We start from the raw sequence: 53995 nt of genomic DNA, 5'->3' as shown, positions 1-53995 counted from the left end.
CCACCTCTGCATAAAGCTCCGGAAGATACGGCAGGGACGGGTTTGCCATCTGCCAGTTTTCCGGATGATGCACCTGCTCCTTCCGGTTCAGGCAGCAGATGAAGGGCAGGAAACCGTTGTCCTCCTCACCCTCAAAAAGAATCCTGCGACCTCTCGCTAAATAATCATCCAAAGGACCGTCGGAAATATCGCCGTTTGAGGTAAAATAGCCACGCCTTGGCTGTGCCACCTTGCCTTGTCCTGTGGTAAAAACCTTGATGTTGTCATAGTTTTCATACTGATGCATCTCATTGAAGATAACCTTGCCGCTGCGCAAACCGTCTCGCCCCTTAGGGTTGTTGGTATGCCCCTTCATGACACCCTTGTTTTTCCGCCCCTGAATGACCTCTTTGGTGTGATAATAGTGTCTGCTCAGCTTCTTTTCCCATTTCGGGTTCTCCAGAACATCCACCAAATCCAGCTGCGGTCGCTTCGCCTGATCCTCATTGTTTGCGCAGACATCCACGTCGTAATACTTCACAGGGTTGTAGGGGCTGATGCTGCACGCACCGTCAAAGGCAATAAAGCCATCCTTCCCTGCACCACGCCCTACCATGGCAAACACAATCTTCCATCTGGGGCGGTTGTTGGATTTCCAATAGGTGCAGTCCCAAAGGGCAATCAGAAACTCCTCCCACGGGAACAGCTTTTCAAAACTGAAATACTTAGCCAAGCCCAAATATTTCTCCAGCTGCTCTGTATCCACATAAATTTCCTCTGTCTCAAAGCATTTTCGCACATGGGCGGCAAGGGCTTTCTGCTCCTCGCAGGCAATGCCGTTTTCGACAAGCTCAATGTATTCCAAAATATGAGGATTTAACTCACAGCTCATCATCCTCACCGCCTGCCGCAGCCTTCGCCTTAACAGCCTGATCTTTAAATCCGAGTGCCGCCCAGATGGAAAGCATCTGACTGGAAACTCTCGTTGCAATGGTCAGAGATTTGTTATCCGTGGTGCCCTTCTGGTTCTCGCCGTTCTGGTATTCAATGAATACACCACGCTCCGAAATATCATCATTCAGCATTTGCAACCAGCACCAAAGGCGCATGTATTCGTCCACTTTATCCTTGTATGGCTCCGAAATTAAACCCCTGCTTTCCAAATCATCCTCAAGCTCTTTTTTCAGTGCCTTATATTGTTTTGTTTTTTTATAATCCTTCTTTCCTGCCATCCTTTTTCACCTCTTTTTCGCCATCTACCACACCCTCATGCGCGTATTTTCAATTTTTCTGAATTGTCGCAAGTACAACCCGACCGAGCCAAAATGCCAAAAACCCGTTTTTTTCGAGGGGGGGGTATCATATTTTTCAAATCAATCCCACCTCTCCTCAGTAATTGGCTTCACAGTCTTTCCGTATCGGTATCGTACCGTCCGCTCCGGATGCAGGTCCTCATGGCACTGCCTGCATACACTGACAAGCTGCCGCTCCTCTCCATCCCAGATAGATAACGCAAGGTCGGGTCTGTCCTTCAGATGCTTGACATGATGCACAATGTCCGCCCTGCGATACCTGCCCTTTCGCTTGCATATCTGACATTCATGGTTGTCCATCCGAAGAACCTCCGCCCGCAGCTGCTCCCAGTCCTTCCAGTGATAGAAGGAATCTACGTTGTCGGCAGAAATCTTCTCCTGTAATTTCAAAAGCTGTTCTCCCGTCATTCGCATCATCCTTCCGCAAATAAAAAATCCCGATAAGCATTGTAGCTATCAGGATTTCTTTTGATTTATTTTGATATTTCTATTGACATTTACTCTTTTTCGTGTTATTATATAAACAGAAAGGAGGTAGTGCAAAATGAAAAAAGACAAAGACTTTAAGCTAAAAATTGTCGAACTTGTAATCCAAGCAGTTATTGCCCTAGCCGCTCTGATTACAGCCATCAAATCTTAGCAAGTTCGGGGAGTAAATCTCCCCTTACTTCTTAGATAAAGTCAATGTCTCATGTTTATTATAACCAACCGAAAGGAGAATGACAATGAAAAATAAAATTTCTGTTTTCTCACTCCTGTTTTTCTTTATCTATGCAATACACGCAGGCTGGACACCTATCGCAAAGCTCCTTGTGATTTTAAATTCCGTCCTTGTGCTTTTGCAAACTACTTTGCAATTCAAGGAGGTTATGCGCAATGTTAGAAGCTGAGTATATCTCTGTTACCCAATTTGCCCAGAAGTTCGGTAAGGATGTCGGCAATGTCCGCAAGCTGATTAAGGATGGTCGCATCCCTGCAATCAAAATCGGGAATCAGTGGGCAATCCCTGCCGATGCTGAACCTCCTGCCGATAAACGTGTGAAGTCCGGCGAATACCGCAACTGGAGAAAGAAAAAGGATTCTTCCGAGAAGGACCGCTGATGCGGTCTTTTTCTCTTTTCTCCATGGTATTACTATAACACAAAAGTACGTCCCTTTTGTCCGCAATTATTTTTTCTTGTCCAGAAGCCAGAAAAATTTTTTCCTGCGTTCATAGAACGCTGTTCTTCCGTATGGCACACCCAGATATTCCCACGGCACTCCATCCGCTACATTACTGAGGATGTATGTATAGATCTCCGCATCCGCTTCAATCGCCGTCTGCTCAATCATCTCTAAGTCCCGCTGCAGCTCCGTCCTTCTGATTGCTGTGCTGGCGGTCTTATCCGAAAGCTTGCCGCTACCACCACCGCAGATCGGAGGTGAGCCAACTTCCGTAATCGACCGCAGGAGCGATTGCTTCTCTCGATATTGACGGCAGAAGTATTTTAATTCTCTGTAGCGGTTGCCGGAGATATTATATCCGTCAAGCTTTAAATCTCTGTCCTTCATGGCATCACCTTCTTCCTGTAAATCTTATTTCTTTAAGATTCTTTCCTTCCCGCTTATTCTATGTTTAATCATCATTTCCGTAGGCGTATCCTTGCAGATGAACCAGTTGTCACTGTTTAACCTGTGCTCCCTCAGAAATATCGCCTGACGTTTTGTCGGCTTCGTTCCTCTCATGCCTTTCCCTCTTTCTTATTTTTTCTTTGCCTGGATGGTCTGTAATCTTTGAATCCATTTTCCGCACATTTCTTTACCGCTACATCCGGATCTCTCCCATACAACTTGCACTCGTCATTTCCAAGGTTTTTACAAATTCTGCAATCAATTTCAAGCATTTTTATTATTCCTCCTTTTCTTCAATGCCGCTTCCGCTTCTTCTCTTGTGAAATACAGGTTCTCGTAATCATACGATTCCCATTCATCGGCATACTTGACAGCCTTCACCGATACATCCTGCACCTCATATTCGCCGATATAAAAATGGTGGTTTGGTACGGTTTCTTCGAGGATTTCATACACCGTATCTCCGACCCTGCAAGGCAGCACCAACAGCCGCCCCTCCGCATCCGCTTTTACCATCCGCAGAATGTTTTTATAAAACACCTTCTGTTCCGGACAGAAGTCCATGCTTGCCAGCTTCTTCGCCATTTCCAGCATCCGTTCTTTTGAAATCTCTATATTCATTTATACCTCTCCTATCTTCATCTGTTCCGCCACAGGCGTTTCCCATTCCACACTGATATAATCCAGCACATGCCCCCAGCCGATATCGTACATCCAGAACCGCCATTCCTTCTCGTTCCGCTCCCGCAAGAGGTCGAATCTGTGCGGACGCTTTTCCATGTGTATCCCAAATCCGCACATGCTGCAGCCTGTCCGCTGCGCCTTGGTGGTATAAAGCGTCCCATCCTCTTTTCGCTCAATCGTGCCGTAAATCGCCGGCACTGGTACATTCAGCTCCAACGCCAGCTGTAAAATATCCTGTCTGTTGAAAATCGCAAACGGCGCAGAACGAATCGTGCTCTTGCCAAAATAATTGCATCCGTTGATTTTCAGGCTCTTTGCCCTTCTTCCGCCTTCGGATGCCATCAGCCCCAGATAGGGCACACTGTTGTGTTGCTTCGCCCAATCGTCACAGGGCTTTTCCTTGAGATAATAACAGCACTTTGCCGATACCTTGAAATCCGGTACACCATAATTCACGCCCTCTGTTTCGTTCTCATATCCGCCGAATTTCTCCAGCCATTTCTGCGACAGCTTCATGCGTGAATTTTTCTGGTAGCCACCGTATGCGCCCGTCTCTCCGGTGATAATCGCATGACGCACGGTTTTGTTCTTCTCCGAAGGGTTCTGCAAAAGCTCAATCTTCGACGCAATTTCCTTCGATAACACAGGAAAGCCGAACTCCTGAATGATTTTCGCCTTATTCCAGACCGTGCCGTCCGCCCGCTTCAACGGCTGAACCCGTTCAATCCCAAGCTGTCTATGTACTTCCTGTATACTCCTGTCCTCCAGATGGGACACGCTGATGCCGGGTACATAAATTCCGATGCTCCGCAGGAACAAAAATAGCGTAATGCTGTCCAATCCTCCGACCGATACATGGCAGTTCAGCCCTCTGGCGCAGCACTCGTTGTAAAATTCCCACGCCCTGATGTAGGCGTAGTTCTTTTTAAACTCGTAGTCCATTTTCATTTTTACGTTGAAGTCCGCCATCTTCCGCTCCGCACCAATGGCTTCCATCCGCTCTAATACATTTTGCATTTCTATCTCTCCTTAAAACGGCAAATCATCATCCATCAAAGCATATCCACTCAATCGGTTTACTGCTTTTCTCAACCGGTTAATCCTTACTCCAATCAATCGCCTGTCCGCAGTTAGGACAGAACTTATAATCGTCATAATCTACCTCGTATCTGGTTCTGCAGCAGGGGCATAACCACTCGTCAAATACGATCTCTCCATCCTCGTCATACCCATCACCTTCAAAGTCCGGTTGCTTTGGCACATACTGTTCCAGTGCAGAAATTGCTATACCAATGGCTCCATAATGTCTCTTAAGTTCTTCCAATGATTCCCATGATGGGTTCAATGGACTTCCGGTCTCCATAAAACGATGTTTCAAATATTCCAGAGCTTCTTTTCTTGTCATGCTTATCCCTCCTTAAAACGGCAAATCATCATCTTCAACGCTTTCATCAATCGGATAGAACCCCTCCTGCTCCGCCAGTCCCATCTGCTTTGCAGGCTTATTGGGTGCCGTTGCGGGTCTGCTCTGTTCCGCCACAGGCTTATTCTCCGCATCCCTCTTACTGCCCGTAAAATAGCAATTCTCTACAACAACCGTTGTTGTCCAATGCCTTTCGCCGTCCTTCTCCCAGCTTCTGACATTCAGCCGCCCTTCAACAGCGAACATGGCACCTTTTTTCATAAATTTTTCTGCAAACTCCGCCATGGCTCCCCATGCAATGCAGGAGATAAAATCTGTATCTGCCTGTCCATTCTTTTTGAACCGCCGATTGACTGCTAATGTATATGTGGCGTACTGCTTAGAATCCTCTGAACGTGTCCAATCCATTTTCGGGTCACTCGTCAGCCGCCCCATCAAAATCACTTTGTTCATATCTGCCGCCCCCTTCTCTTGTAATGGCTTACCGCTGCGCTCTTTCGCTTATCCGCTTCATGCAGTATGCTTATCCTTCTGAATCTCTCCAGCTTCTCCGCTTGCCGCTTCCCGTCCCATGCTTTGTATTTCTCGCACGTCCCATGGCAACCGACAGTCCTCTCTTAGCATCCGCAACAGGGGCAGTCCCTTCCGCTTGTGCTATATGTAATGCCTTTGCCCATTCTTAGCCCTCCAAACTAATCTCATACCTTAATTTCATCTGCGCTGGATATAGATCAACCTCCGGTTTTCTTTTTCCCGTCCAGCGCAATCCGCCTGCCTGTCCGATACACTTCCATCCGGCAGCACGCAGGCTTGTTCCATTTTCCGTTTCCAGAATGTATGTAATAACCCGTTTATAGCCCATAGCCCTTGCCGCTCTCCACGCCGCTGCATAGAGCATGGAGCAGGCATTACGAGTGCCATCCGTACAAAGTCGGTTGACCTCTAAGGTCCATCCGTCATCAAGGAAACGTGATACAGGTCTACCCACAATCGCAACTCCTACGATTTTGCTTGTTTCAACATCCGCTACGGCAATGCTGAATTTATGCCCAATGACCTTGCCATGGTGCCTATGATTACGCTTAACAAATTCGTTTGCCTCCGCAAGCGTTATCGGTACTATGTCTAATGCCACGCTCACACCTCCTACAGTAAATAAAACCCACCTGTATCCGCAGGCATCTGCGGTTTTCCTTCTGGTTCATCCCCCAGATAGTTCCTCCCAACGATTGCCATAAATTCTTCTCTGCTGTGTGTCTCCTCAAATTTTCTCTGGCAATCCCGTTTCAGCCGTAAATCAATCTTATGCCCATCCCTTCCATGGACACCCGACGTTCCTCTGTGCCATTCCGGCTTGAGCCACACCCAGAATCCATGCTTATCTGATATCTGCCGCATCCCTGCGCCGAAATAAATATGGTGCCGCTCCAACGGTCCGGTTTCTGTGTCTGTAAAATAGCAGCGTTTACTTTTTCCCTGCAAAATGGAATAACTATGACTGCCTGTTCTTGCTCCCTGCATCTGTTTCCGCTCCTCCCTCATATTCTCCGTAGTCCATGCCGCCCCGACGGACAGCCTTCATATACCGCACCCAACCGATTTCTGCAAAATAGTCCTCGGTCTGCACAATCACATCAAAACCCTTCGGCGGTCTCAGGGATACCTTTCTTTTGGTTTCCTTGATAACCTCCAGCTTCACTTCCGGCTTTTTCAGATTTCTGCTGGTGCTCCAACGCTTTGCACCCTTTCTGATGTTCTCCTTGGATATGTAGCTTGCAAGGCGGTTGTCCTTCTGGTTCTTATACAGCTTCTTAATCAGAACAGTACCTTTACCCCAGACATTTTCTAAAATCTCCGCCGCCTCCTTCATACTCAGCCCTTCAAATCCATTCATCACAACATGATGATGCACACGATTTTTTTTGCCCTGCGTTTCAACCACTGCAATATATTTCAATTTGGAAAATCCATTTTTATTCCGATATCGGTTCAGCCTGTCTCTGAAATTGCTGAATTCCTTTTTCGCCTGTTCCATCGTTACCTCTGCTGCATAGGTCAGCAGAACAAAATAATCATCCCCATTGAAATTGGCATTGATGCTACGTGTTATTTTCTTTCTGGCGATTTGCAGATTCCTTCTTGCCTGTTCCTCGGATGTCAGATTTTCGCTCCGACCTCTTTCGTATTTTTTCCCTATCGTCCGAGGGGAGTAAAATTCCTCCACCTCGTATACATCCCCCGACCGAATCTTTTTCCTATACTTTGGCATTCCCATTCCTCCTTTATATAAATAAGAGCGTGTCCATTCAGTTAATTGCTTTATGGACAGTCTAAAGAGACCGCCGCCTCTTGAAAAAACAGTCTCGGGAATACCGTAAAACCCTTGATAAATCAAGGATTCTGTGTTATATTAGATATAGATATGTACGGTCTCCCAAGACCTTCCCGTCTGCGTCAACAGGCGGGCTTTTTTTATGTCTTTTTCTGTTTCTTCCTATTAGATGTGGTAAGTTTTCCTCGCTTTGCTTCGGAAACCGCTATATTTCGGCGTTTATTCGTCACCTCACACAGCGTTCGCTATACGTTCGTTCCTCATAACCAAACGCCTCAACCGCTACTAGAGCCTGTTTTTTCCTTATATATATCCTCTGCCTTATAAACGGCATCCTGCGAAGAATCTTCTTCCCTGCAATCACACTGCTCCCCATGGTCCAGATGTGCGCCGCAGTCCTGACAGACCTCATACTTTCCTTTATTCCTTCTATCCGTCATGCCGCTCACTCCTTACAAATTATCCTGTACGCTTTGGCAAAGCGATTGCAGAGCCTTTCTCAGCTTATCCGCTTCTTCCTTGCCTTCGGATTCCTCTACCCCACCGATGCAGGTCAGCATTTTGTTGATTTCCCCCTGTACCGCCTCAAAATGCACCTTAAAAATCGTAATGCCGGATGAGCCTGTCGCTTTCAGCTTCTTTTCTGTATCTGCCTTTACCTGCGCCAATTCCTCCTTGGCTTTCAGCATCGCTTCTTCCGCTTCCTTCTGTGCGGCTTCATGCGCTTCAATGGCTGCCTGTGCCTCCTTTGCCTCTTTCTTTGCTTTCTCTGCATCCTTCTTGGCTTTATCCAGCTTCTTCTGCATGGCTTCTTCTGCCTTCTGATTGGCGGTGTTCTCCGCTTCCCTGCGGATTCTTTCCAATTCGGATTCATCCGGAATGGCAGTCTGCTCTGCCTGCATCCGCAGCTCGTCCATTTCTGTCTCCATGGCGGCAATCTTTTCCTCCGCTTCCTTCTGCGCTGTTTCCGCTGCCTCCTTCTGGCTGAGCAGTGCCTCCAGTTTATCCTCAGTCTCCTTATAGGCGGCATCCACAGCGTTATCCTTTTCCGTCTGGAACAGATCCAACTGAGACTGCAATTTCTCTTTTTCTGCACGTTCCGCTTCCAGCTCCTTCAGCAGACGCTCCATTTCCTTTGTTGTCATGTCGGCAACCGTTTTTTCTTCCCCGTCAATCTCGTGCGCCTCGCCGATGAATTCTTCTCTTTCGTCTGCCGGCAGGGAAAGCAGGAGCAGTGCCTTTGTTGCGCTGTTCCCCATGTCCGCAATCAGCTGCGGATTTCTGTATTCCTTGGCAATCCGCATGAAATTCTGTGCGGTACGTTCCGAGAACTCCACCTCATTCTGCAACCATGCACCCCATGCGCCATGCGGCAGTGTCAGCTTTGCCTCATGCAGACGCTTCCCAATCTCGATAATGGCGTTGCCTGCCTGTAATTTATAAAAATTGATTTCCTGTGTAATGACCTCAATCGGTCTTGTGATTTCGTTCATGCTGCTGCCTCCTTAGCCTTCTTATTTCCGCCTTTTTTCACGACTTTTTCCATCCACATATCCACAAAGTTCTTCACATCCGGGTTTCTGTCATAGGATGCGTTATGCTCTGTTCTGCATTGGATCACCCTTTTCTTCTGCAATTCCAATGTATAAAAGGGCTTGTCCGGTTCGCTTACCTTTCGCAGAAAGAATATTGCGGTTTCTCCCTCTGCCATACGTTTGATGTATCCGCCGACACAATGATGCAGGGCTTTTCCTTCTGCCGTCAGCTCCATCTGTTCTCTCGCAGGGCGAATGAAAAATTCTCCTTCGCCCCATGCGAATTTTTCCAGCTTTTCTACTGCTTTTTGGAATTTCTCTTGGTCTGCCTTATTCTTTTCAAATTTGACCTGTTCCATTGTGCGGTTGTGTGCCGCCGTCAAATCCTTCGGAAAAAGAATCTCCTTATCGTGTAAATCAAGGTGGAGCTGCTCACACTCTTGCAAATAATCCCGATAGGCTTGTGCCGTATCATTCTGAGATATGCTTCTTTTATCCGGATTTTTCTCTTTCCTCTTGTCCGTCTGGTTTTTAATGTATTTCAGAATCCTTCCTGCATTTGCGTATGTTGTTGCCCTGCTCCAAAGCTGTATATCCACCTTTGATTGCAGCACCAACCGTATCTCGGTATCTGTGACTTTTCCGCCGTATTTTTCCCAAAGGTCATTCACGCGCTGGATATCATTCAAGCTCCATTCCTCCGGCGGCATCAGCTTTAAAATCCGCAGCGGAAATTTGAAGCACTCCTTCAGCTTTTTCCGCTCCCAGAGGATGGCATTTCGGTTTTCCCTGTCCATGCCGAAAATTCTGTTATGTACAATATTCCGATAGCCTGCTTTCCAGAGAAATTCGATGACCGGATACCTTGCGTGGTATTCTAAGAAATAAATCGGATTTTTGTTGTGTCCCCTTTCTTCCAGATACCCCTCCAGATCGGCATACTGCATTGCCGTTCCGCTCAGGGCTTCTTCTATACCGGTGGGATAGAAGAAATAACTGCCGTCATAAATACGGTTGTCTTGCCATCTGGTCCATTCGTCCAGCTCGTACCGCTCTGTACGCATATAGTAGGATTCCTTCCCCTGCTTTTGCCATTTAGCTGTTTTATTCCCTCTGATGGCATATCTCACGGTTTCCTGTAGGAAATCCTCTATATGCTCCCATCTTGCCGAGTTATCCCGATGCAAGAGCCATTGCCGGAAGAACACCGTTTCTCCGTCCGTCCCCTTCTGCACCGCAACGATATTTTCAATGTAATTTGCGGCAAACGCACAGCCGTCCTCCAGAACGCAGATAACCCTTGCACCGCAGTTCGGGCAGGTTGCATATGCGCTCTGCGTAAAACGTCTGCCCCTGGCATGAACCTGTGTGCCGCAAACGGTGCAGATGCCGTTGACATTCCCTCTTTTATAAATAATCACTCTGTCCTCTGGTAAAACCTCTCTGCGGATGTAATCAATCAACCCCTCCGGTAAAGCTTCGGGGCAAAGCCGATAGTCCTCATCCATCAGCTCGCCCCGTTTCTCCATTGACCGTTTCTTCATTTCCTGCCTTGTTTGCTTTATCCATTTGCAGAGATTGTCCATCTGATGATTTTCCGTTTTTTCCGCTTTCAGAAAACGTCGCAGGGCTTCTTCCTCCCTCGGAGAAATAAGAACATACTCGTTATACCACCACATAGGTGTGCTGAAACAATTCAGAACCTTCTGCTGAATCCTGCCCTCGTGATTGATGCCCTTTACCTCCTTGCTTTTCTTTGCGCAGACGATACGGAAGGAAGGCATATCTCTCCGATACGCAGTGCAAGAGAGATTCTCCAGAAAATCAACCACAAGCAGACGTTCCCCATCCACCACAGGCTCCTTTACCGTTACCTTCCAGCGCACCTTGCTTTCTTCGTGAAACGGGGCAAACGGCATAGCTTGTATCTTTTTCAGATTCATGCCCTCGCCTCCTTACAGGAAATCTTCCAGACTGACGCAAACGCCCTTTTTCGCCTCTTCCGCAGGTGCCTGCGGATTTGCCGTTAAGCCGAAATATTTCAAAACCCGATTGATTGTATCTTCACCATCGCAACCAATTCCCACACAGTTTCTACCGTTTCTTTCCTTCAATGCTTTTTTATAGGCTTCCTCTTTGATTTCACCATAAATTTTTTTCAATGATTTATCCTCTGCCAGAATCTTTTCTGCTACTTCTTCCGTTGTAATCTGATCAATGATGTATTCTCCGATTTTCGCCAATACTTCTTCATTTGGCTCTTTTTGAATTTCTACATTTATCTTTTTAATCGCATCCTCGATTTTTCCCATTGTCAAAACCTCCGCCTTTTTTCCTATTTCTTTTGATTTGTGATAAAATGAATTTTAGATGGCTCCTCGAAGCAGCATCCCCTGTCAAAGGAGGTGATTGCCGTGTTTTTCTTTTTCTTTTTCCACAATGTATTTCCCGAGCGCCTCGCATGCGCTATGGAAAATAAAAATATGGACGCTGATACCCTTGCTATTTTGGCAAGTGTGTCTCCCATTACCGTCCAGCGTTGGTTAAAAGGAGAATATGAACCCAGAAACAAGAACCTGCGTGCCGTTGCTCATGTACTTAATACTTCCTCCAGTTACCTCAATGGAGAAGCAAACTAATCTTCTATATCGCATTTTTATTTCATCATTCGGGGATGCTGCTCCGAGAAGCCATATTTTCATTGCATAAATCCTACTTTTCTGCTACTATGTAAATGTGTTATTAGCTTTTCCCCCGAGGCGTGCCACCGCCAAAGGGGATATTTCATTTTTCTTCGAAACACTTTTCGTATGTCATGCCTGTCTCTTTGAGGATCTGGTCAATGACATATTTCGTCGTTCCTCTCTCTCCCTTCATCAATGTGATTACGGTTTTATGTGCTACCCCGATTCTTCCGGCAAAGTCACTGATAGATTTACAGTTCATCCATATCCATTTCTCCAGATTCGGGTAAATGCTCCATCCTGCGTCCTTCATTCCTTCACCACCTTTCTGCGAAATTCATCCTTGAAGAAGAAATACTCCGTCAGAATATTCACCCCCAGGCACACGCCCAGAGCCGCCATAATGTACATATCTCCGAAGTAATACAGAATTGCACCGATAACCGTCAGATCCGCTACGATTGCCGCTACGGCATAGCACACAAACCGTAATGCCCAACGAATCGGTTTCCGTAAACGTCTGCGTTTTTTCATACTCTCACCACCTCGCTCCCTTTCTCAAAAAACTGTCCGTATCTGAATGATTCTGTGTATTTCCCAAAATCCACCGTAAACACAAATGGATACAATCCTGTAACAACTCCTGTTTTCTTGTCTTTTCATACCGGGCCTGTGCTGCCCTCTCGGAAATACACGATTTTTTTAATCTTTTTCCCGATATACAGCTTTCCTTCCAACGCCTGCTTCATTCCCTCCAGCGTTGCGCCGCTGCGCTTCGCTCCGCCTCTCATAGCCTCACCCCCTAGCTTGCTTTTTCATCCTCTGTAAGGACATTTTCAAGTGAAGGAAAGTCCTTCTCATTCATTGCAGACAGCTTTTCGCTGATAGAATCCTGTAATTCTTCCATTGTTCCGCCGACCACCTTAGAAGTAATCGGCACACCAAACGATGTTATGTACTCTTTCATTCTTTATCCTCCTTCCGTTTTTTCGTAGCATCCAGTGCCGCTGATGCCACATACAGAGCAATTACCATCATCACCAATCCCGCTACACCCGCAAAGGTCAGCAGGGCAAGAGCGACAAGTAAATCTGCCATTGCATCCCCCTCTTTCTTCACTTTTCTTGACATTTCTCTCCATTTTCTTTATGCTGAAAAGAAAAGGAGTGATAGTATGACCATCCAATCCTATACTGTCCTAAAGAATCTAAAACGGATTGCAAACAATACCGAAACAGAGTTGTGCCTACTTGGTGATACCACACTAATCTGCCCTACATGGGATGAAGAAAATAATTTTGATTACTCAAAATATCAGGATGAAATATTCAGTATATTAGATGAACTGGCTTCAAATGGGTACCTGATATATCCCAGGGATAATAAGTACTTCATCGCTCTGACCTCTAAGGGCATTCATTCAAAGCAGGACATAAGCTCTGGCATTGTTGGATTTCTCATAAAATCAGTTGCTGTACCTGTTGCTGTTTCTTTGCTCACAACACTATGTACCTTGAAACTATTCGGAGCTATCTAATCAGCCCCAGTTTCGCCAGAAGGCATACTGTTGCTACCACGCTGACAATTATATTTATCAAAATTTCAATTAGAAATTTATCAAAGCGTTTGACCTTTTTGTCGGATGCTTTTTCTTCTTCTGTCATAGAATCACCTCCCTTTGGTCTGGTTTTCGCTGATTTACTATCTATCGAGCATTTTTAGTACCAAAGCGAATACAAAAGCAAGGACCCCAAGAGGAACTACCCCACATACGATAATGGCTAAGCAGATTTTTATGATGGTTAATAAAAACGATGCCATCTACTACACCTCCCCTCAACTTGCATCTTTATCTTTCTTGATACTGTACAAATCACTTCGCTTGACAATTTTCTCCCCCTGTCCTATTCTGAAAATACAGGCTGTTGCCGCAGCCGAGTACATAGGAAAGGAGATGATTTTATGAATATTGAGTTGTTGGTTGCACTTGCTGCAATCGTTATATCTGCCATTGTGCCTGCTATCACAAACCAGCAAAATAATGAACACCAAATTCGACTGAAAAAATTAGACATATTTTTTCTCGAAAAACAAAAGGTATACTTTGAGTTTGCTGATTCATATGCGCTCGCTTTAACAAATCCCAGCCCAGAGAATATTTCAAAGTTTCGCTCTGCAACACATAAATGCTTTATGTTAAATGCCAATAAAGATTTTTACAAAGATGCCTTAGAGTGCATTACTTGTCTCGAAAATAATGAATCTAAAGAAAAAATTGAAACTCTCTATATGTTCTGTGTTCGCTCTCTTTCTTTGAACTTGGAATTTGCCATTGAGGATTTTGAATACCCTATTTAATGGCAAGTACTAACGCCATAACCGCAAATGCCATGCCGAGATTGTAAAATTTAGACCGGCATTCGCGGTTCTTTATTCTATATCCGCTGTATACACAGACTATAGATGCTATTGAAATCAGTATGCTCATGAGAAGCACATTCACCTCCCTCAACTTGCGTCCTTATCTTTTTGCTGTTTAAAAGCAACTTTTAAAGTTACCCCTCTGCAAAAAAAATTTCAATCGGATTATCAATGTGCAATTCATCAATCATAATCTGAATTTCATCACTTCCGAATACCCCAATTTTCATCTTTTCATAAAATGTTTTTGGCGTAATTCCAATTTTTCTTGCAATATCAGACTGAGAATACCCCTTTTCCGCAATAACTCCGCGAAGTTTATCTGTTCTAATCAACAAATCACCTCCATTCTTTATATATCTGCTACCATTATAATTTATAATTGTAACTTCTTAAGTTACCATTATAATACCTACATTTTGGTAACTTGTCAAGATGTTTTTTCTTGCATTTATAACTTTTTTGTGCTATCATTAAGTTACTTCGAAAGGATGTGTTTGTATGGATACAATCGGAAAAAGAATCAAAAACCTACGTTGCAACAAAATGCACATGAGTCAGGTTGCTTTTGCTGACGAAATAAATGTTTCAAAACAAACACTATATAAATATGAAAATGATATTGTAACAAATATCCCTTCGGACAAAATTGAGGACATTGCAAAATTCTGTGGTGTTTCCCCCTCTTATCTCATGGGATGGGAAGACACACCCCCTCTCCCCGAAGGTGCCATCCCCTACGTTCCCGAACCAATGGTAAACGTCCCTCTGGTCGGCTCTGTGAACTGTGGCACACCACTATTCGCCGAGGACAACATAGAAGGCTACATCCCCACCCCCGAATCTGACCTCCAGACGGGCGAAACCTACTTCTGGCTCAGAGCCAAAGGGGACAGCATGATAAACGCAGGCATCCATCATGGAGATTTGCTCCTTATCCGCCAACAGGCTGATGTGGATAATGGAGATATTGCCGTTGTTGCCGTCAATGGTGACGAGGCTACCTTGAAAAGAGTGAAAAAACAGGAAAATGCGCTGATTCTCCAACCCGAAAACCCCGCCTGTGAACCGAAAATCTTTGTTGGCAAGGATATGGAAAATATACATATCCGCGGTAGGCTGATGCAGCTTAGGAAGGAATTCTAAATAAAAAACTCCCCCTACAGTACCACTAATACCATAGAGGGAAAAGAAATTTGTTGCAAGAAAAAAGCAGGTTATATTTCAAACCTACTTTTCCCTTTGGAGCGCGGGCGATAGAACGAGGAAGAATTTAAATTCATTTCTCATGCAGGTTACCAGCCTGCGTTCTATCAGAAGGGCATTCCAAAATGTCTATATATGTTAATACATTATAACATGAGCCATACAATTATGTCAAGGAATCACGGGCAACGGTATGTAGCAGTAAACCAAAATATATGTGGGATTATTAAGATTTCCCAGCTGGGTTGGTGATTCCCAGTATTCTCAAATCATGCTTCCGCTACCCGCATCCCCATATTACTTCATGTTAATAATCTGAAGAATAATCATGATACAGGCTAAGAATAAACTCAGCCATTCATATATAGACAAATTTTTATTCCCTTCACCCACATACTGGACGGTTAAACTGATTATACCATAAAAATGTCAAAAAATAAAGGGGATACAATATATCCTGTGGATAACTTTTTGAACCACAAAATATAAGTTCCCCCTACAGTACCGCGAATACTGTAAGGGGAAAAGAAAGTCGTTGCCTAACAACCCTCCAAACAAAAAATATCACAATTCGTGAATATTGTCAAATTAAGGAGGGTAAATCATGAAGAAAGAAAAGCCAACAACAAAAACTTGTAAGCACTGCAAAACGGAAATGCCTATTGATGAAAAGGTATGCCCGAACTGCGGTAAAAAACAACCAAACGGTTGTCTCATTGCAATCATTGCTCTGGTAGTGGTTATTGTGATTCTCGCATTGCCTTTTGGCAGCAGTGATGACACAAAAGAACCTGATACCGAACCAACCAAGACTTCTAAAACAGATACAAAAACACCCAGCGAAGACGATATCCAAAAAGCTATTGAAGAGGATAATACTATCTTTGATTTAGTTGAAACATCCGAAAACTTGACAAATACCTTGCTGATTGCTGTTTCTAATACAGAATCGGGAACTACAACCACTCTCGATGTATATGACCTCTCTGGTCAAACAGAGCGTTCTCAGTATAATCTTTCGTCCCAACTCCCGAAGAAAGATGGTACAAATGATGAATATGTAGAGGCAGCAAAAAATTATATCCTAAACGGCATGATGATTGCAAGTGATATGCACTCTTACCTTGATAAAAACAAATTAGATGATTTGTCTGATTACAAAAAAAGAGTTGAAGCACAGCAAAACTATACCTTATCCGTTGTTTCAGCGAGAATGGTATATCTTTCCGATGCAGGAGTGCCAGAAGATAAAATTAACGAAATTCTCGGAACAAATTCTGATACAGAATAAACTTAAAAAATCCCCCTTCCCGCTACCAACAGGAAAGGAGATTCATATAGCGGTCATACCGTGGTATAATCCGCCCTCGACAAGCAGATTATAACACAAGACCGCTTTATTTGCTATACCCAAAATCAAATAAAGGAGGTCTGAATATGTTAAAAGCAGCATTATACGCCCGTGTATCCTCTGAGGAACAGGCGAAACGGGAAAACTCTATTCCTGCACAGCTGCGTGCCCTGCGTGAATATTGCCGGAAGAATAATATTGAAATATTCAAAGAATACAAGGACGAAGGCATCACCGGACAGATCAGTAAACGTCCTGCGTTTCAGCAGATGCTTTCCGCTGCCTTTTCCGGAAAAATCAATGTGATTCTTGTTCATAAATTTGACCGCTTCGCTCGTAAGGTGGAATTGTCCCGCTCTGTTAAAAACAGCTTGCAAGCCGCCAAGGTGAATGTGGTTTCCATCACAGAACCTATCGAGGACAGCCCTATGGGATTCTTTATGGAAGGGCTTTATGAGCTGATGGCTGAATATTATGTGCGCAATCTTTCCGCAGAGGTGTTCAAAGGAATGAATGAACGCGCTTTGAAGGGTAAACACATGGGGCAGATGCCCTACGGCTATTACTGCAAAGACGGAAACGTCTATGTAAATGAGACGCAAGCGGAGGTTATCCACAAAATCTACAGATTTTATGACGAAGGTTGGGGGCACATGAAAATCGCCAAATGGCTGAATGAAAGCAAAATTCCCACCTATAAGGGCATCATCGGAGGATGGCAGACATTTCAGGTCAAGCAGATTTTGAAAAATTCAAAATACATCGGCGAAAACCTCTGGAATGGCACCGTATACCCTGCTGATTTCCCCGCTATTTTGGAGCCGGCTCTGTTTCATCGAGTGCAGGAGAAGTCCAATCTCATGACACGAACACATACCTACAGAGGAAATAACTATACCAAGCATCACCTTCTGGGGCTGCTTTACTGTGGCGAATGTGGCAGCATTATGCGTGTCAAGCCTAACCAAGATTGGCAACGCCGCAAGTTCGACACCTACACCTGTCGGGATGCCAGCCAATACAGGGGAGATTGCCGCTTCACAAAGATATTTGATGCCACAAAGCTGGAAAGTGAAGTGGATGCTTATCTTAGAAGCGTCCTCGCAGGTGCGCCTATTTCCTTAATTGTCAGCAAGGATGCAGAGAAGGTGAAGCCAGCAGATGCTTCCAAAAGCCAGATCGAGAAAATAAATGCTGAGCTCAAGCGAGCGAAGGATGCTTATTTAAGCGGCGTTTTCGATTTGGATGAGTACAGGGAAATTCGCCAAGGTTTGGAGAATAACAAAAAAATAATAGAAGCGGAAACAAAGAATGTGCCTGCCCCTCTCCGGGCAAACGAAAAAGAAGATATTCTGCGCAAAAAAATAAAGTCCGCATGGGATTTATATAAAAATGTGCAAACCGCAGAAGAAAAACGAACTATCCTAAAGACATTTATCCATAAAATTCTTATATATAGGGATAGGTGGGAGGTTGTTTTCTATATATAGCGGTTTTATATACACCCAAAATTGATAGGTGCATGACCGCCGATGTTAGTTGGTCTTTTTCTATCTGACACAGAATCATCTCCTTTTAACAGGTACTTATTATAGCATATCAAACGCGTTTAAGCAAAACGCTTTTATTGACAGAATCACTTTCTTTTGCTATCATGAAGATAAGAAAAGGATTATCGCTTTTGGTCGGGCGGTCAGTCCTGATTAATCAAGTAAGACCGTCTAACTCTTGTTAGGCAACATTTTTTATTTATCTCCTGTTTTTACACAGGGCGATAATAGCTACAATAAAAGGATTACCGCTTTTGGTCGGGCGGTCAGTCCTAATATCTCAAGAAAGACCGTCTAACTCTTGTTAGGCGGTCGTTTTTTATTTATCCCCTATTTTGATACAGGGAGATAAGCGCTACTACAAGTATACCCATCTGAATTAAATCAGAATATGTAACACAATTCATAGCATCACCCCCTTTACAGAGAGTGACTGAACCGCCAAGCGATAATCCGTTCTTATAGCATATCATACTTTCCTTTTTTCGACAATCTTCCTGCATGAAAAAAGAGCGAAGATCCTGCGATCTCGCCCTTTTTATATTCTGTCTTGATTTTTTGCAGCTCAGCAATCCGAAAAGAATTACTTTCTGCCGTATTTCTTGTTGAACTTTTCAACTCTGCCGCCGGCTTCCAGAAGCAGTTTCTGGCTGCCTGTGTAGAAGGGATGGCATTTGGAGCAAACTTCGACTCTGATTTCGTCCTTTGTGGAACCTGTTACAAATTCATTGCCGCAGTTACATCTTACTTTTACCTGTTTGTATTCGGGATGGATACCTTCGCGCATTTTCTTTCACCTCATTTTTCGTATTTGTTGATCAATAATCTACGTTATTTAAAGACAACATGAGCATTATAGCATATTTTTTTCGGCTTGGCAACTGCAATTCCCCGAAAAATCAGCATTTTCCGTATTCTTGAGAGATTTATCCAAAAACCGAGGTTATTTTTCATGCAGACCTAACGTTTTTTCCCAAACGTGCAGCCGCTCCATAAATTCCTTATTATTTTTGGACTTGCGCATCAAGTCAAAAAAGCCTTCAATCATATCCGTATGATTCAGCTGTGCCGCCATCCGCCGCAGAGCATAATTACACTCCAGTTCCTCAGGGGTAAACAGCTTTTCCTCTCGTCTTGTGCCGGATTTCATAATATCCACCGCAGGGAAGATTCTCCGCTCTGCCATGCGCTTATCCAGCACCAGCTCCATGTTGCCGGTGCCCTTGAATTCCTCAAACACAACCTCATCCATTTTGCTGCCCGTATCCACAAGCGCAGTTGCAAGAATCGTCAGACTGCCGCCGTTTTCAATATTTCTGGCTGCGCCAAAGAACCGCTTCGGCATATACAGTGCCGCGGGGTCCAGACCACCGGACAGCGTACGTCCGCTTGGCGGAATCGTCAGGTTATACGCACGCGCCAAACGAGTAATGCTGTCCAGCAGGATAACCAGATCCTTCCCCTGCTCCACCATGCGCTTCGCGCGTTCCAGAACCATTTCCGTTACCTTTTTATGATGCTCCGGCTCCTCGTCAAAGGTAGAATACACAATCTGCACATTCTCCCCTTCGATGGAGCGTTGAATATCCGTTACCTCCTCAGGGCGTTCATCAATCAGCAGTACAATCAGATGCACTTCCTTATGGTTGCAGGTGATTGCATTTGCTATCTTCGTCAAAAGGATTGTTTTCCCAACCTTCGGCGGTGCAACAATCATCCCTCTTTGCCCTTTGCCGATAGGCGCAATCAGATCAATGATGCGACCGGAGAGTTCTCTCTGCACTGTTTCCAGCTTGAGCTTCTCCTCAGGATAAATAGGTGTCAGCTCCTCAAAATTCGGGCGGTGAATCGCAAGATATGGCGCATCTCCATTGACCGTCTGCACATAAACCAGACCGCCGACCTTTTCGCCTTCTCTGGCAGGGCGCACATTCCCCATCACTCTGTCGCCTGTTTTCAGATTAAATCTGCGAATCTGCGCCGGAGAAACATACACATCATTTGCACCGGGCAGGCAATTTTCCGCACGCAGAAACCCATATCCATCCGGCAGTACCTCCAGAATCCCCTCTCCCAATTCCTCAAAAAACTGCTTTTCCCTTTCCGTATGCTCCTGCGGAGCTTCGGTTTTTTCGTCGAAATTTCTGTGAGAAAAGTCGGAAGCAGCCGACCGAGGTACAGAATCATTTTTCTGCACCTCGGAGGACTGCTCAATTTTCTCAATCAATTCCCTTTTCTTCAAACCGGAAATGGCAGGAATCCCCAGCTCCTTCGCCATTTTTCTCAATTCCACAAGAGTTCTTTTCTCCAAATCGCTCATGCTACACTCCTGTTCTTACTGTGGGATTTTAATTACTGTGCCGGGCGCTAAGGTATCGCTCTCCTTCAGGCCGTTGGCATCCAGAATCTTCTGATATTCCGCGCCATTGCCAAGCTGGCTCTGGGCAATTGTCCACATGGTATCACCGTCTTTTACAGTATATTCCTTGGTGCCGGAGGATGTGGATGCGGTGTCCTTTTTGGTGTCCGCTTTGGTGTCCGCAGTATCAGAATTGCCTGTCGTTTTGGTGTCCTTACCGTCCAGTTTTTCCTGCAGCTGCATATTTTCCAACTGCATATCCTCGTATTTCTGTTTATAATCCTGAGACTGTGTCAGCTGGTTCTGTACCTCCTCCAGCTTACTGCTCAGGCTAACGGTACGGAAAATGAGGAAAATAATCAGCACAACGGCAACCACGCCGAGAATCATCGGCAGCTTTCCTCTGCCTCTGCCGTAATCGTCATAATATTCATCGTCATAGAGGCTGTCGAGGTGCTCCTGCTTTGCGCGCTCCTCAAAATCCATATCCTCATAACGGGGGCGATAATCTCTTTCCTCCATGCCCATATCGTCAAAGGGTTCTCTTTCCTTCTTATGCTTTTTCTTTTTGCCATGATGCTTCGCGGGGGCAGCGGTCTGCAAGGTAACCTCCTCCACGATTTTAGATTTCCTACGCGCGGGCAGCACACTTACATACTGAATCCCATCATCATAATCATCCTGATTCATTGTATTCCCCTTCGGGGCGGAAGTATGCGCGCTTTCCGCATTTCTTGCGCGGCGAGAAACGTAACGGGTAGGGTCGCCCTCCTGCTGGGGTGCGCGGCTCACCTCGTTAATCTCGTTGCCGACCTGCTGCATCCTCGCCTCTTTGACCTCCTCCACGTCCTCGCGTCTCTGAGGGCGGCGTGCGCGGTAGGCGGTTGCCTCAAGGTCGTCATTCTTGCCCATGAGGGGGTGCGTCTGCATGAGGATATCCACAACCTCCTTCGGCAGGTCGTTATATAAATCCTCATAATAGCCCTTATCTGTTTCGCTCAGACCCTCCGAGCCTGTTTTATTGCCGATTTTATCATCGCTCATGTGATTCCCTCCAAAAAAAATATATCCTTTGAAAATAAAACATTTTCACACAAAAATCGCATTTTATCTAATATATTTTACAGGTTTATTGGCGCAGTGTCAACCAAAGCGGCAAAAATTCAAGAAATTGTAAGAAATTGGGGTGTTCATAAAAAATTCAAAACTTTGGCGGCAATCCCCTCTTTACATCCGGCGCAGGATTGCATATACTATAGTAATAAATTGACCGTTTCCGCATCATGCCCCGCAAAACGGGAAAAAGGGAGTGATAGCATGAAAATAGAACGGATAAGCGAAAATCAGCTGAAGCTGACCCTGACAAAGGCAGATTTAGCGGAAAGAAAAATCAAACTGGAGGATTTGATTTCCCCTTCGGAGCGCACGCAGAAGCTGTTTCGGGATATTATGGAGCAGGCGTTGGATGAGGAGGATTTCATTTCGGAAAACACACCGCTGATGGTAGAAGCGATCCCTTCGGGGGGCGATGGTATCATGATCATCGTGACGAAGGTGAACAATAAAGAGAAACACGCGGACGAGGATTTGCGCCGCTGGAAAAAGAAGCCCATGGATACGCTGGCGCATGAGGAGGAAAAAAATTCGGATATTCTGATTTATTCCTTCCCTTCTCTGGATGATGTGATTGGCGTGAGCCTGCGTCTGGATGGCGTGTTCAAGGGCGAAAGCGCGGTTTATAAGAATGATGGGAAGTATTTCCTTGTGATGCAGGGGGATACATACACCACGGAGGAAACCGCAGAGGATGCGGAGCGCATTTTGAAGGAATACGGTCAGAAGCACATTTCCACGCCACTGGCGAAATATTACCTGCTGGAGCATGGGGAAACGCTGCTTGCGGAGCAGGCGATAAAGGCGCTTGCGAAAACCTTCCGCTAAAAAAAATGAGACCTACAAAAGGTGCGCCCAAATAAAAAACCATGAATTCTAAAATGCTGAAAGCTACGGCTACTACGTCAGTTCCCCTTGACAGCCTAAGTCAAAGGATGCCTGCGGGAAACTTCCTTGTATCCGCAGACTTTCAGCTATTTCATTTTCTTCATGTTTTCTTATTGGGACACACCTTAAACAGGTCTTTTTTTTATGCAAAAAAAGAGTACCTCTTGCGAGGTACTCTTAGAGATTCTACTTGTTCAGTTAGAATGAAGGAAAGAATAATTACTTATTCTGGTTACCGTTCATTGTAGCTGTCTTTGTAGCTGCATCCCATGTGATGTCTGTTACGCCCAGAGCTGTAGCCAGATCTCTCATAGGCAGGAATGTTCTGCCGTCTTTGATCTGTACTGTAGCGGATGCGGGGATTGTGTTACCGTTAACTGTAACAACCTTCTGGCCTGCAACCATAGTGATGATTCTCTGACCATACAGGATTGTTACTGTTCTGGAAGCCTGGTTCCACAGAACGTTGTTGTTGTTGATACCCAGTGCTGTAGCAACTGCTCTTACGGGCAGCATTGTGTAGCCTGCAGCGGAGATGTAAGCGGGTACATCCAGAGCAACCTGTTCTTCACCTGCGATGATGTATTTTTCGCCAACGGGAACTACTACCTTCTTTGTGAAGGAAGCATCATCCTTGTCTCTACCAGCTGTGATGATGTTTACGAAACCTTCTTTAACTACTTCGTCAAAGTGTGCATCGTTATCATAGTACTGGTATTTAACTGTTGCTTCACCAGCATCTACTCCAGCGGGAGCCAGAATTGCCTGTTTCATGAATGCATCGGAACCTGTTGTGTTCAGCTGCAGATCGTAAGCACCTGCTGCCAGGTTTCTGCTCATGTACAGGGAGATGTTGGAGATTGTTACTGTTGCTGCATCATCAGCGGATTCTTTGTCAATCTTGAAGCCCAGTTTGTCTTTGATTGTCTTTACTTCCAGATCGGACTTGTCGTCTACTGTGTAAGTAGCATCGTTTTCAAAGTCATCATCTTCGAATTTGTCAACGCCGAATACGAACTGGGAGTTCTTCTTCCACAGACCGTCTTCTGCTTCCTTAACAACGATGTTGGTAGGGATCTTTGTGTTTCTGTAGTCGATGATCAGGTTGTTCTGAGAAGCTTCTACAGTGTAAGGAGCTACGAACTTAGCAATTTTTACTTCCTGAGCCTTATCCAGACCAGCGCCGTCTACTTTCAGAGTAACGTCGCCTGTGAAGCCGGGTTCAGCAACCAGTGTCAGTGTGAACTTCAGTTCGCCTGCATCCTGACCTTCTTCTGTTGCATCCAGAGTTCTTCTAGCGAATTCAAACTTTTCGTAGTCACCCTTCTTGTAAGCTGCTGCGAAAGCTACTTCGTCTGCATCAAAGTCATCATTGGATTCAACATTTGTTACATAAACGCCGTCGGGCAGTTCCATTGTCAGAACCTTTTTCGCATCCAGTGTGCCTGCTGTGGGTTCTTTAATTGTAACTTCCAGAGCCTTGTGGTCGGAGTCATCTGTGATACCTTCGTTAGCAACGTTAACGCCGCTGTAGATTACAGGTACATCTTCGTCTTCATCAACGGAAACTTCGATTGCATCTGCAACAACCTTAGCAACAACGATTGCATCTGCTGTATCGTTGAAACCTGCTGTGCCTTTAACAGCCTTAACTGTCAGTTTGCATTCTGCACCAACCTTAGCTGTATCAGCGGAGATTACCAGATTGTCAGCTTTAACTGTGATTGTATCTGTTGCATCAGTTACTTCGATAACAGCTGTTCTTTCGCCCTTACCGTTATCAATTACTTTGTACTTGGAAGTAGTATCTTCTGTTGCGGGAGTGCCATAAGTATCGCCCTTACCTACCAGCTTGTTGAATTCAAAGCCAGCGGACAGTTTCAGTTCGAATCTCTGACCAACCTCGAAGTCGCCAACGTTAGATTCAATCTTCAGTTCTCTTTCCAGAGCAGAAACACCTTCTTCTGTGATTTCTGCTACCTTCTTCACGGAAGCTTTAACACCTGTGTCTTTAACTTCTGCGAATGTCAGGTCATCTGTTGTTACCATATCACCGTCAACGGAGATTGTAGCCTTTTTGCCAACGGATGTGCTTTTCAGCTTCATGTTGGGACCCAGTTTAACGGAGATGATGTCTTCGTCTTTCAGTTCAACATTTGTGATTGTCAGCTTGAAGCTGTCTTTTTCTACTTCTGTGATTTTAGATGCATCTACTGCTGTACCTTTAACAAAAACATTTTTTGCAATTTCTGTTGCAGAAACTGCCTTGAATTCAGCACCATCCAGTGTGAATGTCAGTTCATGCTTGGGTGTAGAACCTGCTGCATACTGACCGTTACCGTCAACCTTCAGCTGCAATTCAACTTTTTCGTTGTTCAACACTGTTTCTTTGTCAGCATCTTTAGCTACATCAACAGAGTCGATTACTTTAGCTACTGCTTTAGCAGAACCTGTGTCAGCAAATGCTGTTGCGGGCACCAGGGAAACTACCATAGCTGCAGCCATGACCATAGAGATAAGTTTCTTCATTGGTCTCATTCCTCCTTTTTTTAATTTTAAATGTTCGCTTCGTTTCATAATTATACAACGAAATGCAGTTCATTCCGCCGCCCTTTCCGCCGCCCCTTCCCTTCGGGCCCTTCCGCTTCCTCCACACCCATTCAAGGATTCGGCTTCCGTTTCTTCCGTTCCGGTTTGGTTTCCATTCCTGCGTCAGTTTTACTTTGCATAGCTATCATATCAGCCGAGAGGGAAATTGGCAAGGGGTTTGCCCGTTTTGTAACAAAACTGAAATATTGCAGCAATATTACAACATGAGACCCCATGAGACTAAGGGGGCTTTATCATGAGGGCAGAAAGGAGGTGACGCAAATGAGCACTTTTACAGAAAATTATGATTTTATCAAGCCCGATAACGAAGATTATTATGACATTCAGGATTTCAATGAAAACATGGACGCGATTGATGCACAGCTGGCACAGGCGGAGCAAAAGGTGGCGGCGATTCAGGCAAGCATTGCCACAGCGGAGGAATCCCTCGCCGCTATCAATAAAAAGCTTGGCACGCCCCCCGATGGGCAGAGCATTTCTTCCCTGCTGCAAAACGGCGGCTCGGTGATTCGCTCGATTCAGTATGTGGTATATACCGCACCGAAAAGCCCTTCCTCCGGCGGCACATTGACAATTCAGACAGTAAATCTCGAAAAAACATTCGTTATCACAGAACGATTGAATAACGATTCCGATTATCTCTTGAATTTTTCCTATACGCTGAGCAGCAATGCCATTACCATTAAGCATACCAGCTGTAATGTGGATACTGTGAAAATCGGCTTCTGGGTTGTGGAGTTTGTGTAAAAAAAAGCAAAAAAAGAAAGTCCTCGAAAGAGGACTTTTTTTAGTGGTTAATTATGTATGATAGAAAATGCTTTTTCGAAGATTAAAAACGTAGTTTTCCTAATGAGAAAAAGTTTTATAGTTGCCCGATAGAAAATACTTTTTCGAAGATTAAAAACGTAGTTTTCCTAATGAGAAAAAGTTTTTTCTGTCGGATAATGAAAAAGCGAGCAGGCCTGTAAGCCGGGTTCTGTTTTTCAGACAGCCATCTATCTTGGTCCGTTGTTGCCAACGGCATCGTGCGACTTTTTCGAGACGGAACGAGCAGCCCCATGGTCTCTGTTTGTCTTGCTTCGGGTGGGGTTTACAGGGGCCCGCGACGTTACCGCCGCAGCGGTGGGCTCTTACCCCACCTTTCCATCCTTACCGAAACGCATTCGGCGGTCTATTTCTGTTGCACTATCCTTGGAGTCGCCTCCACCGGCCGTTAGCCGGCACCCTGCTCTGCGAAGCCCGGACTTTCCTCACTCCTACGAGCGCGACTGTCCAACCTACTCACATAATCCAAATTATTATAAAACAACTTCCCCTTCTTGTCAAACCTTAAAGCAGCTGCCGCCGACAAATTCCTTAATCAGCGAATTATTCGGGATTTCAAGCCCCGGCGCGGCAAGGAAATAGCTTAGGAATTTAATCAGCCGCTTTGCCGTGGGATATTCCGGCATGGTTTTTTCAATCGCGAATAGCTGTGGCTCTGCGTATTGCTTGAGGACACAAAGCTCATATAGCGTTGCAGAATTGAACACCGCATCCGCATTCTCCTGAAACGGGAAAATATTATCCTCCTCGCCCTGACGCACTTCGTCCCAGGATTCGATTGTCGTTCTGGCACTTCTGCCGCGGAACTGGAAATCGCGCACAATGCGGCGGATAAGCCTGCTGTCGGAGGTAGAAATGCGGTTGTGGTCGTCTACGTTCAGCTGCGTAATGGCGCTGATGAAAATTTTAAATTTACATTCCGCAGGAATTTCGGGGGTCAGGCGGTCATTTAAGCCATGGATGCCCTCCATGACCAGAATTTCGCCCTCGCCAAGCTGCACAAATTCACCGCTGTGCTCACGCTTGCCCGTCACGAAGTTGTAATAAGGCAGTTCTACTTCTTCCCCCGCGATAATCTGCTTCAAGTCCTGATTGAGCTGCTTCAAATCCAACGCCTCCATGCGCTCGAAGTTCTTCTTGCCGTGCTCATCCAGAGGGGTGTCCTCCCGATTAAGGAAATAATCGTCCAGAGAAACCTTGTGCGGCTTCACGCCCAGCGCGCGCAGCTGAATACATAATCTGTTTGCGAAGGAGGTTTTGCCGGAGGAGGAAGGTCCCGCAATCAGCACCACACGCACCTTATCCATCCGCTGATGAATCTGATCTGCGATTTCCGCGATTTTCTTTTCATGCAATGCCTCATTCACGCGAATCAGGTCACCGAATTTCCCCTCAACAATCGTGCGGTTCAGCTCCGCCACGTTCCGCACCTGCATCAGCTGGCACCAGTGCATCTGCTCCAGAAATACCTTGCTGATTTTTCTGGGCTGCTCCTCCGGCAGAAGCTCCCCTGTCTTTGCAGGATCGGGGAAGCGCACCAGAAAGCCTGTTTCAAAGGGCATCAGCGTAAACCATTCCAATGCGCCGACGGAATCCGGCATATACCCGAAGAAATAATCATAGAAGCCATCCAGTTCATAAAGGTTGATATTAGAAGCCGTGCGATAGCGGAACAGCTCCACCTTGTCCTGCAAGCCCTGCTCCTTCACGATGGAAATGGCAACCTCTCTGGGGCAGACATGCTTCACAATAGGCGTATCCGCCGCAACATATTCCTTCATGCGTGCCTCAATCTTGGCAAGCAGATCTGCATCCGGCACCTGCTGTGGGCTGCGCAGCTCGCAATAAAGATTGCCCCGCAGGGAATGTTCGATTTCCACGCCTGTCGCTGTCCCCAGCACATCGCGCACCGCCTTCACCAGCAGCAGGGAAATCCCTCTTTCATAAACGCGCACGCCCTCCTTATCCCGAAAATCCAAAAAGGTAATATCCTCATCGGTGCGGATGGGGCAAATCAATTCGCGCAGGGAATTTCCCTGCTTTGCCACCAGAATTTTACCGAAAACCTCGCCCTCAAATTCCTTTGCCAGCTCCCCGAAGGTCATGCCCTTGGGAATCTGCATTTCCTTTCCCATTACATTTACTTTTCTTGTTTCCACTTGTCTTCCCTCCTTACTCTATCGTCCAGAAGGTCTGCCCATCCACTGCGGAGCAGACAACCTCGATATTCCAACCGTTTTCCTTTGCCGCCGCCTGCAATTTTTCCTGCAGAACAGGCACAATCAGCACCTCGCTCGCGTAATGCGTCACATCCGCAACGGCAATGCCCAGCTCGACCGCCTTCTGCGCTTCATGATATTTGATATCCGCCGTCAGATAGGCATCACAGCCCTTCGCCGCCGCCAGAGAAACAAATTCCACCCCTGCGCCTGTGCAAAGACCGACGCGCTTGATGGGCTTTTCCCCGTCCCCGACCAGACGAATGGCATCCAGACCAAGCCTTTCCTTCAACTGCTTTGCAAAATCCCTGAAGGGGATTGCCTGCGGCAGCTCTCCAATGCGCCCAATGCCCTCCTTTTTCCCTGTCTGTTCCACAGGATAAATGTCATACGCCGCTTCCTCATAGGGGTGTGCCGCAAGCATTGCCTGCACAACGGCGTGTACCTTCTCAGCAGGAACAATCGTTTCCAGACGGATTTCATCCGCCGTTTCCAGTCTGCCCTGCTCACCAAAGAAGGGATTTGTCCCCTCCAAAGGAAGAAAGGTTCCCTTCCCTGCCGCGCCAAAGGTGCAATGGGAATAGGCACCGATATGCCCTGCCCCTGCGCCGCACATGGCATCACGCACCGCCTGTTCATACCCCGCAGGAACATAAACCACGATTTTTTTCAGGCTCTCCGCCCATGTTTCCTCCAGAATCTCAATATTCTTCAAGCCTGCCAGCTCCGCCAGCACATCATTTGTACCGCCTGCGGCAACATCCAGATTCGTATGCGCGGAGAAAGCGGCAATGTTATTCTGAATCAGATTAAAAATGCGTTTCCCCAGAAGGGTATCCGCCGTAATGCTCTCGATTTTGCGGAACAGCAGCATCGGGTGATGCGTCACAATCATATCCGCACCAATGCGCTTTGCTTCCTCCACAACAGGATCAATCACATCCAGTGCCACCAGAATTTTTTTCACCTCTCGCTCCGGATCACCGATGGCAAGCCCCGGCTTATCCCAGTTCTCCGCCAGCTTTTTCGGTGCGATTTCCTCCATCACACCCATGATATCCTTTACCCTTACAGCTTTTACAGACATTCCAACGCCTCCCTCATCAAAGCCAGCTTCTTCTCCACCTCCGGCAGACGCTTTTGTGCGTTTTCCGTCGGGTTCTTCTTAAGATTTTCAAGCAAACGGCTGTATTTTCCTTCTTCGTGCAGAAGCACCTCTTTTAAAATAGGGTCTTTCTTCTCCAACAGCCTTTTGCCGTAAAGATACTCAATCTCCCTGTCGTAATGCTCCTCTGCCCTTTCGCACCGCATCAGCACATACGGTTTATTCTCCTCTTTCAGTGTATGCTCCTCTCGGATGGCAAATCCGATTTGATGTAAATATTTTCGAACCGCACCGAAATCGCGCTGCGGCGAAAGCACCAGCTCCTTGAGGCTATCCGCCACCTCCGGGCTGTCCTGCAAAATATGTACAATCAGCATGCCGCCCATCCCTGCCATAATTGCCGTTTCCGCTTCACCGGGGCGCAGAGGGGTTAAGCCGCTGCCAAGGCGCGTTTCAATGACATCCTCCGCACCGTAAAGCGCAATATTTTTTCTGCATTTTTCCAAAGGCCCCTTGCGTACATCGCAGGCGTATGCCTTTTTGATTCTGCCCTGCTTGTATAAATAAATAGGGACATAGCCATGGTCTGTGCCGATATCCGCAATCCGCTCCTGCGTCACCAGACCTGCGACCATCTCCAATCGTTTTGATAACTCCATAGCCTCGACTCCTTATTTTCAAAAAAAGGGCGCAGCAAATATCTCTATTTGTTTCGCCCTCTTTTGTTCCAATTCTCTTATTCAAGATAATCCTTCAGCTTTTTGCTTCTGCTGGGGTGGCGCAGCTTACGCAGAGCCTTTGCTTCAATCTGGCGGATACGTTCTCTGGTAACATTGAATTCCTTACCAACCTCCTCCAGTGTTCTTGCTCTGCCGTCATCTAGACCAAAACGCAGACGCAGCACCTTTTCTTCTCTTTCCGTCAGCGTATCCAGAACCTCCATCAGCTGTTCCTTCAAAAGCGTAAACGCTGCGGCTTCCGCAGGTGCGGGGATATCGTCATCGGGGATAAAGTCACCCAGATGGCTGTCCTCCTCCTCACCGATAGGCGTTTCCAGAGAAACCGGCTCCTGTGCGATTTTCATAATTTCACGCACCTTCTCCTCCGGCATCTGCATTTCCACAGCCAGTTCCTCTGCGGTCGGTTCTCTGCCCAGTTCCTGCAAAAGCTGTCTGGAAATACGAATCAGCTTATTGATGGTTTCCACCATGTGTACGGGGATACGAATCGTTCTTGCCTGATCTGCAATCGCTCTTGTGATTGCCTGACGAATCCACCATGTCGCATATGTGGAGAATTTAAAGCCCTTATGGAAGTCGAATTTTTCAACTGCCTTAATCAGCCCCAGATTGCCCTCCTGAATCAGGTCAAGAAAGAGCATCCCTCGCCCAACGTATCTTTTTGCAATGCTGACAACCAGACGCAGGTTGGCCTCTGCCAGTTTCTTCTTGGCAGCTTCGCCCTCAGGGCCGCCCTCCTCCATCTTCTGCGCCAATTCGATTTCTTCCTCTGCCGTCAGAAGGGGCACCTTACCGATTTCCTTGAGGTACATTCTGACGGGGTCATCAATATTGATGCCTTCGGGGAGAGTCAGGTCAAGCTCCTTCTCAACCTCCTCCTCCGCTTCGATATTCCCCAGAATATCAATATTCTGACTTTCCAGATATTCATAGATTCTGTCAATGCGGTCGGGGTCCAGATCCAAATCCGCCAGATGATCCATGATCTCCTTATATTCCAGTACATTCTTTTTCTTTTTGGCCAGCTGCACCAGTTCCTCCAGCTTGGTCAATAATGTTGTTTCTTCGACGGATTTCAACATGATCCTTCCTTTCTCTCTGTTCCTATAGTCTAACCATATCAAATGGTAATATACAGGGAATCCAGTTTTCTCTTGGCATCCACCAGCCGTTGTATCTCCTCAACGGTTGCGGCGTTTGCCGTCAAATGGTCGATTTTCGTCCGTTTCAGCCGCTTCACCTGTTCATTGATGGCTTTTTCCATATCTGCCCCGTTTTCTGTCGGCAGCTGTACGGCAAAAATCTCTGTCACCTGCTTCTGTTCCTTTGCATCCTCAAAGCGGCTGACCAAATCGGCAGGGAACACATGGCCTGCATTCTGCCATAAATCCCCGATATCGCCGAAGGTGCGCCAATAAATTCCTTCTGTAAAATCATCCTCTTCCAGAATCTCTTTGAGCGTATCATAGATGCCCTGATGCTGGGCGGCATAATATAACAAGCTTCTCTGGGCTTCCAGAAGCCCTTTATCCTTTCTTCTGCCCTCCGGCGTGTAATTCTTCAGATTCTGCTGCCGCTTTTCGGCCTCCCTTTGGTAAGCCGCATCCTCTTTTTGCACCAGCTTCCGAATTTCACTGCGGATGGCCTCCTCCTCCACGCCTGTCACCCTGCTTACCTCTCCAAGGTAAACATTACGCTCAATCTCACTGTCCAGCTTTGCAAGGATTTCCGCCGCCTCTGTGGCAAAGCGAACCCTGTGCTCCGGATTTTTGAGATTATATTTGCGCTGTATACAGGCAATTTCAAAGGATATATAATGCACAGCATTCACCAACAGCTTGGAAAATTCCGCTGCGCCCTTTGCCTTGATAAATTCATCGGGGTCCTTTCCGTCCGGCACCTGTGTCACCTTCACATGAAAGCCGTTTTTCACCAATACGGGAATGGCGCGAAGTGCGGCATTGGTGCCGGCCTCATCGCTGTCATACAGCAAAATCACATCATCCGCAAAGCGCTTCAGCGTTCTTGCATGCTCCTGATTGAAGGCTGTTCCCAATGATGCCACTACGTTATGGAACCCTGCCTGATAGATGGAAAGCATATCCATATAGCCCTCCACCAGAATCAGCTCTCGTTTTCTCGTCTGCTTCGCAAAATTCAGTCCATACAGATTCCTGCTTTTGCTGAACAGAATCGTTTCGGGTGAATTCAGATATTTCGGCTCACCCTTGGCAAGTATCCTGCCGCCGAAGCCGACCACACGCCCCTGTACATCAAAAATGGGGAACATCAGCCTGCCGCGGAAACGGTCATGGTAGCCCTTGCCATCCTTATTTTCCAGCACAAGCCCTGTTTTCAAAATCTCCGAAACCTTGAAGCCCTTCTCCTGCAAATGCCTGAAAAGCGCATCGTAGCTGTCCGGAGCGTAGCCTATGCCGAATTTTCTTGCCATACGGGGATCCATCTGCCGTTTTTGCAGATAGGCTCTTGCCTCTGCCCCCTCCTCCTCCTGCAAGGCTTCATAAAAGAACCTCCCTGCCAGGGTGTGCATTTCAAATAATCGTTTCTTGAGCTGCTCCGCCGCGATTGCCTGCGCGTTTTTTTCCGGTTCGGGCAGGGTAATATGCGCCCGCTCCGCCAGACGCTTCATGGCTTCGGGAAAATCGCAGTTTTCCATCTCCATTAAAAAGGAAAACACATTTCCTGCCGCGCCGCAGCCGAAGCAATAATAAAACTGCTTTTCGCTGTTGACGGAAAAGGATGCCGTTTTTTCATTATGAAACGGACAAAGCCCAAAATAGGAGCTGCCCTTTTGCTTCAGCGGCACATACTGGGAAATGACCTCTACGATATCATTTTGCAGCCGCACCTCATCCACGACCTCCCTCGGATATCTCATGGCATCATCCCCCCTTCCATAACAGTCGAAAAGGAAGTTCTTTCACTCCCTTTTATATACTAAATTCGACACATTTGAGAAAAATCCTTCTCCTTGTATACATTTTGTAGAAATCAACAAAAATTTTGCAAAAAAGCCTTGACTTTTTCAAACTATGTGCAAAATGCAAGAATATTTTACCCCAAAATTGGTATCTTTTTCAGCCTGTAGCCAAAGTGATTTCGGGCAGCGGAAGGGCTTGGGAAACAAACTATTCATTACTTTGCTACGCAAAGCAGGCTTCGCCTGCCGCCCCTTCTTGAGCGGTAAGTAGTTTCCCAAATGGAATCCGCAGACGGAATTCACTTCCGTCGAGGAAAACAGGGCGTTTCAAGGTTTACCGCCGGAACGCATCTGTTTATTCTTCTGTCCAAACAAGTCGAAATCCTGATTTCGACTTAACCCTTCAAAGAATCGTCCATTCCTGCGGAATAAAAAGCGTCTTATACTTTGCAACGGCAAAGCGATCCGTCATGCAGGCAATATAATCGCAAACCACCTGCCGCACCGGATCTCCGTCATCCAGAAGTGCCTGAAATTCTCCCGACATTTCCTCCGGGTATTCCAGATAATAATCAAACAAATCCCCCACGATTTTCTCCGCCTTTTTATGCTCCGCCACCGCAATATCACTGGCATACACATGACGAAACATAAAGGCGCGCAGCTCCTTTAGGGTCTGCCGCATTTCCTCACTCATGCGGATATCGTTGATGCCCATGCTGTGAAAAATGGTATCCCGCACCATGGCATTGATGCGGCTGCTGGAGCGTGTGCCGATGCGCGCAACAATATCCCTTGGGATATCCTTCGGCTTGAGCATGCCTGCGCGGATGGCATCGTCAATATCGTGGTTCGTATAAGCAATCTTATCGGAAAGCTGCACGATTTTCCCCTCTAAGGTAGCAGGATTGCCGCTTGTGCGATGGTTCAGAATCCCGTCCCGCACCTCCCAGGTCAGGTTCAGTCCGCGTCCGTCCTTTTCCAGACGCTCCACCACACGCAGACTCTGCACATTATGCGCGAAGCCGCCCGTATCCCTGCAAAGCTCATCCAGCTTGCGCTCGCCTGCATGCCCAAAGGGGGTATGCCCTAAATCATGCCCAAGGGCAATCGCCTCTGTCAGATCCTCGTTCAGCCGCAATGCGCGCGCAATGCTTCTGGCAATCTGCGAAACCTCAAGCGTGTGCGTCAGCCGTGTCCGATAATGGTCGCCCTCAGGGGAAATAAATACCTGTGTTTTGTGCTTCATGCGGCGGAAGGATTTACAATGGATGATACGGTCTCTGTCACGCTGAAAATCCGTCCGAATGTCGCATTTTTCCTCAGGTCTTTCCCTGCCCCTCGTCCGGCTGCTTTTTGCTGCATATTCCCCAAGGATTTTCTCCTCCAATTCCTCCTGAAACCGCCGTAATTCCATAGCAATCCCTCCTTTTCCGCCTTTCGTATCAGTCGAAATTTTTCCTATTACTTTTAGAATACGCCATTTTCCCGAAAATTCCTTTTTCTGCACGAAAAAAAGCCTTAAAGCTTCCGATTCTCTAAGACTTTTCATTCCTCCGGCACCTTTCCGCCGCCGTGATATTCCGCATATTTTTTGCCGCGCACCTGCACAAATTCAATTTCCGGATAGCGCAATGCCGTCAGATAGCCGCCATAAACACAGCCCTGATCGATATCAACGGTACGGTTGATGATTTCGGGTCTTTCCGCCACCGTATGCCCATAGACCACAAAGGGCTGCCCGTCATATTCCGCCGCCCAGTCCAAACGCTCAGGCTTACCGTTTTCGTCAAAATTACCCGTTGTTTCACCATATAAACAAACCGCGCGTATTTTATTGGAAAATTTTCCGATGGATTCGGGACGCAAGCCCCCATGCACCACCGCAAGACGCTTTCTGTCCAGCAGAAGATAAAAGCATTGGCTCTCATAGCAGCGCATATATCGGCTGCGAAACACCATGCGTTCTTCCTTCGGGAGTGCCTCCAGCTCCGCTACCGTCCGCTCCAGTCCGTGTGACAGATGCACACGATTCCCCAGAAAATAGCGGTACAGCTTATTGCAATGGTTGCCATGCACCCAGAATGCGCCGCCGTTATTGACCTGCTCAATCCAGAAATCCAGACACGCCAGATTCTGACAGCCCTTATCCGCCACATCTCCCACGGAAATCAGCCTTCTGCCCTCCGGATGCGTATAACAGCCATCCTTTTTCTCATAGCCGAGCCTTTCTATCAGCTCCATCAGCTCATCATAGCAGCCATGCACATCCCCAATGATATCAAATTTATTTTCTCGAAATTCCAGAATACGGAAATTTCGTTCTCTGCGCTCCTTCATTTACAGCTTCCTTTCAGGAGTTTTCTTTTTTCTCGTTTCTCTTATGATATATGATACCACAAAAGCCTGTTTATTTATAGGAAAAACATAAAAAACTTTTTTAAGCATACACTATAAAGGAAAGAAAACCCACGGAGGCTGTCATGTATTCTCGAAAAAAAATCCCTGCGCCCTTCGGCAAACCGCAGAAAACAGCCGAAAAAAAGAAGGAAGCCACCACAGCTTTTTCCCAAAAGGAAACCTCAAAAGAACCCATTTTTCTTCACGCGGAGGAAAAAACAATGCCGCAGGGCGGTGGCTCGCCTGTGCTTGCACTGCTGCTGCTGGAGCTGCTTTCCGCAAAAAAAGAGTGACGAAAAATCGCCGCTCTTTTTTAATTTCAGATTCCCATCATCTGCATCAGCTGTGTCAGCTGCTTCTGCTCCTGTTCGGGCAGGCTTGCCGCCACCGCCGCAAGCAAAGCCTTCTGCTCCTCCGGCGCAAGCGGTCCCCCTTCAGATAATTTTTCGCCATATTCCAGAAAAATATCCAGACGCTCCATGCCGCTTTTCCCTCTGCATTTTTCTGCCGCCTCCTGCATCAGGCGCAGCCGTTCCTCGCCCAATGCCTGCACCTGTGGCATTTCCCATGCATTCATTTTCATTCCCCCTGCCCCAGAATTTCCTTCATATCCATCATTTTCAGCAGCAGCTGCACCTGTCCGCGTTCCTGCTGTGATACATATTTTTCAACTGCCTGCAAAAGCTTCCTCTGCCGCAGGCGCAGCGGCTCCTCCTGCCGCTCTCTGGTTTCCAGAAGTTCACTGCCCATCACGCGCCGCAGCTCCATCAGCCGCACCACCAGATACAGCTCCTTCTGATATTCCCGATTCAAAAAGGGAATGGCGGCGGAAATCATATTTTCCCTGCGGCTGCGCGAAAACACATCCGCTTCCTCCTGCGGCGCAGGCGGCAATGCCGTATCCTGCGGCGCACCCAGCAGCCTTTGCAGTCTCTGCATCCGCAGGAGCATTTTTGCCGCATCCTGCCCTTCCTCTCCCATCAATGCCGAAAGCATTTCCATCTGTTTCTGTTCTGCCACAGCGCTTCCCCCTTTTTTCTTTCTCAAATAAAGATATGCAGGGCTGTGCCGAAAAATGCTTTTTCACATATTTTGATAAGGAAAGGAGATGCTTGCCATGTCTTTGATGAAGCGCATCTTTTCCACAGAATCCACCGGCAAAAGGCTTTCCATCGCCTTTCTGGATACAGGAATTTCCCCTGTGGCGGATTTTATTCTGCCCGAAAACAGGATTCTTGCCTTCCGGGATTTTATCAACGGAAGGACAGAGCCGTATGATGATAACGGTCACGGGACACATGTCACGGCATCCGAAGAACGAAATTCCCGCATTAGATATTCTGCTCTCCTGCTATCCTTCTTCCCGTCACCCGTTCCATCACCCAATAAAATGCAGCGCAGAACAGCAGGGCAAACACAACCCCAAATACATTTTGCGCCACACGAAGCCCCACTGCACCCTTGAGGCCGTAAAGCTTCTCTGCAATGGCAAGCGCACCAAAGGTATTAAACACTGCCTGCCAGCCATACTTCGCAGAAAAGCCAACGCCGATACCGCCAAGGATTCCGATATAGGCATAAATCGAGGTAGGCAGAAGGGTATAGAGCACCAGAAAGCAAAGCACTCCTGCCACGTTGCCGATAATTCTGTTTTTCACCCGCGCCTGCATATCCGCCATCAGCGGTACAATGGCAGACATTGCCGCAATGCCTGCCCACATAGCACGGGGCATTTTGCACAGCTCCGCAAGGAAAAGCACCATAGGCACGCAGATAATCTGGCAAAGCTGCCAGTTTGTGCGAGAGGAGGCCAGATCAAATGCCTGCAAAACCCCTTTGATTCCTGTTTCATAGGTGCGGCTTTTATGGTTTCTGTAAAACACCAGACAGGAAAGCAGTGCGCCGACAGCCATGGCAAGCAAACGCATCCGGTAGCTGTCTCCCGAAACATCATATCCATAAAGCAGCAGGTATCCCAAAACCAAAGTGGACTGATTAAACATAAACGGATTATGACACCCGAAAATGACAAGAAACGCAAGTGCCGTCACATTCAAAAGCAACGCCGGCAGTGGTGCTGCCTGCTGTGCCAAATGCGGAAAAACCGCCATATCCACAAAAAATAACGCCAGCAGCAGAGTAGATTGCCCTGTATGCAGCCCAAAATCCGCATTGCGGAATACCATTAAGCACAATAAAACAACAACGCCCACAACGCTGTTTTCGTTACCAAATAAAATGCTGAACACACTGACGAATGCAAAGCAAAACAGCATTGTAATCGCAACCTTTGCCAGATAAACCAATGCGTGATAGTGCCTTTCCTGCGCCGTTTCACTCTTTCGCAGCAGCTCCTTTGAGCCAGCCTGATTTAATTGCAGCTCCTGATAAAATGTCATACTTCTCCATTCCTTCCGTTTCGTTTTTTATTCTGCAAAAAACGGCAGTATCGCCTGCCGCATTTCTGTTTGCCTTTTGTACGCCGCTTCATTGGCGCAAGCCTCGCAATGAGGCTATCTTTTCTATTATAGCATTCTTTTCTGTTTTGTAAAACCCCCTTTTTTAAGGCATCCGTAAGCAAAGCGCAGTATAGCAATAGCCCCTCTCCCAAGCAGGGAGAGGGGCTACGCGGAGTTCAATATGAGCCACATCTATTAGGATAGATGAAGGTCAACGAGTTTTAACCGTAGTAATAAAACATACAAAGCGCTGTCATCAAAATGATGCCGCAGTCCAGCAATCTTTGCACTATTCTTTTTGAAATACTCATATTTACCAACTCCTTGAGAAGCTTTTAACAATACTGTCTTAGCCCATCAAATTAGGCAAGAACATGGAAATTGCAGGGATATAGGTGATGCACAGCAGTGTAACAATCATCAGAATCAGGAAGGGAATGATACCCTTAATAACCGTATCCAACGTGGTTTCGCCAACACGGGAGGCAACGAAAAGGTTTACGCCCAGTGGAGGTGTAATGAAGCCGATGGCAAGGTTTACTACCATGATGATACCGAAGTGTGTTACGTCTACACCCATTGCTGTTACAACGGGATACAGGATGGGTGCCAGAATCATGATGGCACACAGTGTTTCCATGAAGCAGCCAACAATCAGCAGCAGTACGTTGATAAGCAGCAGAATCACAATCTTGCTGTCTGTCAGGGACATCATTGCAGATGCAACCGTTGTAGGGATACGACCCAGTGTCAGAACCTTGGAGAAACCGGCAGCACAGCCGATAACAATCAGGATGGATGCTGTTGTTTCACAGGCATTTTTGGTACACTGAATCAGCTTTTTCAGATCCAGCTCTCTGTAGATAACACAGCCAACGATGATACTGTAGATTACAGATACCGCAGCTGCCTCTGTCGGGGTAAAGATACCGCCGTAGATACCGCCCAGAATGATAACGGGGGAAAGGATTGCCCAGAAGCCTTCCTTTGTTTCGCGCAATGCTCTTTTTACGGAGAAGGGTTCGTCATCGCCCTTGTAGCCCATCTTCTTTGCATAGAAGTAGGAATACGCAATCAGTACCAGACCAATCAGGATACCGGGTACGAAGCCTGCCAAGAACAGTGTAGATACGGAGCTGTTTGTTGTTACAGCGTAGATAACCATAGGGATACTGGGAGGGATGATAACACCGATGGAACCGGCAGCAGCAATCAGCGCCAGTACGAATTTTTTATCATAGCCCTTTTCCAGCATGGTAGGGATAACCATACCGCCTACCGCCGCAACAGTTGCCGGGCCGGAGCCGGAAATTGCCGCGAAGAACATACATACAACAACGGTTACGATTGCCAGACCGCCCTGGATTCTGCCGAAGAATACGTTCGCCAGATTCAGCAGTCTTTTGGAAATGCCGCCGCCGCCCATCAATTCACCTGCGAAGATGAAGAAGGGAATCGCCATGGTAGGGAAGGAGTCACAGCCTGTTACCATGTTCTGTGCAATAAAGCCGAATGTCAGCTGTTTTGTGTAAAGAATGTAGCCCAGAGATGCAATACCCAGAGAGAAACCAATGGGAACTGTCAGCACCAGACAAGCAATCAATGTAAGAAATACTACTGCAGCAATAGAACCTGTCATGCCTCAGTCACCTCCTCGTGATTTTTCAACGCCTTGATTCTTCTGTAAATGCACTGCAGCTGACGAATTGCTGTCAGCCCCATGCCGATCATAGGTGCCGCATATACGAACTGCATAGGAATACGCATTGCGGGAGACATCTGACCGGACCATGCAATCTTGCCGAATACAGTATAGCCTGTTACAGCGATGAAGATTGCAAAGCCCAGAACAATCACTTCACTGAGGATTTCGATGTAAGGACGTGCCTTTTTGGGATACAAATTGATTGCAGCATCAATACGGATGTGCTTTTCTCTTCTTGCGGTATAGCTTACAGAGAAGTATACCAGCCATACGAACATATATCTTGCCATTTCTTCAGACCATGTCAGAGAGTTCTGGAACACATAACGACATACAACCTGAATGAAAATGATAATACTCATTGCGAAAATCAGTGGAATCATGAAAAATTCTTCCACATGGTCTAAAAACCATTTCATAGTATTTTACGCCCCTTTCCTTTTTAGCCTTCTTCAGGGAATTTTTCCTTTGCCTTAGCAACCTCATCATACAGCAAATCAACAACGGAAGGATCTGTTACCTTCTTATAAGCCAGTTCCTTGATGTTTTTGCATGCCTTCACCATTTCAGCCTTTACTTCAGGTGTCAGGTCGCTGTACTGCATTGTGCCGCAGTTTTTGATGTTATCCAGTGCAGTCTGTTCATATTCGTCACATCTCTGACGTTCATAAGCAACTGCCTCATCGGAAACCTTCAGCACGATTTCCTGCTGCTCGGGAGTCAGCCCATCGAATTTGTCTTTACTCATCAGAATCAGGTAAGGAGAGTAAATGTGTTTTGTATATGTATAGTGGCTCTGTACTTCATAGAATTTTGTCTGCCATGTCAGCTCCGCACCGTTGTCCTGTGCGTCTACTGTTTTCTGCTGCAGTGCTGTAAACAGCTCTGTGAACGCCATGGGTGTGGGGTTCGCACCGTAGTCCTTCCACTGCTGCAGCTGCAGCTCATTTTCCATGATACGGATTTTAACGCCCTTCAGATCAGACATATCGTTGATGGGTTTGTTTGTGGACAGTGTACGGAAGCCGTTTTCCTGCCATTGCAGCAGCTTAAATCCGGATTCCTCCAGACCATCTGCCAGTCTGTCACCCAGAGGCCCGTCCAGAACCTCATAAACCTGCTGCTTGTTATCAAACAGCCAAGGAATATCCAGACAGAAAATGTCATTTTCAAAGGATGCTACCGTTGCGTTTGTTGCCAGAACGATGTCATAGTTACCAAACTGACAGCCCTCCAGCAATTCACGTTCAGAACCAAGCACGTTGTCGGTGTAAATATCACAGCTAAGTGTGCCTTTGGATTCCTGCTCCAGACGCATTTTGAAGAATTTTGCCGCGTCGATGGTAGCAGGCGCGTTGCCCAGCGCATAAATGAAATGATAGCAATCGCTTGTCAGCTCTACGCCGGAGTCAAAATTTACGGGTTCGACCTTCTTTTCCACGAAACCGTCTTTTACTGTTGCTTCGTCTGTATCTGCTGCTTTGTCGGAATCACCGCAGCCCGCCAGACCAACCACTGTGACCGCTGCTAAAATTGCAGCGAGGCCTCTTTTAAAGAACATAATATTCCCTCCTCATATTGAACTCTACAGTCCGGTGTGTTGCATTTGGATTTCCTTTTCTTCGGTTGGACCCCACCGAAGGGAAGGACTCCTCTTTTGTTTCTTTGTTTCTCTCTCGTTTTTTCATTTGTATCACAAATATCGCAAAACAAATCTTCTTTTTCGCGAAAAAAGTTTTATTTGAGATATAAAACATCTTTTTTATGATTATATATTTGTCTTTCTTGTACGTCAAGAGATAAAAAAGACGAAAAACAAGTGTCTTTCCGTGTAAAAAAATCCTATTTTTTGTGTAAAATATCCAATATAAACTAATTTTACTGCATTTTGAAACTTTTATAAGACACTTTTCGTCCCACATAAAACTATTTTTTATTTAATTTCTAGTTTTTTCCAGTTAAAAAACGCCACTTAAAATTCTTTTTCAATCCGTTTTATATCTCATATTATTAAAAAAAAGTTGATTCCGAAAAATTGATAGACTTTTTGCGCCTCCTGTTGTATAATAGAGCAAACAGGCATACAGAAGAACATTTTTGTGCTGTCTTTTTGCGGCAAAATCTAATTTGAGAAATCGAAAGAAGGAGAGACCTGTGAAAGAAGAAGAAAAGAACCACGAAACAACGGGTAAAAAAACTACCCTGACTGATAAGATTTATCAGGATATTAAAGATGATATTCTCACGAAGGTATTCCAGCCCGGAGAAAAGCTGAACATCAAGGAGCTTGCTCGCGAATATCAGGTCAGCGATACCCCTGTCAAGCAGGCACTGCAAAGATTGGCAGAGGAAAAGCTGGTTGTGAACACCCCCAATAAGGGCATGAGCGTCAGAGCGCTGACACCGCATGAATTGCAGGATATTTTCGATATGCGTCTGATGATGGATACATTTTTTGTAAAGGATATCGTAACCACGCTGAATTATAACCACGGCCTGCGTCAGCAGCTGATTGACTGTCTGGAAGCACAGAAAAAATTCATCGAATCAAATGATTCCAATCATAAGCCCGATGAATTTTTTGAATTGGATTTAGAATTTCATACCCTGTATCTGGCAGCCTCCGGCAATCAGAAGGCGGTCAATGTATTCCGGGATATGCAGCCCTTCACCTATGCGTCCGGCACCTATGTAAGCCAGCCTCACTACAGAGACTGCGAATGTGTCGAGGAGCATCAGGCAATTCTGGATGCGGCGCTTGCGTCCGATTTAGACGCGCTGAAGGCAGCCGTTACCGCGCATCTGAATAACTCCAGAAAGGCATTGCAGCTCATCTTCAAGGTAAATCAGATGATTTACCCCGAAAATTAAAAATAACGAAAACCATCATTCATCAGGCTTCGCCTGATTCATGTGTTTGCTCCGCAAGCCTACGAAAACCAAAAAAACACCATGTAAACTCATAAATGATTTACATGGTGTTTTTAATTTTCTATGGTTTTCTCCGCTATTTACAATTTACAGTATAAACAACGGATAAACCTGATGTGCATCCATTGTCATTTCGTTCCAGTAGGTGCGGAAGGTATCAGCGTTCATATCCTTTTCATTGGAAAGCACACAAACGGTATACGCTGTGCCGCCCTCCTCCAGAGAAAAATCATCCAGTATCGTCATACATTCATAAATATTGCGGGTGTAATCCTCTTTTTCGGTATATTCGTAGCCGTCTCTGGTCACATCCGTCACAACCAGATAGCCGCCGCCTGCTAGCCGCTTTACGGAATCCAGCATTGCGCCGTCATTTTTGGAGAACTGGCAAATGATAATTTCATCCGTTTTGCCTGCGGCAAAAGCATCCCAGTTTTCCTGACCGCCCACAACCGCGCCGTTATGAATGGTATACATCCCCGCCGCCGCTGCATCCTCCGCAGTCAGGTCTGCCGCATAGCCCTCCAAGGCCTTTTGCAGGGTGTCCGCCTCCTTCTTCATTTCACCGTCCAGCTCAGCTGTCACCTGCTGTCCGTCCGTAGCGTCCGTCTTATCCTTTCCGCAGCCTGACACGCCGCATACCATCACAACAGCCAGCAGCATTGCCAAAAGTTTCTTTTTCATGTGTTTTCCTCCTTCGATATCCTTGTTCGGGCGAGCCTGCGCTCTGCCATTCGTTTTTTTACGTCCCCGAAAATTTCTTCTTTTATGATTGCTTCGTGGGTATGCTCCACCACAATCCATTGATTTCGCGGCAGCTCTCTGGTCTTTTTCTCCTTAAAGCTGATTTTTTCCTCTTTCCCCTGCACCATATGCCCCAGATAAACGGGGTTTTGCAGGATTTTTCGGATTGTCCCCTTCGACCATGCCGCAGAAGAACGCCTGCCGAGATCCTCCCCTCGCGCCCGCTTCATCTCGGAAGGGGTGGGGATGCCCTGTGCCGTCAGCCGTTCTCCAATCATTTTACAGGAAAGACCCGATAAGTACAAGTCATAGATTTCTTCCACAACGGGTGCCGTTTCCGCATCAGGAATGAGGTGATGCCTGCAACAGGGATCCTTGCGGTAGCCGTATGGCGCATAATTGCCCAGAAACTGCCCTGCCTCCATCTTCCTGCGAAAGACGGCACGAATATTTTCCGAAAGCTCCTCGGAATACCATTCATTGACCAGGCTGTTGATTTGACGGGCTTTTTTGTTGGCATGAGAAGCAGTATCCACCCCATCCACCACCGTCACAAAGCGAATCCCCCAGAGGGGAAACAGCGCATGCAGATATTTTTCCGCCGTGCCTGCGTTTCGGGTAAAGCGAGACTGCGTTTTGCATAGAATGATTGAAAATTTTCTTTCTTCCGCGTCCGCAAGAAGGCGTTGGAAGGCAGGTCTGTCCTCTCTCAGCCCCGAATAATCCTCATCCGCATAAATGTCATAGACCGCCCACCCCTGTTTTTTGGCATATCCCAGCAAAAGTGCGCGCTGATTGCGTATACTCTCACTTTCCGCCGCTCTCTTTTCCGCATCCTCCACAGAAAGCCTGCAATAAATCGCCGCAATTTCTTTTTTCATTGCCGCCGCTCCTTTTTCTTCCTTAAAAAATTATACGGCGTTTCAGGCAAGAAAAAACCTACAGCTTTGACTGTAGGCTTTTATAATATTTCTTATAATCCGCGGAAAATATATTTCTCGCACTTCGGACAAACCGTGTCCTCGTTCACTCTGCGGCGACAGTCCAGCCCCTTGCCGCAATGAGGGCATCTATACAACTTTATTTCCAGGAAGATATCCAGCGCCACAATAATAATCGTCAACAGAATATTTCCGGCAAATACAAATGCCATTGCCGCCAGAGCATAAAGAACCAAGCTGAGCTTCTGGAACTTTTTGAACTTTGCCAATAATGCGGTGCCTTTTTCTGATAAAGCCTGCATAATTTTGACCCCCTTTTTTTATCTGATTTGTTCTTATTGTACAACAAATATCCTGCAAATGCAATAAAAAAGAAGAAAGGTATCCAAAAGCATGCGTCCATATAAAACGCACCCGTCACCCATGTCACGGGTATCGCCTGCGGCAACGGTCACAATGCCGACGGGCGTTATGCAGGCGTTGCGCCCGAGGCAGGGATTGTTTCCGTCAAAATTCTTGACCGATACGGGCAGGGAAATTCCACCCACGCCGTACTGGGGCTGAGATGGATAATGGACAATGCACGCAAATATAATATTAAAGTAGTGAATCTTTCCATCGGCACGAATGACAGAAAGGTCAACCTGCCGCTAAAAGAGGCAGTCGAACGGCTCTGGCAGATGGGAATTGTGGTGGTGGCGGCGGCAGGAAATCCGGATGGACGCAATGGCTACCGTCCGCCGCCTGCGGTAAGCGGCGGTGTGATTTCCGTCGGCGCATGGGAGGATAGAAGCTATTTCCTCGCGCCTGCGTTTCCGCTTTTTTCAAGGGAACGGGATACATTGCCCGATCTTTGGGCACCGGGAGATGATATCGTTTCGGTGCTTTCGCCCGATTTTGATTTCACCCTGCCCAACCGCAGCCGTAAAAACATCGTGGACGGAAATTATATCACCATGAGCGGCGCATCCATGGCAACACCGCTCATCAGCGGCGCGGCTGCCCTGCTGCTCACAGAAAACCCACACACACGTCCTGCGGAAATCAAACGGCTGCTGCTGCAAAAAGCCAAGCCCTTCGGCGGTCTTCTGACAGCGGAGGTCTGCCGTACCATTTAAAAGAAAGGTGGTTCTCTTATGTCCGAAAACACGGTCTATACCCTTGCAAAAACCCTACAGAAAACGGACGGACTGGAAAAGGATTTTGCACAAATGCTTTCTGCTTTGCGAGATACGGTCGAAAAAGAATATCTTCTGAAAATCCGCTCTGCCGCCAATGCCGAAACGGCATTTGCCAAGGAGCATCCCCCGAAGGAGGTCACACTGCTGCGCGCGCTTTCCGCCTTTATGGATGAGGGCGGACGGGCGCAGCTGGACCGCATGACAAAGGGGCTGATGTTTCTGCATACCCTGCAGCATGTGCAAAGAGGTGTAGCGGATTTCTCCGAAGGCAATCTTCTGGCGGCGCGCAGTGCCGAGGGCGGCGCACCGGAAGATTTGCCCTCCGCCCAATCCGCAAGAATGGCAGGTCTGCTGCTAACACTGGCATTGGCAGAGCAGTTTTAGAGGGTGTCGACAAAGTCGCCCCCTAAGTTGAAATCAAAATTTCGAGCGGGCGGAATAGAAAAAAGGGGCTTTCGCCCCTTTTTTCTGTTAATCTCCGTAAGTTCCCCACCAAGATGCAGACCATTCGCCATCACTACAAAATGTTTCTATGTAGTAATATTCCCCTTCCACCACAGAAATTGTTTTATCTACAACATAGTCACCAATTTCATTACAAATGGAAGCATAATAGTCTTGGTTTGCATCCATAACTGTCACAATGAAGTTTCCCGTACCGGAATAGCTCCCCTGAAATCTGAATTGATTATCAGCCATACATACCTTCCAGATTTTTTTGCCATTTGAATTAACTACAACTTGGTCTTTTTTTGCATTGATAGCTTCCTGATACTGCCGTTGCCGTTCTTCTTCCTCTTTCCGTTTCTCGTCCTCTTCCTTCTTCTTTTCCTGATAATGTTCATAGCAGTATTCCGTATCATTATATCTTAACTTTTTACAGCCTGTCTGGTGACATTCGTGTTTACTGCAATACGGACTACCAAAATTCGGACAACCTGCTACATCACAACGACATTCATCACAATATTCAAATTCTCCCGAATACTTTTTCCCACAATTACTGCATCCGTGAATCGCACAATAATCACCATCTGCTCTTGTTTCGTTTTCACAGTTTTCCGCCTTACAATAATGTTTCTCACAGTACTTGTGCCCTTTTGCCTTTAATTCCGGACACCCCCGTCTATCACAGGAATGATCTACACAATATAATGCCCCTTCACAGCCCTTTCTTTCCTTATCACATAATGCACAGGAAAAATGCTCTTCACAAAATCTTTCCCCAATTTTTTCATTTAAACATCCTTCCTCCTGACAAAGATGTTCTCTATAGTATTCTGCTCCTTCTATATGCTTATTCAAACAATCCTTCGCTTGGCACAAATCGGGATTTTTCAAACTACATCCGGATAGAGCCATACTCATAACCAATAAAATAAGCCAAATTACAGTTTTCTTTTTCATAATACCTCTCCCTCTTAATTGTATTCTATTTTCGATATCTATTTTAGAATATAGAATAAATATAACAAACCCGATACAATTTAGCAAGAGGGAGGTGTAAACAAATGACTGTATTTCATCCGAAAAAGCCGGAAAAGGAAGTAATCTCCATGCGGATTCCAAAGGATGTTCTGGAAATTCTGGATCAGAAATCCGCGCAGGCTAACATCAGCAGAAACGAATTTATCAATCAGTGTATTTTGTTTGCCCTTGCCCACATGGAAAACGAAGCATAAAAACCACAGCAAAAAAGCCCAGACCTTACGGTCTGGGCAATTTTTTTGACTTCGCTTAAGCGTGGTCGCTGACAACAAACATATTCATTTTTTTCAAAAGGCGGATATCCTCCTTAGAAACCTTGAGCTTTTCCTTCAAATCATCCGTTTCCTCCAGAATGTCCGATACCATCAGAAATTTGAAGCAGGCAGGCAAAATCGGCTGCGTGGATAAGCAGCAGCAAAGTCCTTCCATTCTGCCGCCATTATTAAAGGAATTGATGGCGTACATAAACATTCGCTCCACCTTATTATTCTGGTTTTCAAAATTGAAATTGATGAAGGTATCCCCCTTTCGCATCGTGCCGTGATAAAGGAGCTTACACTGATAATAATTGGATAAATCCTCAAGCGAAGCGTACATATTCGCGCTGAATACACCGCTGTCCTCTCCGCCATCCTGCACCTCAATAACATTGCGCGCAATGCGGCTGCGTCTGCCATCGTAAAAGTACATATAATATTTGCTTTTGCTGAGGTTGTGCTTGATGATTTCGCCCTTCTCGCCCTTTTCCTCCCCGATTTCTTCATAATCAATCAGCTGGTTGACGGGCACCCCTAACGCCTGCGCAATCGTAAACAGGGTTTCAATATCAATGGAAATATCCCCGTTTTCGTATTTGGAAACCGTTGCCTTGCTTTTATGAATCATGCCTGCGAAGGTTTCAATGGTCAGGTTTTTCGTCTTTCGATACAGGCGAATTCTCTGCCCCACATGGATACTAACTTCTTTCATCTCTTTTCACCTACTCATCTATACTGTAAAAAAATAATCTCACTCTATTAAACCACGCGTTCCATTATAGTATAAAGTATCCAATAAAAAAAGTGTTCCGCACAAATCTTTTCGCTTTTTTATGGAAACTTAACGAATCTGTTTCTTTTTTGAAAGCAAGCGCTCGCTTTTTCTGAAACCGGTTTCGCAAAACCGCAGATGTTCTGAAAAAAACACAATAGATTTTTCATGATTTTCGCGCCATTTTCCCGAAAAAGTTTCTTTAGAATATATTATTTCCAGTTTTATACAAAACGGGATATTTTTTATTGTTCATCATTATACCAGATAAAAAGAGAAAAATCTATGTTTTTATCACCGAAATATCCAAAAGCTATTTATTATTTTTGATGAAATCTATCGTTTTTGTCTATTGTATTCGTTTTCAAACCAAGCCTCCCCCCTGTATATATTCGCATTATGTCAATTTCATAAAAATAAGATAATTCATGAAATTTTGTGATTTTTCCGTTTTTTCTATGAAAATACAGGCTTTTTTCACACTTTTTCTACTCTGAGTATAAGAAATCGGTAAATTCGTTTCACTAAACTATATTTCATTCATTTGCCCAAATCGGATTTTTCGTGCATAATATCGTTTGTAGGACAACTAAGAGAGATTTCCTTAGTGTCGGATGTAAAAGAAAGTTTTGTTTAGGAGGCGTTTACAAATTATGAGAAAGAAAACGAGTTTAAAGGACATTGCCGTAATCGGGCTGGCACTGTTTGCAATGTTCTTCGGTGCCGGCAACTTAATCTTCCCCCCCTACCTTGGTACAAATGCAGGGAGCGAGTGGTTCATCGGGTTTATGTGCTTCTTTATCGCGGACGTTGGTTTGGCTCTGGTTGCCATCCTCTCCATGATTAAAGGCGGCGATGTTTCCATTCAGGGCGTTACCAAAAAGCTTGGTGCAGTCCCCTCTGTCATTATCAATACATTAGTCGTTCTGTGTATCGGGCCCTTCCTGGCAATCCCCCGTACCGCAGCAACAACATTTGAAATGGGCGTTATGCCGATTTTCCCCAAAATCAACAGCTGGATTTTCGGCGCAGTCTTCTTCGGTCTGGTTCTGCTGTTTACCGTTCGCCCCTCCGGCGTTGTTGACGTAATCGGCAAATACCTGACACCTATTCTGGTAATCTGTCTGATGGCAATGATTGTTCTGGGTATTGTTCACCCCATTGGCGATATCAGCAATGTTGCAAAATTTGAAACAGTCAGAGAAGGCGTTATGGCAGGCTATCAGACCATGGACGTTCTGGCTTCTATCGTATTTGTTATCATCATCATTTCCGCAGCAAGGGATAAAGGCTACACAGAAACAAAGGACACCATGAGCGTTGTTATCAAATCCAGCGTTTTCGCAGCAGTTGCACTGTTTGTTATCTATGGCGGTCTGGCATTCCTGGGTGCAACCACATCCGCAGGCGGCTTTGAAGGCTATAACCAGACAGGTCTGGTTGTTGCAATCACACAGTCTCTGATCGGCAGCTACGGCGTACTGGTTCTGGCAATCATCGTATTCTTTGCCTGCCTGACCACAGCAATCGGTCTGACCTCCTCCTGCGCATCCTATTTCGCAGAGCTGACAAACAACAAGGTTTCCTATACAAAGGTAGTTATCCTGACTGTTGCATTCAGCTACATCGTATCCAACTTCGGTATCTCTACAATCATCAGCATTGCAGCACCTATTCTGAACCTGCTGTACCCTGTTGTTCTGGTTATGATTGTGCTGAACTTCTTTGGTAAGCATATCAAAAGCAACAACATTTATATCTTCGCAGCAGCCTTTGCACTGGTTGCAAGTGCGGCAGAAGTGCTTTGCGGCTTCGGTCTGCCCCTGCATTTCGTAGAAAAGCTGCCTCTGGGCTCCTTCCAGTGCGGTTGGGTAGTTCCTGCCATCGTAGGCGGTATCATCGGTAAATTCGTACCCACTTCTCAGAAAGCAGTCTCTCTGAGCAAGAGCGACAACGAATTAGGCTAATGCCTGCGGCATTCCGTCGAAATCTCTATAGAAATTCTCGCACCGTATCGAATAAGATACGGTGCTTTTTTATGATTTTTATTTTTTTCAAAAATTTTTCAGACAGTTCAAACTTTTTTCCGTTACAATACATCTATAAGACAGAAAACGAAAAAAATGGTTTTCACGCTGACCGGGAAGCAACAAGGAGGTAACACCTATGCAGGATATTTACGACTGCACCGTACAATACATCATAGAAAATCAAAATAAATTTTATCGTCTGGCATACAGCTATGTAAAGGAGGAGCAGGCAGCTCTGGATGTGATACAGAACGCTATCTGCCGCGCCTTGGAGGGCTGCTTTGGGCTGAAAAATCCTCTGGCACTCCGCACATGGTTTTATCGGATTCTTGTCAATGAGGCTTTGCAGTATCTCAGAAAGCAAAAGCGCGAAGTTCCTCTCGGCGAGGAGCATACCGAAGCCATGACCTACGAAGAGCCGGCATTTGATGAAGATAAGCAAGCCTATGAGGCTGTGATGCAGCTGTCAGAGCCTATGAAAACCGTCATTATCCTTCATTATTATGAGGATCTGACGCTCAAGCAGATTGCAGAAATCACCGATACCCCACTCAGCACCGTAAAGACACGACTCTACAGTGCCCTGAAAAAGCTGAAACTGATTTTGAAGGAGGAAGAAAAATGAATCCCGAAAATGGCAAAAAAACCTACGAATCCATCGAAATTCCTAAAAATTTAAACGAAACGGTCATGCAGACGATTGCATCCAAAAATAAGGAGGAACTGAAAATGAAATACGAAAGCAATGAAAATAAGAAAGCATCCGAAGCAAAGAAATCCTATCGCCCCGTCTGGAGAGGCTGTGTTGCGGCGGCAGCAGCCGTTCTGGTCGCAGGCACCATCGGGCTGAACGCAAGCCCCGTTTTTGCGGAAAACATGAGCAAGGTTCCCGTTGTAGGGCAGCTGGCGCAGGTGCTGACCTTCCGTTCCTTTGAAGGCACAGAGGGCGATGTGGAGCTGAATGTAAACGTCCCCGTTGTGAAGGGCCCCGATGGTAAGGAGCTGCCCGCAAAGGTAAATGCACGCATCCAGCAGCTGACCGCCGATTATGAAGCGCAGGCAGAAAAGGAAATGGCAGAATATAAGGAATCCTTCTTCCAAACAGGCGGCACAAAGGAAGAATGGGCAGATCGCACCATGGATTTGTATATCGATTACGATGTAAAATATCTCAGCAATGATGTTCTCTCTCTGGGCGTAACAACCGCAAAGAGCTGGGTTTCCGCGGATGAGGAGCATACCTACTACAACATTGATTTGAAGAATGATAAGGAGCTGACCCTGCAAGACGTGCTTGGCGATGATTATGCTGCCATCTGCAATAAGAGCATCGTATCTCAGATTGAAGAACGCATGGCGGCAGATGCAAACGCTTCCTTCTTCGGCTATGGTGACAGCACAGATGAAACCGATTCCCTTGGGAAGTTTGAAACCGTTGACGCAAATACCTCCTTCTATCTGAACGCAGAGGGCAAGGTTGTCATCTCCTTCCCCGAATATTCCATCGCCCCCGGATATATGGGCATTCAGGAATTTGTAATCGACTAACACAAAAATAGCAAAACGCAAGAAGGCTATCCCGAAAGGATAGCCTTCTTGCGTTTTCATTTATACAATTCCGTCCGTCTCAGCCCCGTATACGTTCTGCGGCTTCTGATTTCGCTCGATTTTGCCAAATCCACCTCTGCATAAAGAATCCCCTCCGCGTCATCCGCCTTGGCAATCACATCGCCGTTGGCATCTACTACAATAGATTCCCCTGAGAAGTCCATCTCGCCCTCCTTGCCGACGCGGTTGCACATCGCAACAGCCGTACTGTTATGGAATGCCTGTACACGCAGCTCCCATTCAAACATTTCGGAAGGCTCTGTTTTCGTATTCACCGTCGGAATCAGAATCAGCTCCGCCCCCATCAGACTTTCCGTGCGAATGCTTTCGGGGTAATGTCGGTCAAAGCAAACCACAATCCCGATTTTCCCATATTCCGTATCGAATACATGAAACCCGTCATCGGAGGGTGTATAGTAATCCTGCTCATAAAACTGCTCCGCCTGCGCAATATGCACCATCTTCTGCACGCCCGCAATCGTGCCGTCCTTCTGAATCAGCAGACTGGCATCGTATGTCTTCCCGTTTTCGTAAAGCAAAATATTCGGCACAACCAGAATCCCGTTTTCCTGCGCCGCCCTGCAAAATGCCGTCACAACCTCAGAATCAAGCGAAATCCGATATTGCGTCACATCCTGTCCGGGGTACTGCGGAAAAAATTCCGTCAGCTGCACTTCTGGAAACAGAATCAAATCCGCCCCGTTTTCTGCCGCCTCCTTGATTGCCCGTATGCTTTTTTCCAGGTTCGCAGCAGGCTTTCCTGCGTTTGCCATCTGGCAAAGTGCGATTTTCATGTTGCATCCGCTCCCTTCTCTTTTGTTTTTATCATAAATTATTTTTATCCGTTTGCCTTCGTCCGCTGCCAGCTGCCGTCCGCATCCTTGTGCAGAATTTCCTCATAGCAGTTCTCATTCCGATAAATCCCAATCATTGTCGTATCCTCATCCAGCGGCAGCGTAAAGCTGTTTTTTGCGCCAATCCTGCCATTGATGCCCCCAAAGGCAGCGTAGCAGTCAATATAAAGCTTTCCGCCCATCTGTTGGGATATCTCCATTTTCCTGATATACCCCCTTGATGCCGCAACGCCAATATCCAGCGTAATTTCTCTGCCGTCCCCCGAAACGGAATATCCATCCATATAGACAGAACCGTTTCTCAAAAACCCCGAACCGATAAAATAACCGCCGCAAAGCACCACTGCCACAATAATCCCAATCACCATTTTCTTCTTCATAAAACCACCTCCGCAAACAGGACGTTTGCTATTTCGTTGCAACAATACTTATCCAATGATTTTTTGTATTTGAATACGTTTTTATCTCTGTAAAACCTGCTTCTTTCAAAGCAGCAATGAGTTGATCAGAGGTGTAAATCTTCATACCATCAATCAACTTTGTCCATTTTTCATCTGCGGCATTCGTTCCGTCAGATTCGTTACAAATCAGGAATGTCCCTCCGTTTTTCAGAACTCGATTTACCTCAAAAAAACATTTTTCCAATCCCGGCCAGAAGTAAACTGTCTCAAAAGCAGAAACATAATCAAAAACCGCATCAGGAAAAGGGATAGCAGCTACATCCCCTTGAACCACGCAACATTTCCCTTGTTTAATGGCGGCGGCGTTCAGTTTTTGAGATTCTGCCACACTGACCTCCGAATAATCCATTCCTGTCACATGTCCATTTCCGCATTTGCCCAACCAGGCTACAATATTTGCACCGCCTCCGCAACCAACATCCAGTACCGTAGCGTCCGGATTCACTGAGATATTTGAGAATCCCCATTGTGATAACTTGGCGTGACCGATGTTCATCATCTTCGTCATCAATTTTCCGCCGAAGCCTTGTGGCTTACGAGTATTTTCAAAGAAGTTCATTGCATGATTCCTCCTCTTTAAGTCCCGATTTTTCAGTTTCAAAAACTGGAAGTTATAAACATCTTTGCAAATATATCATATCTATCAACTGTACACCGCCCTCATAAATTGGGTGGTCATAATTGTCAGTAAAGAAATTGGGAATCTTGTGAGAACGGACAAATCCACATTTTTCATAAAATGGTATCGTCAATGGACTGTCACCTGTTCCAACTTGCAAAACAGAATATTCATCTGCATATTTACTGGCAAGAAAATCAATTAGTGCTTTGCCATAGCCCTTTCCCTGATTTTCCGGATCGACTGCGATATTCTTGATTTCAAGTATTCCATTACCTTCATCGGTAACAACACATTCAGCTTTTACATTACCATCTTCAAGTACATACATAGTACTTTTTTCAAGATAGTGATCAATCATATTTTCCTGCTCATCAGCTAATAACAATAATGCTATAAATTGCTTTTTATTCTCATTCACTTCTCGGATTTTCATATCTATTACTCCGACAAACTGGAATTTATATAATTATCTCTCTAACTTTCCCCATTTTATAGGCTTTCCCGCCTGTCCATTAGTGAAATGATATGTAGTTTCCCTTATTTTTGCCCTTATGAGATAATCACAAGGGAAATAAGGGAAATTTTTTAGTCATTGCCTACCACTTTATCAAGAAGCCGAACCGATTTTCGTTTCGCATCTCTTGTGGAGTGAG

At 46.1% G+C, this 53995-nt stretch carries 67 protein-coding genes, 1 other RNA gene and 1 pseudogene (1 of these 69 cut by a window edge); 18 read left to right on the top strand and 51 right to left on the bottom strand.

Annotated features, from left to right (window positions below):
* The 3 genes from GPK49_RS00385 to GPK49_RS00375 form a co-directional block, all read right to left on the bottom strand.
* A protein-coding gene (locus tag GPK49_RS00385) for a terminase TerL endonuclease subunit (protein ID WP_215676409.1) crosses the window boundary here: on the bottom strand, positions 1-871 show its 5' portion. Its footprint begins 800 nt before the window's first position; the window shows 871 of its 1671 coding nt (coding positions 1-871); it begins with the start codon at positions 869-871; its stop codon lies off the left edge, out of view.
* Positions 861-1211, bottom strand: coding sequence for a P27 family phage terminase small subunit (locus GPK49_RS00380; protein ID WP_215676408.1), 351 nt, complete (start codon positions 1209-1211; stop codon positions 861-863). Before GPK49_RS00380 ends, GPK49_RS00385 begins: the two co-directional genes overlap by 11 nt.
* A gap of 141 nt (positions 1212-1352) precedes the next feature.
* Positions 1353-1700, bottom strand: coding sequence for an HNH endonuclease (locus GPK49_RS00375; RefSeq protein WP_215676407.1), 348 nt, complete (start codon positions 1698-1700; stop codon positions 1353-1355).
* A 317-nt stretch (positions 1701-2017) separates the two neighbouring features.
* Here GPK49_RS00375 and GPK49_RS00370 point away from each other — a divergent pair, with 317 nt between their 5' ends.
* Complete coding sequence (locus GPK49_RS00370) at positions 2018-2182, top strand: hypothetical protein (protein ID WP_215676406.1); 165 nt, start codon at positions 2018-2020, stop codon at positions 2180-2182.
* Positions 2169-2393, top strand: coding sequence for a helix-turn-helix domain-containing protein (locus GPK49_RS00365; protein WP_215676405.1), 225 nt, complete (start codon positions 2169-2171; stop codon positions 2391-2393). The genes GPK49_RS00370 and GPK49_RS00365 overlap by 14 nt, the downstream gene beginning before the upstream one ends.
* A 66-nt stretch (positions 2394-2459) precedes the next feature.
* On the opposite strand, the gene GPK49_RS00360 is transcribed toward GPK49_RS00365, so the two are convergent.
* From GPK49_RS00360 to GPK49_RS00300, 14 genes are all read right to left on the bottom strand, one after another.
* Positions 2460-2843 (bottom strand): hypothetical protein, encoded by a 384-nt coding sequence (locus tag GPK49_RS00360; protein ID WP_215676404.1) that lies wholly within the window; start codon positions 2841-2843, stop codon positions 2460-2462.
* Positions 2844-2867: 24 nt separating this feature from the next.
* Positions 2868-3017, bottom strand: coding sequence for a DUF6906 family protein (locus GPK49_RS13105; RefSeq protein WP_444876926.1), 150 nt, complete (start codon positions 3015-3017; stop codon positions 2868-2870).
* Positions 3014-3175 carry a hypothetical protein gene (locus GPK49_RS00355; RefSeq protein ID WP_215676403.1) on the bottom strand — a complete coding sequence of 54 codons (162 nt, stop codon included), beginning with the start codon at positions 3173-3175 and terminating at the stop codon, positions 3014-3016. The genes GPK49_RS13105 and GPK49_RS00355 overlap by 4 nt, the downstream gene beginning before the upstream one ends.
* Positions 3168-3524, bottom strand: coding sequence for a hypothetical protein (locus GPK49_RS00350; protein ID WP_215676402.1), 357 nt, complete (start codon positions 3522-3524; stop codon positions 3168-3170). The genes GPK49_RS00355 and GPK49_RS00350 overlap by 8 nt, the downstream gene beginning before the upstream one ends.
* Positions 3525-4604, bottom strand: coding sequence for a hypothetical protein (locus GPK49_RS00345; RefSeq protein WP_215676401.1), 1080 nt, complete (start codon positions 4602-4604; stop codon positions 3525-3527). It abuts the gene before it with no gap.
* 79 nt (positions 4605-4683) lie between these two features.
* On the bottom strand, positions 4684-4992 hold the full coding sequence (locus GPK49_RS00340; RefSeq protein WP_215676400.1) for a hypothetical protein: 309 nt from the start codon (positions 4990-4992) through the stop codon (positions 4684-4686).
* 12 nt (positions 4993-5004) lie between these two features.
* Complete coding sequence (locus GPK49_RS00335) at positions 5005-5463, bottom strand: single-stranded DNA-binding protein (protein WP_215676399.1); 459 nt, start codon at positions 5461-5463, stop codon at positions 5005-5007.
* A gap of 226 nt (positions 5464-5689) precedes the next feature.
* Entirely contained in the window at positions 5690-6145 is a 456-nt protein-coding gene (locus GPK49_RS00330) for an XF1762 family protein (protein WP_215676398.1), read from the bottom strand.
* Between the two features lie 11 nt (positions 6146-6156).
* Entirely contained in the window at positions 6157-6531 is a 375-nt protein-coding gene (locus GPK49_RS00325) for a hypothetical protein (RefSeq protein WP_215676397.1), read from the bottom strand.
* A complete protein-coding gene (locus GPK49_RS00320) occupies positions 6503-7279 on the bottom strand; it encodes a rolling circle replication-associated protein (protein ID WP_215676396.1) in 777 nt (258 codons plus the stop codon). Before GPK49_RS00320 ends, GPK49_RS00325 begins: the two co-directional genes overlap by 29 nt.
* Before the next feature lie 338 nt (positions 7280-7617).
* Positions 7618-7782, bottom strand: coding sequence for a hypothetical protein (locus tag GPK49_RS00315; protein ID WP_215676395.1), 165 nt, complete (start codon positions 7780-7782; stop codon positions 7618-7620).
* Between the two features lie 12 nt (positions 7783-7794).
* Positions 7795-8835: a DUF3102 domain-containing protein gene (locus GPK49_RS00310; protein WP_215676394.1), complete on the bottom strand. Its 1041-nt coding sequence runs from the start codon at positions 8833-8835 to the stop codon at positions 7795-7797.
* Complete coding sequence (locus GPK49_RS00305; RefSeq protein WP_215676393.1) at positions 8832-10820, bottom strand: PcfJ domain-containing protein; 1989 nt, start codon at positions 10818-10820, stop codon at positions 8832-8834. Before GPK49_RS00305 ends, GPK49_RS00310 begins: the two co-directional genes overlap by 4 nt.
* A gap of 12 nt (positions 10821-10832) precedes the next feature.
* Positions 10833-11189 carry a hypothetical protein gene (locus GPK49_RS00300; protein ID WP_215676392.1) on the bottom strand — a complete coding sequence of 119 codons (357 nt, stop codon included), beginning with the start codon at positions 11187-11189 and terminating at the stop codon, positions 10833-10835.
* 102 nt (positions 11190-11291) lie between these two features.
* Between GPK49_RS00300 and GPK49_RS00295 the strand changes: the two genes are divergently transcribed.
* Positions 11292-11516, top strand: coding sequence for a helix-turn-helix domain-containing protein (locus tag GPK49_RS00295; protein WP_215676391.1), 225 nt, complete (start codon positions 11292-11294; stop codon positions 11514-11516).
* Positions 11517-11661: 145 nt separating this feature from the next.
* Here GPK49_RS00295 and GPK49_RS00290 read toward each other — a convergent pair whose 3' ends face one another.
* From GPK49_RS00290 to GPK49_RS12840, 5 genes are all read right to left on the bottom strand, one after another.
* Positions 11662-11874: a hypothetical protein gene (locus GPK49_RS00290; protein WP_215676390.1), complete on the bottom strand. Its 213-nt coding sequence runs from the start codon at positions 11872-11874 to the stop codon at positions 11662-11664.
* Positions 11871-12095, bottom strand: coding sequence for a hypothetical protein (locus GPK49_RS00285; RefSeq protein ID WP_215676389.1), 225 nt, complete (start codon positions 12093-12095; stop codon positions 11871-11873). Before GPK49_RS00285 ends, GPK49_RS00290 begins: the two co-directional genes overlap by 4 nt.
* A gap of 125 nt (positions 12096-12220) precedes the next feature.
* Positions 12221-12352 carry a hypothetical protein gene (locus GPK49_RS12845; protein WP_318283788.1) on the bottom strand — a complete coding sequence of 44 codons (132 nt, stop codon included), beginning with the start codon at positions 12350-12352 and terminating at the stop codon, positions 12221-12223.
* An 11-nt stretch (positions 12353-12363) separates the two neighbouring features.
* Positions 12364-12528 (bottom strand): hypothetical protein, encoded by a 165-nt coding sequence (locus GPK49_RS00280; protein ID WP_215676388.1) that lies wholly within the window; start codon positions 12526-12528, stop codon positions 12364-12366.
* Positions 12525-12659 carry a hypothetical protein gene (locus GPK49_RS12840; RefSeq protein WP_318283787.1) on the bottom strand — a complete coding sequence of 45 codons (135 nt, stop codon included), beginning with the start codon at positions 12657-12659 and terminating at the stop codon, positions 12525-12527. Before GPK49_RS12840 ends, GPK49_RS00280 begins: the two co-directional genes overlap by 4 nt.
* A gap of 76 nt (positions 12660-12735) precedes the next feature.
* Here GPK49_RS12840 and GPK49_RS00275 point away from each other — a divergent pair, with 76 nt between their 5' ends.
* The gene (locus GPK49_RS00275; RefSeq protein WP_215676387.1) at positions 12736-13098 is read left to right on the top strand and encodes a hypothetical protein; all 363 of its coding nucleotides are present in this window, start codon (positions 12736-12738) and stop codon (positions 13096-13098) included.
* On the opposite strand, the gene GPK49_RS12835 is transcribed toward GPK49_RS00275, so the two are convergent.
* Positions 13091-13225 (bottom strand): hypothetical protein, encoded by a 135-nt coding sequence (locus GPK49_RS12835; RefSeq protein WP_318283786.1) that lies wholly within the window; start codon positions 13223-13225, stop codon positions 13091-13093. The two genes, GPK49_RS00275 and GPK49_RS12835, sit on opposite strands and share 8 nt — an antisense overlap.
* Positions 13226-13523: 298 nt before the next feature.
* Here GPK49_RS12835 and GPK49_RS00270 point away from each other — a divergent pair, with 298 nt between their 5' ends.
* Entirely contained in the window at positions 13524-13919 is a 396-nt protein-coding gene (locus GPK49_RS00270) for a hypothetical protein (protein WP_215676386.1), read from the top strand.
* 197 nt (positions 13920-14116) lie between these two features.
* Here the strand turns inward: GPK49_RS00270 and GPK49_RS00265 are convergent, their stop codons facing one another.
* Positions 14117-14317, bottom strand: a complete 201-nt coding sequence (locus GPK49_RS00265; protein WP_215676385.1) for a helix-turn-helix domain-containing protein — start codon at positions 14315-14317, stop codon at positions 14117-14119.
* A gap of 166 nt (positions 14318-14483) precedes the next feature.
* Between GPK49_RS00265 and GPK49_RS00260 the strand changes: the two genes are divergently transcribed.
* The 3 genes from GPK49_RS00260 (at position 14484) to GPK49_RS00250 (ending at position 18029) form a co-directional block, all read left to right on the top strand.
* Positions 14484-15128: a LexA family protein gene (locus GPK49_RS00260; protein ID WP_215676384.1), complete on the top strand. Its 645-nt coding sequence runs from the start codon at positions 14484-14486 to the stop codon at positions 15126-15128.
* A 664-nt stretch (positions 15129-15792) separates the two neighbouring features.
* The gene (locus GPK49_RS00255) at positions 15793-16479 is read left to right on the top strand and encodes a hypothetical protein (protein ID WP_215676383.1); all 687 of its coding nucleotides are present in this window, start codon (positions 15793-15795) and stop codon (positions 16477-16479) included.
* Positions 16480-16625: 146 nt separating this feature from the next.
* A complete protein-coding gene (locus GPK49_RS00250; protein WP_215676382.1) occupies positions 16626-18029 on the top strand; it encodes a recombinase family protein in 1404 nt (467 codons plus the stop codon).
* 643 nt (positions 18030-18672) lie between these two features.
* On the opposite strand, the gene rpmE is transcribed toward GPK49_RS00250, so the two are convergent.
* The 3 genes from rpmE to GPK49_RS00235 all read right to left on the bottom strand — a co-directional run bounded on the left by rpmE (position 18673) and on the right by GPK49_RS00235 (position 21492).
* Positions 18673-18876 (bottom strand): 50S ribosomal protein L31, encoded by a 204-nt coding sequence (rpmE, locus tag GPK49_RS00245; protein ID WP_016406654.1) that lies wholly within the window; start codon positions 18874-18876, stop codon positions 18673-18675.
* A gap of 156 nt (positions 18877-19032) precedes the next feature.
* On the bottom strand, positions 19033-20409 hold the full coding sequence (rho, locus tag GPK49_RS00240; RefSeq protein ID WP_016406653.1) for a transcription termination factor Rho: 1377 nt from the start codon (positions 20407-20409) through the stop codon (positions 19033-19035).
* A gap of 15 nt (positions 20410-20424) precedes the next feature.
* Positions 20425-21492 (bottom strand): LysM peptidoglycan-binding domain-containing protein, encoded by a 1068-nt coding sequence (locus tag GPK49_RS00235; RefSeq protein ID WP_215676381.1) that lies wholly within the window; start codon positions 21490-21492, stop codon positions 20425-20427.
* A gap of 273 nt (positions 21493-21765) precedes the next feature.
* Between GPK49_RS00235 and GPK49_RS00230 the strand changes: the two genes are divergently transcribed.
* Entirely contained in the window at positions 21766-22389 is a 624-nt protein-coding gene (locus tag GPK49_RS00230; RefSeq protein WP_016406651.1) for an adaptor protein MecA, read from the top strand.
* A gap of 279 nt (positions 22390-22668) precedes the next feature.
* Here GPK49_RS00230 and GPK49_RS00225 read toward each other — a convergent pair whose 3' ends face one another.
* A complete protein-coding gene (locus GPK49_RS00225) occupies positions 22669-24978 on the bottom strand; it encodes a copper amine oxidase N-terminal domain-containing protein (RefSeq protein ID WP_215676380.1) in 2310 nt (769 codons plus the stop codon).
* A 342-nt stretch (positions 24979-25320) separates the two neighbouring features.
* On the opposite strand from GPK49_RS00225, the gene GPK49_RS00220 reads away from it, so the two are divergent.
* Positions 25321-25806 (top strand): hypothetical protein, encoded by a 486-nt coding sequence (locus GPK49_RS00220; protein WP_215676379.1) that lies wholly within the window; start codon positions 25321-25323, stop codon positions 25804-25806.
* Positions 25807-26008: 202 nt separating this feature from the next.
* Here GPK49_RS00220 and rnpB read toward each other — a convergent pair.
* The 8 genes from rnpB to GPK49_RS00180 form a co-directional block, all read right to left on the bottom strand.
* An RNA gene (gene rnpB / locus GPK49_RS00215) (RNase P RNA component class A) lies at positions 26009-26343 on the bottom strand.
* A 38-nt stretch (positions 26344-26381) separates the two neighbouring features.
* Complete coding sequence (locus GPK49_RS00210) at positions 26382-28043, bottom strand: nucleoside kinase (protein ID WP_016406648.1); 1662 nt, start codon at positions 28041-28043, stop codon at positions 26382-26384.
* Between the two features lie 13 nt (positions 28044-28056).
* Entirely contained in the window at positions 28057-29190 is a 1134-nt protein-coding gene (locus GPK49_RS00205; RefSeq protein WP_215676378.1) for a Nif3-like dinuclear metal center hexameric protein, read from the bottom strand.
* Positions 29181-29867 (bottom strand): tRNA (adenine(22)-N(1))-methyltransferase, encoded by a 687-nt coding sequence (locus GPK49_RS00200; RefSeq protein ID WP_118580947.1) that lies wholly within the window; start codon positions 29865-29867, stop codon positions 29181-29183. The genes GPK49_RS00205 and GPK49_RS00200 overlap by 10 nt, the downstream gene beginning before the upstream one ends.
* 77 nt (positions 29868-29944) lie before the next feature.
* The gene (rpoD, locus tag GPK49_RS00195) at positions 29945-31030 is read right to left on the bottom strand and encodes an RNA polymerase sigma factor RpoD (RefSeq protein WP_016406645.1); all 1086 of its coding nucleotides are present in this window, start codon (positions 31028-31030) and stop codon (positions 29945-29947) included.
* A 38-nt stretch (positions 31031-31068) separates the two neighbouring features.
* Positions 31069-32847: a DNA primase gene (dnaG, locus tag GPK49_RS00190; protein WP_215676377.1), complete on the bottom strand. Its 1779-nt coding sequence runs from the start codon at positions 32845-32847 to the stop codon at positions 31069-31071.
* Positions 32848-33292: 445 nt separating this feature from the next.
* Positions 33293-34306: a deoxyguanosinetriphosphate triphosphohydrolase gene (locus tag GPK49_RS00185; protein WP_016406643.1), complete on the bottom strand. Its 1014-nt coding sequence runs from the start codon at positions 34304-34306 to the stop codon at positions 33293-33295.
* A 131-nt stretch (positions 34307-34437) separates the two neighbouring features.
* Complete coding sequence (locus tag GPK49_RS00180; protein WP_016406642.1) at positions 34438-35229, bottom strand: metallophosphoesterase; 792 nt, start codon at positions 35227-35229, stop codon at positions 34438-34440.
* A gap of 143 nt (positions 35230-35372) precedes the next feature.
* Between GPK49_RS00180 and GPK49_RS00175 the strand changes: the two genes are divergently transcribed.
* Positions 35373-35582 (top strand): hypothetical protein, encoded by a 210-nt coding sequence (locus GPK49_RS00175; RefSeq protein WP_215676376.1) that lies wholly within the window; start codon positions 35373-35375, stop codon positions 35580-35582.
* 26 nt (positions 35583-35608) lie between these two features.
* On the opposite strand, the gene GPK49_RS00170 is transcribed toward GPK49_RS00175, so the two are convergent.
* The 6 genes from GPK49_RS00170 to GPK49_RS00145 form a co-directional block, all read right to left on the bottom strand.
* Entirely contained in the window at positions 35609-35866 is a 258-nt protein-coding gene (locus tag GPK49_RS00170; RefSeq protein ID WP_118580956.1) for a hypothetical protein, read from the bottom strand.
* Positions 35867-35868: 2 nt separating this feature from the next.
* On the bottom strand, positions 35869-36309 hold the full coding sequence (locus GPK49_RS00165; protein ID WP_215676375.1) for a hypothetical protein: 441 nt from the start codon (positions 36307-36309) through the stop codon (positions 35869-35871).
* A 311-nt stretch (positions 36310-36620) separates the two neighbouring features.
* Positions 36621-37688 carry an FUSC family protein gene (locus tag GPK49_RS00160; RefSeq protein WP_215676374.1) on the bottom strand — a complete coding sequence of 356 codons (1068 nt, stop codon included), beginning with the start codon at positions 37686-37688 and terminating at the stop codon, positions 36621-36623.
* Positions 37689-38097: 409 nt separating this feature from the next.
* A complete protein-coding gene (locus GPK49_RS00155) occupies positions 38098-39387 on the bottom strand; it encodes a TRAP transporter large permease (RefSeq protein ID WP_016408080.1) in 1290 nt (429 codons plus the stop codon).
* Positions 39384-39872, bottom strand: coding sequence for a TRAP transporter small permease (locus GPK49_RS00150; RefSeq protein ID WP_118580971.1), 489 nt, complete (start codon positions 39870-39872; stop codon positions 39384-39386). The genes GPK49_RS00155 and GPK49_RS00150 overlap by 4 nt, the downstream gene beginning before the upstream one ends.
* A gap of 23 nt (positions 39873-39895) precedes the next feature.
* A complete protein-coding gene (locus tag GPK49_RS00145; RefSeq protein ID WP_118580974.1) occupies positions 39896-41014 on the bottom strand; it encodes a TRAP transporter substrate-binding protein in 1119 nt (372 codons plus the stop codon).
* A gap of 593 nt (positions 41015-41607) precedes the next feature.
* Here GPK49_RS00145 and GPK49_RS00140 point away from each other — a divergent pair.
* Complete coding sequence (locus GPK49_RS00140) at positions 41608-42324, top strand: GntR family transcriptional regulator (protein ID WP_016408077.1); 717 nt, start codon at positions 41608-41610, stop codon at positions 42322-42324.
* A 147-nt stretch (positions 42325-42471) separates the two neighbouring features.
* Here GPK49_RS00140 and GPK49_RS00135 read toward each other — a convergent pair whose 3' ends face one another.
* The 3 genes from GPK49_RS00135 to GPK49_RS00125 form a co-directional block, all read right to left on the bottom strand.
* Entirely contained in the window at positions 42472-43068 is a 597-nt protein-coding gene (locus GPK49_RS00135) for a hypothetical protein (RefSeq protein ID WP_016408076.1), read from the bottom strand.
* Positions 43065-44009 (bottom strand): recombinase family protein, encoded by a 945-nt coding sequence (locus GPK49_RS00130; protein WP_215676373.1) that lies wholly within the window; start codon positions 44007-44009, stop codon positions 43065-43067. Before GPK49_RS00130 ends, GPK49_RS00135 begins: the two co-directional genes overlap by 4 nt.
* A 92-nt stretch (positions 44010-44101) precedes the next feature.
* Positions 44102-44371: a hypothetical protein gene (locus GPK49_RS00125; protein WP_016408074.1), complete on the bottom strand. Its 270-nt coding sequence runs from the start codon at positions 44369-44371 to the stop codon at positions 44102-44104.
* A gap of 129 nt (positions 44372-44500) precedes the next feature.
* Here GPK49_RS00125 and GPK49_RS00120 point away from each other — a divergent pair.
* Positions 44501-45187 (top strand): annotated as a pseudogene (locus tag GPK49_RS00120) (S8 family serine peptidase); the annotation flags it as partial.
* Positions 45188-45205: 18 nt separating this feature from the next.
* Complete coding sequence (locus GPK49_RS00115; RefSeq protein WP_016408072.1) at positions 45206-45634, top strand: hypothetical protein; 429 nt, start codon at positions 45206-45208, stop codon at positions 45632-45634.
* An 87-nt stretch (positions 45635-45721) separates the two neighbouring features.
* Here the strand turns inward: GPK49_RS00115 and GPK49_RS00110 are convergent, their stop codons facing one another.
* Entirely contained in the window at positions 45722-46657 is a 936-nt protein-coding gene (locus GPK49_RS00110; protein WP_215676372.1) for a hypothetical protein, read from the bottom strand.
* Positions 46658-46761: 104 nt separating this feature from the next.
* On the opposite strand from GPK49_RS00110, the gene GPK49_RS00105 reads away from it, so the two are divergent.
* Positions 46762-46932 (top strand): ribbon-helix-helix protein, CopG family, encoded by a 171-nt coding sequence (locus GPK49_RS00105; protein WP_016408069.1) that lies wholly within the window; start codon positions 46762-46764, stop codon positions 46930-46932.
* Positions 46933-46987: 55 nt separating this feature from the next.
* Here GPK49_RS00105 and GPK49_RS00100 read toward each other — a convergent pair whose 3' ends face one another.
* Positions 46988-47707 (bottom strand): helix-turn-helix domain-containing protein, encoded by a 720-nt coding sequence (locus tag GPK49_RS00100; protein WP_016408068.1) that lies wholly within the window; start codon positions 47705-47707, stop codon positions 46988-46990.
* Positions 47708-48420: 713 nt separating this feature from the next.
* Here GPK49_RS00100 and brnQ point away from each other — a divergent pair.
* From brnQ to GPK49_RS00085, 3 genes are all read left to right on the top strand, one after another.
* Positions 48421-49734: a branched-chain amino acid transport system II carrier protein gene (gene brnQ / locus GPK49_RS00095; protein ID WP_016408067.1), complete on the top strand. Its 1314-nt coding sequence runs from the start codon at positions 48421-48423 to the stop codon at positions 49732-49734.
* 199 nt (positions 49735-49933) lie between these two features.
* Positions 49934-50422: a sigma-70 family RNA polymerase sigma factor gene (locus GPK49_RS00090; RefSeq protein WP_118580989.1), complete on the top strand. Its 489-nt coding sequence runs from the start codon at positions 49934-49936 to the stop codon at positions 50420-50422.
* Positions 50419-51345: a DUF3298 and DUF4163 domain-containing protein gene (locus GPK49_RS00085; RefSeq protein WP_118580992.1), complete on the top strand. Its 927-nt coding sequence runs from the start codon at positions 50419-50421 to the stop codon at positions 51343-51345. Before GPK49_RS00090 ends, GPK49_RS00085 begins: the two co-directional genes overlap by 4 nt.
* A gap of 56 nt (positions 51346-51401) precedes the next feature.
* On the opposite strand, the gene GPK49_RS00080 is transcribed toward GPK49_RS00085, so the two are convergent.
* From GPK49_RS00080 to GPK49_RS00065, 4 genes are read right to left on the bottom strand one after another with little or no spacing between them, the layout of a single operon-like run.
* On the bottom strand, positions 51402-52199 hold the full coding sequence (locus GPK49_RS00080) for a carbon-nitrogen hydrolase family protein (protein WP_215676371.1): 798 nt from the start codon (positions 52197-52199) through the stop codon (positions 51402-51404).
* Between the two features lie 44 nt (positions 52200-52243).
* Positions 52244-52639, bottom strand: a complete 396-nt coding sequence (locus GPK49_RS00075) for a hypothetical protein (RefSeq protein ID WP_215676370.1) — start codon at positions 52637-52639, stop codon at positions 52244-52246.
* A 28-nt stretch (positions 52640-52667) separates the two neighbouring features.
* Complete coding sequence (locus GPK49_RS00070; RefSeq protein WP_215676369.1) at positions 52668-53279, bottom strand: class I SAM-dependent methyltransferase; 612 nt, start codon at positions 53277-53279, stop codon at positions 52668-52670.
* Between the two features lie 52 nt (positions 53280-53331).
* On the bottom strand, positions 53332-53775 hold the full coding sequence (locus GPK49_RS00065; protein ID WP_118143222.1) for a GNAT family N-acetyltransferase: 444 nt from the start codon (positions 53773-53775) through the stop codon (positions 53332-53334).
* Between the last annotated feature and the right edge of the window lie 220 nt (positions 53776-53995).

Source organism: Clostridium sp. MCC345 (genome assembly GCF_018785345.1).
Lineage (GTDB): Bacteria > Bacillota > Clostridia > Lachnospirales > Anaerotignaceae > Anaerotignum_A > Anaerotignum_A faecicola.
The sequence above is the reverse complement of the archived record's forward strand: the minus strand, read 5'-3'. Positions and strand labels throughout refer to the sequence as shown.

Bases quoted from the DNA above. Each gene is read 5' to 3' on its own strand.
- GPK49_RS00380 (WP_215676408.1), bottom strand. From the start codon at position 1,211: ATGGCAGGAAAGAAGGATTATAAAAAAACAAAACAATATAAGGCACTG.
- GPK49_RS00375 (WP_215676407.1), bottom strand. From the start codon at position 1,700: ATGACGGGAGAACAGCTTTTGAAATTACAGGAGAAGATTTCTGCCGAC.
- GPK49_RS00370 (WP_215676406.1), top strand. From the start codon at position 2,018: ATGAAAAATAAAATTTCTGTTTTCTCACTCCTGTTTTTCTTTATCTAT.
- GPK49_RS00365 (WP_215676405.1), top strand. From the start codon at position 2,169: ATGTTAGAAGCTGAGTATATCTCTGTTACCCAATTTGCCCAGAAGTTC.
- GPK49_RS00360 (WP_215676404.1), bottom strand. From the start codon at position 2,843: ATGAAGGACAGAGATTTAAAGCTTGACGGATATAATATCTCCGGCAAC.
- GPK49_RS13105 (WP_444876926.1), bottom strand. From the start codon at position 3,017: ATGAGAGGAACGAAGCCGACAAAACGTCAGGCGATATTTCTGAGGGAG.
- GPK49_RS00355 (WP_215676403.1), bottom strand. From the start codon at position 3,175: ATGCTTGAAATTGATTGCAGAATTTGTAAAAACCTTGGAAATGACGAG.
- GPK49_RS00350 (WP_215676402.1), bottom strand. From the start codon at position 3,524: ATGAATATAGAGATTTCAAAAGAACGGATGCTGGAAATGGCGAAGAAG.
- GPK49_RS00345 (WP_215676401.1), bottom strand. From the start codon at position 4,604: ATGCAAAATGTATTAGAGCGGATGGAAGCCATTGGTGCGGAGCGGAAG.
- GPK49_RS00340 (WP_215676400.1), bottom strand. From the start codon at position 4,992: ATGACAAGAAAAGAAGCTCTGGAATATTTGAAACATCGTTTTATGGAG.
- GPK49_RS00335 (WP_215676399.1), bottom strand. From the start codon at position 5,463: ATGAACAAAGTGATTTTGATGGGGCGGCTGACGAGTGACCCGAAAATG.
- GPK49_RS00325 (WP_215676397.1), bottom strand. From the start codon at position 6,531: ATGCAGGGAGCAAGAACAGGCAGTCATAGTTATTCCATTTTGCAGGGA.
- GPK49_RS00320 (WP_215676396.1), bottom strand. From the start codon at position 7,279: ATGCCAAAGTATAGGAAAAAGATTCGGTCGGGGGATGTATACGAGGTG.
- GPK49_RS00315 (WP_215676395.1), bottom strand. From the start codon at position 7,782: ATGACGGATAGAAGGAATAAAGGAAAGTATGAGGTCTGTCAGGACTGC.
- GPK49_RS00310 (WP_215676394.1), bottom strand. From the start codon at position 8,835: ATGAACGAAATCACAAGACCGATTGAGGTCATTACACAGGAAATCAAT.
- GPK49_RS00305 (WP_215676393.1), bottom strand. From the start codon at position 10,820: ATGAATCTGAAAAAGATACAAGCTATGCCGTTTGCCCCGTTTCACGAA.
- GPK49_RS00300 (WP_215676392.1), bottom strand. From the start codon at position 11,189: ATGGGAAAAATCGAGGATGCGATTAAAAAGATAAATGTAGAAATTCAA.
- GPK49_RS00290 (WP_215676390.1), bottom strand. From the start codon at position 11,874: ATGAAGGACGCAGGATGGAGCATTTACCCGAATCTGGAGAAATGGATA.
- GPK49_RS00285 (WP_215676389.1), bottom strand. From the start codon at position 12,095: ATGAAAAAACGCAGACGTTTACGGAAACCGATTCGTTGGGCATTACGG.
- GPK49_RS12845 (WP_318283788.1), bottom strand. From the start codon at position 12,352: ATGAGAGGCGGAGCGAAGCGCAGCGGCGCAACGCTGGAGGGAATGAAG.
- GPK49_RS00280 (WP_215676388.1), bottom strand. From the start codon at position 12,528: ATGAAAGAGTACATAACATCGTTTGGTGTGCCGATTACTTCTAAGGTG.
- GPK49_RS12840 (WP_318283787.1), bottom strand. From the start codon at position 12,659: ATGGCAGATTTACTTGTCGCTCTTGCCCTGCTGACCTTTGCGGGTGTA.
- GPK49_RS00275 (WP_215676387.1), top strand. From the start codon at position 12,736: ATGACCATCCAATCCTATACTGTCCTAAAGAATCTAAAACGGATTGCA.
- GPK49_RS12835 (WP_318283786.1), bottom strand. From the start codon at position 13,225: ATGACAGAAGAAGAAAAAGCATCCGACAAAAAGGTCAAACGCTTTGAT.
- GPK49_RS00270 (WP_215676386.1), top strand. From the start codon at position 13,524: ATGAATATTGAGTTGTTGGTTGCACTTGCTGCAATCGTTATATCTGCC.
- GPK49_RS00260 (WP_215676384.1), top strand. From the start codon at position 14,484: ATGGATACAATCGGAAAAAGAATCAAAAACCTACGTTGCAACAAAATG.
- GPK49_RS00255 (WP_215676383.1), top strand. From the start codon at position 15,793: ATGAAGAAAGAAAAGCCAACAACAAAAACTTGTAAGCACTGCAAAACG.
- GPK49_RS00250 (WP_215676382.1), top strand. From the start codon at position 16,626: ATGTTAAAAGCAGCATTATACGCCCGTGTATCCTCTGAGGAACAGGCG.
- rpmE (WP_016406654.1), bottom strand. From the start codon at position 18,876: ATGCGCGAAGGTATCCATCCCGAATACAAACAGGTAAAAGTAAGATGT.
- rho (WP_016406653.1), bottom strand. From the start codon at position 20,409: ATGAGCGATTTGGAGAAAAGAACTCTTGTGGAATTGAGAAAAATGGCG.
- GPK49_RS00235 (WP_215676381.1), bottom strand. From the start codon at position 21,492: ATGAGCGATGATAAAATCGGCAATAAAACAGGCTCGGAGGGTCTGAGC.
- GPK49_RS00230 (WP_016406651.1), top strand. From the start codon at position 21,766: ATGAAAATAGAACGGATAAGCGAAAATCAGCTGAAGCTGACCCTGACA.
- GPK49_RS00225 (WP_215676380.1), bottom strand. From the start codon at position 24,978: ATGAAGAAACTTATCTCTATGGTCATGGCTGCAGCTATGGTAGTTTCC.
- GPK49_RS00220 (WP_215676379.1), top strand. From the start codon at position 25,321: ATGAGCACTTTTACAGAAAATTATGATTTTATCAAGCCCGATAACGAA.
- GPK49_RS00205 (WP_215676378.1), bottom strand. From the start codon at position 29,190: ATGTCTGTAAAAGCTGTAAGGGTAAAGGATATCATGGGTGTGATGGAG.
- GPK49_RS00200 (WP_118580947.1), bottom strand. From the start codon at position 29,867: ATGGAGTTATCAAAACGATTGGAGATGGTCGCAGGTCTGGTGACGCAG.
- rpoD (WP_016406645.1), bottom strand. From the start codon at position 31,030: ATGTTGAAATCCGTCGAAGAAACAACATTATTGACCAAGCTGGAGGAA.
- dnaG (WP_215676377.1), bottom strand. From the start codon at position 32,847: ATGAGATATCCGAGGGAGGTCGTGGATGAGGTGCGGCTGCAAAATGAT.
- GPK49_RS00185 (WP_016406643.1), bottom strand. From the start codon at position 34,306: ATGGAATTACGGCGGTTTCAGGAGGAATTGGAGGAGAAAATCCTTGGG.
- GPK49_RS00180 (WP_016406642.1), bottom strand. From the start codon at position 35,229: ATGAAGGAGCGCAGAGAACGAAATTTCCGTATTCTGGAATTTCGAGAA.
- GPK49_RS00175 (WP_215676376.1), top strand. From the start codon at position 35,373: ATGTATTCTCGAAAAAAAATCCCTGCGCCCTTCGGCAAACCGCAGAAA.
- GPK49_RS00170 (WP_118580956.1), bottom strand. From the start codon at position 35,866: ATGAATGCATGGGAAATGCCACAGGTGCAGGCATTGGGCGAGGAACGG.
- GPK49_RS00160 (WP_215676374.1), bottom strand. From the start codon at position 37,688: ATGACATTTTATCAGGAGCTGCAATTAAATCAGGCTGGCTCAAAGGAG.
- GPK49_RS00155 (WP_016408080.1), bottom strand. From the start codon at position 39,387: ATGACAGGTTCTATTGCTGCAGTAGTATTTCTTACATTGATTGCTTGT.
- GPK49_RS00150 (WP_118580971.1), bottom strand. From the start codon at position 39,872: ATGAAATGGTTTTTAGACCATGTGGAAGAATTTTTCATGATTCCACTG.
- GPK49_RS00145 (WP_118580974.1), bottom strand. From the start codon at position 41,014: ATGTTCTTTAAAAGAGGCCTCGCTGCAATTTTAGCAGCGGTCACAGTG.
- GPK49_RS00135 (WP_016408076.1), bottom strand. From the start codon at position 43,068: ATGAAAAAGAAACTTTTGGCAATGCTGCTGGCTGTTGTGATGGTATGC.
- GPK49_RS00130 (WP_215676373.1), bottom strand. From the start codon at position 44,009: ATGAAAAAAGAAATTGCGGCGATTTATTGCAGGCTTTCTGTGGAGGAT.
- GPK49_RS00125 (WP_016408074.1), bottom strand. From the start codon at position 44,371: ATGCAGGCTTTATCAGAAAAAGGCACCGCATTATTGGCAAAGTTCAAA.
- GPK49_RS00115 (WP_016408072.1), top strand. From the start codon at position 45,206: ATGTCCGAAAACACGGTCTATACCCTTGCAAAAACCCTACAGAAAACG.
- GPK49_RS00110 (WP_215676372.1), bottom strand. From the start codon at position 46,657: ATGAAAAAGAAAACTGTAATTTGGCTTATTTTATTGGTTATGAGTATG.
- GPK49_RS00105 (WP_016408069.1), top strand. From the start codon at position 46,762: ATGACTGTATTTCATCCGAAAAAGCCGGAAAAGGAAGTAATCTCCATG.
- GPK49_RS00100 (WP_016408068.1), bottom strand. From the start codon at position 47,707: ATGAAAGAAGTTAGTATCCATGTGGGGCAGAGAATTCGCCTGTATCGA.
- brnQ (WP_016408067.1), top strand. From the start codon at position 48,421: ATGAGAAAGAAAACGAGTTTAAAGGACATTGCCGTAATCGGGCTGGCA.
- GPK49_RS00090 (WP_118580989.1), top strand. From the start codon at position 49,934: ATGCAGGATATTTACGACTGCACCGTACAATACATCATAGAAAATCAA.
- GPK49_RS00085 (WP_118580992.1), top strand. From the start codon at position 50,419: ATGAATCCCGAAAATGGCAAAAAAACCTACGAATCCATCGAAATTCCT.
- GPK49_RS00080 (WP_215676371.1), bottom strand. From the start codon at position 52,199: ATGAAAATCGCACTTTGCCAGATGGCAAACGCAGGAAAGCCTGCTGCG.
- GPK49_RS00075 (WP_215676370.1), bottom strand. From the start codon at position 52,639: ATGAAGAAGAAAATGGTGATTGGGATTATTGTGGCAGTGGTGCTTTGC.
- GPK49_RS00070 (WP_215676369.1), bottom strand. From the start codon at position 53,279: ATGAACTTCTTTGAAAATACTCGTAAGCCACAAGGCTTCGGCGGAAAA.
- GPK49_RS00065 (WP_118143222.1), bottom strand. From the start codon at position 53,775: ATGAAAATCCGAGAAGTGAATGAGAATAAAAAGCAATTTATAGCATTA.